Genomic DNA, 57,478 nt, shown 5'->3' with positions numbered 1-57,478 from the left:
ATTGCGCGTAGTCGGGCCACCGAGGTCTGTGCGTAAGAGAAATTCTTCACCGAGCGTCAACCCGTTGCCATTGAAATCGCGAGTCGGCTCGGCGAGCTGTTCCGTCGTCAACCCACGCTGCGCGCCCCATTGCTCGAAATCAAACCCGGCCACTCTGAGCGTCGCCGTCCGCGTGACCTCGCCTCCGGGCCCCGTCGCCTCGACACTGATCTCGCCCGCATCGGCCAGCGCCACAGGATCGAGCGTCAGGCTTGGCCCAGTCGCGCCCGCAATCGGCGCCCCACCCTGTAGCCATTGATACGTCTCTCCCGCCCCACGATCCGCCAGCCAGAAGGTGGCGTCTGCGCCTTCGCGGGCAGTCATAATCGACGGGTAAATACTAGCTTGCGGTCCCGGCGGGTCCGGCAAAACCGCGCGCCCCCAGTCGGCAATGCCACGTAGCGCATAGCGGGAATAAACTGTTCCGTCCGAATAGTAGATCTTTCGCGAATTATAACCAAAATCCACGCGATTCTCAGCGACATAGCTGCCTTGTCCGTCAAAGAAGACAATCTGATTATAATCTTGAAATAATTCTCCGAAGGAGCTGGCAAGCATGACAAGCTCACCATCTGCCAAAGCGACCATATCCCAAACAATCATTACACCGACAAATTGGTAGGATTCGTCCAATTCTCCCGAAGCGAATAAACGCACCACGGTTCGTTCTGTCTCATCTGCGATGACAACTCTATCGTAGGTTCCCGAACTAATATACAGCCGATCCAAAGCGTCCACTTCGATCTGCGCGTCTTCAGGAACTAGGGCTAAATCGTTCATCGCCAGAAAAGAGCTATCTACGGTTCCATCACGATTCAGCCTTACAATATTTCCCAGATCACCAAAAGAACCAGTAAAGACGATGCGGCCATCACTCTGGCCAGCCGCATCATGAACATCCATCGTGATGGTTGGTTGAAATGACGTCACGATTACACCCGTGTCCAAGAGAGAAACTCCAAGCCGTTCGGCTTTTTCCAACTTGGTATCGATGTCCGTAAAATCGAGTAATGTGAGCTCGCCCAATTCAACATCATCCAATGCGGAAATTCCCCGCACAAGAATTTCTCCGGTAGGCATTTGCCACATCATCTTCATAGTATCTAAGGCAGCTCGCAACGACCCCACATAAGTAAACTGCACCCCTTCCACGACACTACCATCAGGGTTGAGCAAAACCATCTGACGCGATTTTCCAGATATAGACCCGCAGAACAAAATACGACCATCAGGAAAGGAAAATAGCTGCTCAACATATACGGTCCCCGTGTCCAGTTGGAAACTCTCATCGATTTCCATGTCATTCTTTAACGCGACTAAGCCCGGAACCGCGATTTCGCTAACCTCACGAACCTGACGCCCACTGAGAAACAATCCTCCATCTGAGCGGGGAATAACTTCAGATGGAACACGTGGCTCATACAAATGAATGTTCTCATTTATTTCATCTGCAGCGTAATCAAAACTCAAAGCCCATGCTGCATTTGTCTCAGCATCTTCACGAGTATTCCCGAATACCCAGCCTAGATCAGTTTCCGCAAAGCAAGTGGGATAGCTCCCACTGGGCGTATTAAAAGCACTATCCGTTAAGACAGAAGAATAACGAATGGAGCCAGATTCCAAACTCCTCAAGTCACCAATTCCATATGGGCTCGGCACATACTTACCGGCCAAATAAGCTACGCCATTGGTAGAAGACAGGCAGATGTCCAAAACACTAAAGTAGTCATTAGAACCCAAGCCAAACTCCGGTATAAACAGAAAACTCTCTTGCTGCAGTGTGGACAATGCACCGCTGCTATCCAACAGAGCCAAACCATGGATTTCCTGGTGCGTTTCGTACGGCCAAAAGTCGTCTGGCTCCGATTTCTTCACATGGTCAAATCGCCCCGCAACCCAGATGCATTCTTCGCCATCATAAGTGACGACCAGGATATCGTTAATCTCCAGGTAAGGCGGCTCATAAAAGCTGTGTGTTTCGTACCTCAACTCTATACGAGCGTCAAAACCCATGTCCACGTCCCCACTTGAATCAAACTTCAGCAAGGCATCCCCGCCGACTAAAACGCTTCCATCGCTCAAAAAGCCGAAACACTTAACATTCATGTCGCTGACCAAGCGTTGCTGAAAAAGACCGGTGGGCGACAAGCGAATCGCGCCATTGTCGCCCTCACCGTAAAGCCCAACATACACCCTGCCCTGCGCATCCACGCCGAGCGCTTCGACGACCTCAAACTCCGGCGTGTCTGGGAGCCCTGTCGCCACAAAGGACGTGTCCACCGTTCCATCCACATTGATCCGCGCCACGCGATACGTACTATGCCCGTCGACCTCGGTGAACTCACCACCGATGAGCAGCTTGCCGTCGTCTTCGACGGCGATGCAGGTGATTTCGCCATCGTGCTCGAGCGCCCAAGTGTCGTCCCATTCGCCATCGGCTGTGAAGCGGAGCAAGTTGGTGGTCAGCTGCTGACCGTTCATTTTCTCGGCAATCACGCGGCAGTAAAGCCACTCGCTGACGGGATTCCACGCCATCTCCGGCACGCGGCCGTAGCCATAGAGCTTGGGCGCAAAATCAGTGTCCAGCTTCAATGGCTCCTGCGCACGCAAGGTGCCGGTAAAAACCAGCATGAGGCAGGCATAGCGCGTCAAAACGGCGAAAAGCGGGGGCATAAATTAATACAGACTGCGCCAAACGATCAATTCAATGCAAAAACCCACCTAATTAAGATTATCATTAGGATTAAAACCACAACATTTTGCCACCTAATAGCGAACGTGTCTCAGTTTCAAGAATTGCTAGTAATATAGGGCATAGCGGCGCTTATAACCTGCTTAAAATCAAGGCTCAGCATTGATATTTGTCAGGCGGGTCACAAACTCTTGCATTAGCTATTTTTATGAGCTAACAGCACTTGAACGGATTATAATAAGATCCCCGTTATGAGCACAACTAAACCCTGTCACATACCTTCACTGGTTAAGAAATACTTAATGGCCATCTCCGGGCTCGTCCTGGTGTTGTTCATTATCGGGCACATGCTGGGGAACCTCCAGTTCTTCCTTGGGCCGGATGTCATTAACGCATATGCATTCCACCTGCATCACCTCCCCGGGGCGCCGGTTACACTGTGGCTCATTCGCGGCTCTTTGCTCGCCTTCCTGGCGATTCACGTGTGGATGGCGGTTCTGCTGACCAAGGAAAACCGCGCTGCGCGCCCGGAGTCCTACCTCGGCCAGAAGACACTCGCCTCGACTTACGCTTCGCGGACCATGCCGGTGACCGGCGTGCTGATTCTGGCGTTCATCGTTTTCCACATCCTGCAATACACCACACGTGTCGTGCCGGAGCACTACAACGAAACCATCGGCACCGCGATGATCGAAGTCGGCCATGTGCCGCTCGAATACTTTGACGTATTCGCAATGATGGTCAGCGGCTTCTCCAGCCCGATCATCTCGCTGTTCTATATCGTCACAATGGCGCTGCTCTGCATGCACCTCAGCCACGGTGTCGCCTCGATGTTCCAGTCCGTCGGTCTGCGCAACGAAGCCTGGCGCTACAAGCTCAAGTGCCTCGCCGCCGTCTTCGGTTGGGTGATCTTCCTGGGCTTCGCCTCGATCCCCGCTTCCGTCCTCGCCGGCTTCGGCAAGGACTACCTCGCCGAGAAACAAGCCGCTTGGGCCGGTGCCGCACCGGCCGCCGAAACTCCCGCCGCACACCACTAATTTCCCAACACCGCAATCGTCATGGAACTTAATTCCAACATCCCCGAAGGGCCAATGGCCCAAAAGTGGTCCAGCCACAAGACCAAGATCAAACTGGTCAACCCGGCCAACCGCCGGAAATACCACGTCATCATCGTGGGCTCGGGCCTCGCAGGCGCTTCCGCAGCCGCCTCCCTCGCGGAAATGGGCTACCAGGTGTCGTGCTTCTGTTATCAGGACAGCCCGCGCCGCGCTCACTCGATCGCAGCTCAGGGCGGCATCAACGCCGCCAAGAACTACCAGAACGACGGTGACTCCGTTTACCGCCTGTTCTACGACACCGTAAAGGGTGGCGACTTCCGCGCCCGCGAAGCCAACGTTCACCGCCTGGCTGAAGTGTCCGTCAACATCATCGACCAAATGGTTGCACAGGGCGTTCCGTTCGCCCGCGAATACGGCGGCCTGCTGGACAACCGCTCCTTCGGTGGCGCTCAGGTCTCCCGCACGTTCTACGCTCGCGGACAGACTGGTCAGCAGCTCCTCCTCGGCGCCTATCAGCAGCTTTCCAAGCAGATCGGCCTCGGCGCGGTCAAAATGTATAACCGCCACGAAATGCTGGAGCTCGTACTCGTCGACGACGATGACGGCCAAAAGCACGCCAAGGGCATCATCACCCGCAACCTCGTGACCGGTAAGATCGAGCGTTGGGCCGCCGACACAGTTGTCCTCGCCACCGGTGGTTACGGCAACGTGTTCTTCCTTTCGACCAACGCCCAGGGCTGCAACGTCACCGCCGCCTACCGCGCGTATAAGAAGGGCGCAGGCTTCGCGAATCCCTGCTACACGCAGATTCACCCGACCTGCATCCCCGTCCACGGCGAACAGCAGTCCAAGCTTACCCTCATGTCCGAGTCGCTTCGTAACGACGGCCGCATCTGGGCGCCGAAGACGAAGGAACTCGCACAGAAGGTCCGCAAGGGCGAACTCAAGGCCAACGACATTGCCGAAGAAGATCGCGACTACTACCTGGAGCGCAAATACCCGAGCTTTGGTAACCTTGCACCGCGCGACATCTCGTCCCGCGCGGCCAAGGAAGCTTGCGACGACGGACGCGGCATCGCCTCCACCGGCCTCGGCGTTTACCTGGACTTCCGCGACGCGATCAAGCGCCTCGGCAAGGACGTCATTGCCCAGCGTTACGGCAACCTCTTCGACATGTATGAGTGCATCACCGGCGACAATCCTTACGAGGTGCCGATGATGATCTTCCCGGCGGTCCACTACACCATGGGTGGTCTCTGGGTTGACTACAATCTTGAGAGCAACGTCCCCGGCCTCTTCGTCGCGGGCGAAGCCAACTTCTCCGACCACGGCGCAAACCGCCTCGGCGCATCCGCGCTCATGCAAGGTCTGGCCGACGGTTACTTCGTGCTGCCTTATACGCTGGGTAATTACCTCGGCAAGCAGGGCATCGCCAAGGCTGGCAAGATCTCAGCCGACCACCCGGCATTTGACGAAGCCGAAAAGTCCGTCCGCGATCGCATCGACAAGCTCCTCTCCATTCAGGGCGACGAAAGCCCACGCAGCTTCCACCAGCGCCTCGGCAAGATCATGTGGGACAAGTGCGGCATGGCTCGCGACAAGCAGGGCCTCACCGAAGCAATCCAGGAAATCCAAGCCCTGCGCAAGGAGTTCTGGAGCCGCGTGAAGGTCCTCGGCGAAGATGGCGAACTCAACCAGGAGCTGGAGCGCGCCGGTCGCGTGGCCGACTTCCTCGAGTTCGGCGAACTGCTCTGCCGCGACGCCCTCATGCGCGAAGAGTCCTGCGGCGGTCACTTCCGCTCGGAGCACCAGTCGATGCCCGAAGACCCCGAAGTCAAGGCCGGCCTCATCTCCGAAGGTGAAGCCAAGCGCGACGACGAAAACTTCGCCTTCGCCGGCGTTTGGGAATACATGGGCGACGACGTCGAACCCAAGCTCAACAAAGAAAATCTCGTCTACGAAGAAGTCCACATGGCTACGCGTAGTTATAAATAACTCCGCAGACAGGAGGGAGAAGGCAGATGGCAGAAGGGTACGCTAACACAATGAAGGTAGAGAGCTTCAGAGATCTTATCGTCTGGCAAAAGGCGATGGAGCTGGTGACGCTGGTTTACCGTGTGAGCGCTGACTTCCCACCGTCTGAACAGTTTGCGCTAACGAACCAGATTCGCCGGGCGGCCGTTTCCATTCCTAGCAATATTGCCGAAGGATACGGTCGTCGTTCCCGCGCAGACTACATTCGCTTTCTTCGCATAGCCTCAGGTTCGCTGTACGAAATGCAAACGCAGATCGAAATAGCGCGTAATCTGGCCTTTACCGAGTCCCAGCACACATCCGAGATCGATTCAATCTCAACTGAGATCGAACGCATGCTCGCCTCTTTAATTAATAAGCTCGAAACCAAGCAAAATTAACACATGGCAACGGCAAATCCAACACTTCCCTTCTGCCTTCTGCCATCACCCTTCTCCCTTTAAACAACATCCAGACATGAAATTACATCTGAAAATCTGGCGCCAAAAGAACGGCGAAGAAGCAGGCAAGTTTGTCAGCTATGAGCTGCCCGACGTCGACGAAGGCTCCTCCTTCCTCGAAATGCTCGACATCATGAACGAGCAACTCGTTGGCAAGGGCGAACAGCCCGTCGCGTTCGACCACGACTGCCGCGAAGGCATCTGCGGCATGTGCTCGCTCGTCATCAACGGCGAAGCCCACGGCCCGCAGCGCGCCACCACCGCGTGCCAGCTCCACATGCGTCACTTCAAGGACGGCGACACCATCACCATTGAGCCCTGGCGCGCCAAGGCGTTCCCGGTGGTGAAGGACCTCATCGTCGACCGCACCGCATTCGACAAGGTCATCCAGGCCGGCGGCTTCGTCACCGCCCGCACCGGTTCGGCCCAGGACGCCAACGCCACCCCGATCCCGAAGCCCATCGCCGACAAGGCTATGGACGCAGCGGCTTGCATCGGCTGTGGTGCCTGTGTCGCCGCTTGCCCGAACGGTTCGGCCATGCTCTTCACCTCCGCCAAGGCCGGTCACCTGAACCTGCTCCCGCAGGGCCAGGCTGAGAAGGACCAGCGCGTGATGAAGATGGTCTCCGCCATGGACGACGCCGGCTTCGGCAACTGCACCAACTACGGTGAGTGCCAGGCCGTCTGCCCGAAGGAAATCACCCTGGACTTCATCGCCAAGATGAACCGTGACTACGCCGTCGCCCGCGTTCGCAATTTCTTCAATCACGCTTGCTAGCGCGATAACGCATCAATCTAACGCCCGCCCGCGACCTCGTTGGCGGGCGTTTTTTTGTACGCGGAACGCGAAGCTTCAGCGAGTGTTGTTTCATCTGGCGGAAAAGCCGAAAACACTCGCTGAAGCTTCGCGTTCCAGCAAAACAAACAGCAGCCCACAAAAAAACGCCGCCCAATCGGACGACGTTTCTGAAAGAATATCCCCGGTCCAGACTTCGGCGAGCTCAGTCGATTCGCGGGACGCTGGCTCCGGTCCATTCGGAGGCTGGTGGTTAGAGGGTGGGCTGCTCTTCGGTTTCGAGCTGCTTGTTGCCGATCTCGATGAGCTCGTTGACGATGCTCGCTTCCGTAGCCATGGCGATCTGGGATTGGATCTGCTCCATTTCCTTAACCACCTGCTCGGAGCTGGCGTCGACGTCCGGGGCATCAGCCTTCTTCACATAGAGAATCGTGCCGATGTCGCCGAAGCCAACGAGGTTGGACACCTCACCCTGCTCCATGTCGCCCAAGGTGCTGAGCACGAAGTTGTCCACACCCTTGGGCGGGCTCATCATGGTGAAGTCATCAAAGCTCTGCACCGTGAAGCCAAGCGCCTTGGCTTCGTCCACAAAACTCTTGCCGGCGTCCACTGCTGCCTGCAGCGAGGCTTGGGCCTCTTCGGCCTTCTGGTTAAATTGACGGCCCTTTTCATAGACCTTGTAGTCGGCAATGACGCGGTCGCGAACTTCTGCCAGCTCAGGGATGCGGGTCGCGCCCTTTTCGACCAGCAACAGCACAGCCGCGCCGTCGGAGGTCTTCACACCGCCATCGGTGAAGAAGCGGCCTTCCTGGAGGTTCAGGATTTGGCTCAAGCCGGAAGCCGGAACGATCGGACTCACGTTGAGATTGTCCGAGCTGAACGGCGGCAGCTTCTGCAGTGAAAGCTTTTGCTCGCTCAGGAACGCGGCCAGCGACGGATCGTTTTGCTTGATCGAGCCATCGTAGGCGGCGTCGTAAAGCGCGACGGCAAGCTTGTTGGCTTCATTGAGCGCGAGTTCCTGCGCCTTCTCCTCCTTGTATTTCGCGATGACCGCTTCCTTGATGTCGGCGAGCGGCTTAATGGCGCCTTCGTCATTCTTCGGCCACTGAGCGCGGTTGCTGTTGTAAACGGCAGTCAGCTCAGCCTCGGTCGGCTCGGCAACCTGGCTCACGAAATCAGCGCTGGGGAAAGAAACATACTCGGCCACAATCTCGGGCTTGGTTTCGTAGCGAAACTTATTTTGCAGGTAGAACTCCTGGAGCGTTTCGTCGGTGATGTCGAAAGTCGGCTCGAAGGTATCGCGGTCAAGCTCGGCCATGTCGAGCGACCAGACCGTATCGCGGCGCTTAATTTCCTCTACTGCCAGGTAAGGCATCACGTAGCCCGGCCCGCCAATGGCGCTAGCCACCTGGTCGATGCGGAAGTTTTGCGTAAGCGCAGTTTCCAAGGTCTCCTTGGTAAAATTCGGGTTGTTCTGGAAGCTTTCCACGAACGCGCCATACATCTTCTGGCTGAACTTGCCAGTCTGCCAATCCTGGAAGGCCGGGCGCTCGGTGACGTATTGAGTAAACTGCTCCTGCGTCGGCCCAGGGATCTGCAACTTAGCAGCCAGGTCCAGCATGACCGCGCGCTGCAAAACACCGTACTGCACGGCATCGTCGGTGATGCGCTGGCGATCAAGCGCGAGCGAGATCGTCGTCCACTGCTCCAGCGAGCGCACGTCGCGGTTGGAATTTAGGTTGAAACCGTAGAAATCGCGCGGACCGGCGTTCGGGTTGGTCGGGTTACCAAAGCCACCGAAGTTACCGATCGTGAACACGAAGGAAATGATAACGACCACAAGGATAATCCCGAAGATGATCTTGTGGTGCTTCTGGATGTGGGTCTGAAGCCAGGTAAACATGCTTAAAAGTGTGAGTGTTGAGGTGGGGAGGTGTGGATTTAACCCCGCAAGGGATTAGTCACCCAGGAGAGAGTCGTCGATGTCATAGTTGGACCAGACGGCTTTCACGTCTTCAAGGTCGTCGAGGGTTTCTGTCAGGCGGAGGACTTGCTTGACCACGTCGGCGTCCGTCACGGGCACCAGCGTGTTGGGAATGTAGGCGAGTTCGGAGCTGTCGGGCTCGATGCCGGCTTTGTTCAGCGCAGTGGAAACCGCGTCAAACTCGGACATTTCGCAGGTCACTTCGAAGTGGTCTTCGTTGTTGGCGATGTCCTCAGCTCCAGCATCGATGGCTACTTCCATGAGGGTCTCCTCATCGGTCTTCTCGGAAGAAATAATGAACTGGCCCTTGCGCTGGAAGTTGAACGCCAGTGCGCCGGCGCCCGCCAGATTGCCACCGCACTTGGTGAACGTGGAGCGGACTTCGGAGGCGGAGCGGTTCTTGTTGTCGGTGGTGACTTCGACGATGATGCCGACGCCGCCCGGGCCATAGCCTTCGTAAACCAGTTCTTCATAGACCACGCCCGGCAGCTCGCCAGTGCCCTTCTTGATGGCGCGGTCCACATTGTCAGCCGGCATGTTCGAGCCTTTGGCTTTGAGGATGAGCATCCGCAGGCGCGGGTTGAACTCAGGGTCGCCGCCGCCATCTCGGGCAGCGATGGTCAACTCCTTGGAGATGACGCTGAAAATTTTGCCACGTTTGGCGTCGATCGCCGCCTTGTGGCGCTTAATGGTGGCCCATTTGGAGTGTCCTGACATGGTAAATGCGGGGTTTTAACAGTTCTTTCGATAATTTTAGCGGCCAGCTTTCAATTATAAAATGGCTTAGCGCTTTTTCTTACCGCCTTTTTTCGCGGATTGAGCGCCCTTTTTGGCGGTTTTCTTGGCGGCGGGGGCCTCGGACACGTCGATTACGCCATCCTTGCCGGTGTCTTCATCGTCGCGCTTGCGGTTGGTCAGCCACTGCTGGAAGATGGAAATGCAGTTCTGCACAGTCCAGTAAAGCACGAGGCCGGACGGGAAGCTGTAACAGAAAACCAGGAAGATCAGCGGCATGAACTGGAAGATCTTGCGCTGCATGTTGTCCGTGGTCGGCGTCGGCGTCATCCGCATCTGGATGACCATCGCGCCGGTCATGAAGAGCGGCATCAGGTGGAACCAGTCCGGCATGAACGGCAGGGTGTCGGCCACCGAAAGGTCCTTGATCCACAGAAACGGCGAGAAGCGCAGGTCGGACGAAGTCCGCAGCATGTAGAATAGACCCAGGAAAATTGGGATCTGGAAAATGATCGGTAAGCAACCGGCAGCCGGGTTGACCTTGTGCTCCTTAAAGAGCTTCATCGTCTCCTGCTGGAGCTTGGTCGGGTTCTCCTTATACTTCTCCTGTAGCTCCTTCATCGGTGCCTGGATCTTGCCCATCGCCTTGGCGGAGCGGACCTGCACCTGCGTCAGCGGCCAAAGCAGCGCCTTGATGATCACCGTGAGGATGATAATGGCGAAGCCCCAGCCCCAGGTCGGCGCCAGCGGTACGATCAAGTCGTGGATGCTCACCAGCGCCCAAAGCAGGATCTTGCTGATGCCGCCAAAGAAGCCGAACTGCATGATCTCGTCCTGGTTCTGGCCCATTGCGTTGAGGCGGAAATATTCCTTGGGCCCCACGTAGAAATTAGTGCGGATGGACTTGCGGTCGCCAACTGGCACGGAACCGAGGTCGAACTCCATGGCACCCGTCAGGCCCTGCTGCAGCTCGGGGTCTTCAATCGTGGCGCTGAGGTCGATCGGCTTGGCGAAGATGCCGGAGCCCTTGGCGTCGGTCGGTGTCAGCACGGTGGTGAAGAACTGGTTCTTCACGGAGGCCCAAACGACCTCGCCGCCCATTTCATTCATGCCATCGTAAACGAAGTCACGCGGCGGGTTCGCGCCAAAGCCGAGGAAACCCTTGGAGCCGGTGAATTTGCTCATCTTGAGGAATTCCGAGTCACCGGCGGCGTAGTAGCCGAAGTTCAGGAACTCGTGGCGGACGTCGCCCTTGGTGGGGGGAGCCGAGCCAACGTTGATGAACATCGCCTGTAACGGGAAGGGCTTGGAACCGGTGTTGATGAAATACGTTTCGTGCTGGATTACGTAGGGGTCCGTTTCCCTGCCTTCCTTCGCCAACACATAGGCGCGGATGACCTGCACGCCGGACTCATCCTGATAAGCCAGCTGAATGCGGCCAGCGGCTTCGTCAATTTCCTGCACCTTGTAGTCGGGAGCCACTTCTTCGGGAATACCGTCACTGTCCGTGTCGATGCTGATCGCTAGTGCGGGCTTTTCGGAGCCGGCACCAAAGATGTAGGGCTCCTCGCTATTGAGGGTCGCCGGGTATTTCAGGCGGCCATCGGGCATCGTGTCGATAAAGGCCACATTCTTAATCGCGCCGCCCTTGCTGGTGAAGGTCACGCGGATGTGTTCATTGGCGAGCACGTAGGTCTCCTCGGGCAGATCGGTGGCCGGGGTCGCGATGGGGGCAACCGGTGCTTCCTTCTCTTCCGCGCCAAACAAGCTGCGGGGCGCCGAACCACCGGTCGTGGCAACCGGGGCCGCAGCCTCTCCGGGCTCCGCGGAGGCAGCGTCGGTAGATGCGGCATCAGCGCCCTCCTCAGCCTGCTCAACGATCGGCGCATTCTTGCGCTGTTCTTCGGCAAGCTTCTGATTCTCCCGGACCTGCTGTGTAAACAGGAACATCGCCGCGCCCATGAGCACGATTCCGATTATGGTGTTCTTTTTATCCATGAGGTTTTTGCGCCAAAAGTGGCGCGAGTGAAAACGGACTAGCGAAACGGTTTCCGGGCTCGCTTCAATGCTAATCTTTGCCCCGCGCAGAGGCGCGGGAGATTAAAGGAAAAAGATTAAAGGAAAAAGTTTCAGAATGATTGATTTGATTTTCAAAAATCAAAGTGAAAAGCGAAACGCCCAACTTCGACCTGACAGCCCATCAATCCAGGCCCTTTTGCCCTTAATCTTTTTCCTTTTTCCTTCCGATTCCCGGCCGACGGTCTGGAACCGGATCACAGCCCCCCGGATGCCAGGGGCCACATTTGAGGATGCGCTTGAAGCCCAGCCAGCCGCCTTTCATCAATCCATGCCGTAAAATCGCCACGCGCGTGTATTCCGAACACGTTGGGTGAAAACGACATGCGCCACCGGGTCCCAAGAGCACCTTCTTCAGCGGCGAAAGGGTCACCTGATAAAGGCGGACCAACCACGCCGCAGCGCGGGCCGGCAAACTGGCATGCTCAGGCTTCACTGGGCGGCGGAGAGTCCTTCTGGCGCGCCCAACGCTTCACGGCGCGCTGCGCGGCGTCGCGAAAACGCGCCTCCAGCTCCGCGAGCGGGGTTTCCAGGAGATCTTTGCGGGCCACAAAAATGACGTCGCAGTGCTCGGGTAGCGCCTCCTGGTTGAGACGAAAAACTTCGCGTAGCAAGCGTTTGCAGCGGTTTCGGCATATGGCATTGCCTACCCGTTTGGATGCAATGACCCCCAAACGACGACAAGGCCGGGCCGTCGGGTCCATCGGCGGCAACACCCGGCACAGGAACGGCGGGCACTCGTAGCGCAGACCAATGCCCCGCTCGCGATTGAATTCGCGGCGCTTGCGGAGGCGTTGCCAGGGACGAAGACGCATGAGTGGAAGGAAAAAGGAAAAAGATTAAAGGAAAAAGAGTAATATGGTGCGCTTAGAGAGGTCTATAGAATCCCAAAGCCTACCAATCAGGAAAAATCCGCATTTCGTATTCTCATCCTCACCGCCATTTGCGCACTGCGCAAATCTAACGGTCCAGCCGGAGGCTGGTACTCGGGACAGGGGTCGAACCTGCACGTCGTAAGACACTGGAACCTAAACCCAGCGCGTCTGCCAATTCCGCCACCCGAGCATTTGCGAAGATGGATGTATAAGCGAAGCAAATCGGTTTTGTCAACCCGGCTTGGCACAAAAGAAAATTCAATACAGCAAACGACAATCAGCCACTGCTGCCATCATCCGATGCTTCCACATAACGCTCGCTTATTTGGCCCAAAGTCGTGCGGCCCGCGCGCTTGGCAATGCGAAGAAGCTTGATGAAGATCTGCGCGGTAATGAAGGCATCGCCAGCGGCCGTGTGGCGATCATGCGGCTCCACGCCAAAACGTCGGCATAGGCCATCGAGGGAGAAATCCCGTGAACGTGAAAAATCTGGCGAAGCACCTGGAGTTCGCTGAAATGGAGCAGACGAGTCCATATCATCGAACATGCCATCGCGCTCCAGGTGGAGAGTGAGGTCCATTGTGTCGAGCCAGCGATTGCGAAAATCCAGACCAAAGCGACGCTGGCAGGCATGCTTAATTACTTCCACGTCGAAACCGATGTGGTGGCCAACGATGAAACCGTCTTTCAAATACCCCAGTAGACCGGCGAGTGCCTCGGCCTCATCCATGCCATTCTCCGCCGCTTCTTCCGCCGTAATGCCATGCACCACGACCGAGGAGGTGTTATAGGCAAATTTGATTAACGCCTCATATTGATCATCAAGCATGATCGAACCGTCTTCCACCGTCACGGCGCCAATGGTGATGATCGAATCCTTCTTTGGGTTGAGGCCCGTCGTTTCGCAATCCAGCGAGATAAACCTGACTCCGTTTACTGGCGTATCGTCGCTCCAGGTAGTCTCAAAGACTTCTCGGTAAGCTTGGATATGGTCATCATCCCCGAACAAACTCATGACAGCTCCTTCCCTTCCAAATTGAAATATTGGGAAACAAACTCCATGAGGCGAACCACCGTTTTAAAAATCGCCTTGCATCGCTGCACCTCGATGCGTGGCAGATCCTCGGGTTTCACATATTGCCCGTCGTCACCACGACGGAGACCTAAGCGGGTTTGCAGGCGGATCGCATGGCTAAAGGCTTCGGCCGCCTCTTCAAATAAATCCCGTTGCTCCACTAAATGACGCCCTACCCGCTTGAAGCGAATCGGCGTGAAGGTCGTATCGTCCAAATTCAAACTGAGCGCAAATACGCGGGCAATATCTACCAAGGGCAGCATGGCGTGCATCTTGGTGTCAATGCTTGTCCAGAGCGTGCCAGACTGGTCCATCACCGAGTCACGGAAGATCGTGATTGGTGGCAGGTTGTCCATTGCGTCGTTTGCCAAGAGCGGAATAAAGTTCGGATTTTGGTGAATGCACTCCTGCATATGAATCCGAAGCTGATCCAACAGCGTTTCATCGCCATAGACGCAGCGGGCGTCGAAATAAGGCGTTTTCCGCAAAATATTGCTTTCTATTGGATGGGCGATCCATTGCTCAAATCGGCCTTTCCATACACTCAGTGGTCCGCGCCATTCGTGGTTGGTCGCCATGCGACCCTCGGAATCGAGGTCAAACCCGCAGGGCGCAAGCATGGAGGTGACTTCATTGGCCAGTTGTTTAAACCAGTTCTCGGCAGCCACTCCCGCATCCCCTTCCGGCAGTTCTTCGTAGAGCATCGCGGTGCGCTGAGGGGAGCGCAGCATACGCTCCTTTCGGCCTTCACTGTGCATCGCGAGCCAGCACCAGCGAACCTCGGGCTCGATCCAGCCCCAACTCAGCAATTTTCGACGGGATATCTCAATAGCACGCTGCAACAACGCGCCATCCACCTCCGAAATAAAATCCGCGAGCCAGTAAACCTGAGCATCGCCTTCGATGTAGTGAAGCAAAAGCTCGTCCGCGCGATCACGCAAAATGGCCAGCGCCGCAGCGTCTTCAGCAACGGAAATTTCCTTGGCCAAAAAGGTCGGAATGCTTCCATGCAGCATCTGGATCGAGCGGTCACTGATCACACCGATAACCGGCGACGTTGTCGACCCATCCTCCGTCACAATTAAATGATGCAGGCGATGGTGCAGCATTTCTAGAATCAGCTGACCAGCATTCATACCTGGACGCACCGTGATAAGCTTGGTGGAAGTGATCTCACTCGCCGGCGCGTCAACAGATGTTAACCCCGTGGCTACGCGTGCCGATAAATCGGACTCCGTAATGATGCCCAAGGGATGAAAATTGTGATCAACGGCCACAATTGCCTCCTGTAAGCCAGGGGCCAGTCGCTTCGCCACCATGTGAATAGGCTCATCCATTTTATAGGTGAGCAGGCGGTTAGAGGCGCGTTCATTGACGGGGCCAGACTTTTGCAGCCAGTGCGCTGGGCGCTCATCAATGCCCCGGGCGTTTTCCGGGGAGCTGGCAGTGTGACGGCGCGGCGTAAAGCCTTCACCAAAATATTCGCGAAAGTAGTCCCCAACGGTAATGTATTTCTCCGCCAACTCTCGTAAAATTGCCTGCGGAATCGCGTAGATGATCGTGTCACTGGCCGTCTTGACGGTGCAGCGATATGGCATATCCGGCGAGTCAAAGAGGAAGCCCAGCAAGTCGCCTTCCACGCGTACGTCGATCAAGTCTTCGCCGCGGGCCGACTTGCGAAAAAGGTTCACTGTGCCCTTCTGCACCACGAAGGCGTAGCGCCCGCGGTCATCGCCTTCTTCATAGACGATCTCACCGCTTTCATGAAACTTTACCCGGCCCGCGCCAGCAAGCAACAGCAAGTCTTCCTCCGAAATCATGTCAAATGGAGGGTGCCCCTTGAGGAAGTCGGCGACTCGGAGCGAGATGCTGGAGGTTTTCATAAGTTACAGAATGGCGGAGCCTTGGGAAAAAGCTCGTATATAAAAACACAAGGATTTATCAATGGGCCGAGAATTCAAACACTAAAAACACATACCTGCTATGGAAACTGAAGCCAAAGATATACTCGCTATTCTTCAGAGCTACTCGCTCAGCATCCTCTGGGCGCTCGTCACCTTTTTCGTTGGTAAATGGCTGGCCAAGCTCGCCGTCACCATCGCCCGCAAAACCTTCGAAGCGCGCAAGCTCGACGAGACCATCGTCAAGTTTCTCTGCAATGTGCTCTACTCCGCCTTGCTGGTTGTGGTCATCCTCATGGCTGCTGACGAGCTCGGCATCGACACCACGAGCGTGATCGCAGTCCTCGGTGCCGCCACCCTGGCCATTGGCCTCGCCCTCCAGGGTTCGCTGGCCAACTTCGCTGCTGGCGTGATGCTCGTTTCCTTCCGCCACTTCCGCGTGGGCGACTTCATTCAGGCAGGCGGCGTGGCCGGCATCGTCGAGGAAATCAATATCTTCGACACCAAGATGCGCACTCCGGACAACAAAGGCATCATCATTCCCAACGGCCAAATCCTCAGCGGCGCCATCACCAACTTCTCCGCCAAGGACACCCGCCGCATGGACCTCGTGGTCGGCGTCAGCTACGACGACGATATCCGCAAGGTAAAGGCCGTCCTCACCGAAATCGTCGCCAACGACCCGGGCACCCTCGACGAACCCGCGCCGACCATCGGCCTCCTCGAAATGGCCGACAGCTCCGTCAACTTCGCCGTCCGTCCGTGGGTCAAGACCGCCGATTACTGGGACGTCTTCTTCCGCCTGCAGGAAACCATCAAGCTGCGCCTCGACGAAGAGGGCATCTCCATCCCCTACCCGCAGCAGGACGTTTACATGCACACCGTCGAAAAGAAGTCCGCCTAACCCAGCGTCACGCTGGACCGAAAGTCTGGCGCACTGCGCCAGAGCGGAGGGCAAATTTTACCACAACCGTCCCGGACATCCGGGGCGGTTTTTTCATGCCTGAAGGAACGCTTTTTTATCCCTCGCCAAACACCATGCGGGCATGTATCATGCTGCATTAGCAATTCTTACAAGGCGCGCGGCGCTTTTTCTACACTCTACCAAGCTTGAAGCAGGGAGCTGCCAGCTCCTGCTTTGTCGTTCTTCCAACACCACCAGTCGCCATGAAAAAGACCTCCAAGAAGAAAACTACCAAGTCCGCCAAAGCCAAGAGAGCGCCCAAGGCTTCCAAGAAAAGCACCAAGAGCGTGCTCGAAGAAGCTTTTCCCATGGCCGCCGCCATCGACGAAGTCGTCGCTAAAAGCGTTCCCAAGGAAATCGTCGAAAAAGTCAAAAAAGCGCCCAGCAAGAAGTCGATCATCAGCCCGACCTACCCTTACGAAAAGACGATCAAGAAAGACCTTTACGAAGACCAGATCCACCTGCTGCACATCGAGCTCGTCAAAATGCAGGCCTGGTGCCAGCAGACGGGCGAACGCATTGTGGCGATTTTTGAAGGCCGTGACGCCGCTGGCAAGGGCGGCTCGATCAAGCGGTTCATGGAATACATCAACCCTCGCGGCGCACGCGTGGTCGCCCTGCCCAAACCGTCCGACGCCGAGAAGGGCCAATGGTATTTTCAACGCTACGTGGAGCACATGCCAACCGCGGGTGAGATCGTGCTCTTCGACCGCTCGTGGTACAACCGCGCTGGCGTCGAGAAGGTCATGGGCTTCTGCTCGCCTAAGGAATACCTGGAGTTCATGCGCCAGTGCCCGGAGTTTGAACGCATGCTCACCCGCAGCGGCATCCGGCTATTTAAGTTCTGGTTTTCAGTCAGCCGCGAGGAGCAGCTCCGCCGCTTCATGGGCCGCGCCAAGGACCCGCTCAAGCAGTGGAAGCTCAGCCCAATGGATGTCGAATCGCTCGGCCGTTGGGACCAATACACCAAGGCCAAGGAGTCCATGCTCTTTTACACCGACACCGCCGACGCGCCGTGGACCATTGTCCGCTCAGATGACAAAAAGCGCGCCCGCCTCAACTCGATCCGCTACATGCTCAGCAAAGTCCCCTACGCCGGCAAAGACGAAAAACTGCTCAAGGAACTTAACTCACGCATCGTCGGCGCGGCGAAGGACATTTACGAAACCGACGAGCGCGCCCCCCAGCCCATCGACCCCGCCGCAGCGTAGCCATCAGTGTGCACTAGCCGTATGCGGCGGGTTGACGCCGACCAAAGTGGAGTTAAGCTAAAGGCATGAATCTGCTCTCTACGTTTTTTGCGACACTCTGCGCATGCCTGCTAATAGGTGCCTTAACCGGTTGCCAAACGGTCAGTGAGACCGGGCGCAGCCAGCTAAGCCTCGTGGGCGACACCGAAGTCTCCAGCATGGCTGTCCAGCAATTCGAGCAAATGAAGACGGAAATGCCCGTCTCCAGCGATGCCGAGAAAAACGCCCAGCTCCAACGCGTCGGCAAAAAGATCGTCGACTCCGCCCGTAAGAACGGTGCCGACCTCCTGCCCGCCGATCAATGGGAGTTCGTCCTCTTTGAAAGCGACCAGGTCAACGCCTTTGCCATGCCCGGCGGCAAGGTCGGCTTCTACACCGGCATCTTCCCCCTCTTCGATAGCGACGATGATATGGCCGTGGTCATGGGCCACGAAATTGCCCACGTCTCCGCCGACCACGGGCAGGAAAAAGTATCCCATCAAATGGCCAACCAAATGGCTGGCGCCGCGCTCGCCATCGGCCTCGGCGTAGGCGGTGTGGACCACGACTTGAGTCAGGTCGTCATGGCCAGCTACGGAGCGGGCTCGACCTATGGCTTCATCCTGCCCTACAGCCGCACGATGGAATCCGAGGCCGACCACATTGGGCTCATTTACTCTGCCAGCGCTGGCTATGATCCACGCGTCGCCGTGCCCTTCTGGCAAAAAATGGCGGCCAAGGGCGATGGCAGCACCCCGGAATTTCTCTCCACCCACCCGGCCGAAAGCACCCGCATCAAGAACCTCGAAAAGATGATGCCCGAAGTCCTGCCTTTGTATTACAAAGCTACCGGCCAATAGGCTGACTCACTCTGCAACGCAAAGCTTTCGAGCACATTTACGAGATTCATAGTTTTCAAACCTCCTACATCCAGTATAGATTTCAGTCATGGCATTTGACCCGCTTCAATTGATTTCCGAATTCGTCAGCCACCCCAGCGTATCCACCGATCCGCAATACAACGAAGGCATGACTGGCGCGCGCGAAAGCGTCTGCGCCAAGCTGGCCGAAATGGGCTTCACCGTGGAGACGGTCGAGACGCCGCTGCACCCGATCATCCTCGCCGAGCGTGGTGCCGACCACGACGACTGGCCGCATATCCTCGTGTATGGCCATTACGACGTTCAGCCCGCCGACCCGTTTGAACTGTGGACCACGCCGCCGTTCGAAACCGAGGTGCGCGGCGACCGTATTTACGGCCGCGGCGCCGCTGACAACAAGGGGCCCATCGCTGTCCAAATGGCCGCACTATCCCGTGTCCTCGAGCGCAACCCCGATCTGCCGCTCCGTATTACCTGGATGATCGAAGGCGAAGAAGAAATCGGCAGCCCAAGCTTCGCCGGCTTCCTGGAAAATTACAAAAAGCGCCTCAGCCAGGCCGATCTCGTCATCCTGTCCGACACCGGTTGCCCGAGCCCGGACACCATGGCGATCACGCTCGCACTGCGCGGCCTCGCCCCGCTGCAAATCAACGTCACCGGCCCGAAGCAGGACCTGCACTCCGGCATCCACGGCGGCTGTATTTTGAACCCGCTTCAGGCGCTGATGGAGATTTGCGCGTCACTGCACAATCCCGACGGCACGGTCAACGTCCCGGGCTTTTACGACGACGTTGTCATGCCGCAGGATTGGGAGCGCGACGAGCTCGCCAAGCTCCCCACCTCCAAAGAGGACTACCGCAAATTCCTCGGTGTGGATGACTTTCATTGCCCGCCTGACTTGAACTGCTTTGAAGCCACACGCTTTGCACCCACGCTGGAGTTCAATGGCATCGGCGGCGGCTACCAAGGCGAAGGCGAAAAGACCGTCATCCCGTCCAAGGCGTTCGCCAAAATTACGTGCCGTCTCGTCGCCAACCAGGACGCCGAGACCGTGCAAAAGCGCCTCGCCGAAACCATCATGGAACGCGCGCCCAAAGGCGTGAAGGTGGAGCTCGACATCCACTCCGGCGGCCCGGCTTACCAAGTCATCCCGCCCGGCAAAGGCGGCACGGCCAAGGACGATTCCACCAAGAGCCGCGCGTTCGACATCGCCGAAACCGCGATCCCCGAGATCTGGGGCCAAGCGCCGGTTTACCTGCGCGAAGGCGGCAGCGTGCCGATCATTGGCGACATCAAGGAAACGCTCGGCCTCGACTCACTCATGCTCGGCCTTTTCACCAAGGAGGACAACCTCCACGCGCCCGACGAGTCGATGCACTGCAAGATCATCGAGCGCGGCGCCGCCCTCTACGAGCGCCTCTTTGAAGGCTTGGCCAAGCAATAAACTCTTAGCGCCGGTGGGTCCAGTTGCCGGCCCACTGGCTTTTCTCTGACGGCTGCGGCGGCAGGAATGTTCCGGTGTTGAGAAAGGCGACCATCTGGTCCATGACCTCGCCATTAAAGACGAGCATGGGGTGCGTTTCGTGGACCGTTACAAAGTCGCTCATACCGTCGAGCTTCGTGCTCTCAACCGAGATCACGCCATCGTCCGGGCCTTCGATCATCGAAGACACCACGGGGTCAATCCCCAGCGTGCCCGCAATGATGCCGACCTCAAAAGACGCGGGCCCCATGGCATCCCAACGCTTGGAATTCGTCGCGGCAAGCTGACTGCCCGCCGGACCAAAAATCATCTTCGCCCATGCCGAGGAAGCCACGATATCCAGCGCTTCACTACCGTGGTTGGGCGGAGCAATCATCACGACGCGCCCGATGTTCGGCAGCGGGTCATCCAGCTGAATTTGCCTTAAGATGATGCCACCCATCGAATGCGTCACGAAGTCGATTTGATCAACGCCTTGAGTCTCTTCAACAATCTTGGCGCGAATGTCTTTGGCCAGCAAATAAAGCGTCTTGCTCATCGACGGGTAGTCGATATTGACCACCCGGTAGCCATCGGCCTCAAGGGTGTTTTCCACGTGGCCCATTACACCCGCGCTCGCCGCCAAGCCATGAATCACCACAACGGTCTTCTGCTCAGCGAGCAAAGTAAACGGCAAAAACAAAACTGCGAGCCACAAACGCATACGACTACCATTAACACGCAACTCTGGCCTGTCCACTCCCTACCTCACTTTTGCCCAATGGCCAAAACGACCGATCCAACCGGAGGTTGGCTGGGTTAGCGCGCCTCGAGGATCAGCTTACGCTTGAGCGGGCGCACGTGGAGGATCTTCAACAGAGCCACAAAGATGATGCCAAACAACGTCGAGGCATACGCGGCTACGAGGCTCGCCTGCACGATGCCCATGGCGAGCATGAGCAGCGAAATCACCGTGCCCGACAGCCCCACGTAAAGCCCGAGGTCAAACAGCGGCTCCTCGTTCTCCAGCAGCGTGATGCGGGTCTCGGCTGGCACGGGCGCGCGCTTGAGCGTCGAGAGCTTCATCAAGCACACGATGTAAATCACCAGCTGCACCATAAAAAAGATGAGCAGGACCAGGACGGTTTGTTGATCGATGGTGGCGTTGGGCATGGATTCTCCTTCTACTGTGCTGACTGCGGCGGGTAATTCAAATTCTAAAAACAGGGCGCCGGGTTCTGTCACCGGCTGGGCAAACAACTGCGGCTCCTGCACGCCGACCACAATGAGCAATAAAATCACGCCCACGACCGCATTCTGCATCCAAGCCATGCCGGGCGCGCCCGAGCCAGCCTGCGCGCGGCTCAATAGCAGCAGCTTGCCGCCCGCGGCAATCAGCATGCCCGCCATCAACAACAGACCGATCTTCACCACGATCGCCAGCGTCCTACAGTCCGCACAAAACAAGAGCAGCGTTTGCAGCGCGCCTTGCTCGGGGATGTCGTCCTGGTCGGACCAAAGCACCGGCCCGTGATAGAGCGGCAGTTGATATTCGAGCAAATAGCTCAAGGACTCGCCGCCCCAAGGAAATGCGCGCTCCAGATCGGGCCAGGCCGCGTCACCAAATTCCTCGTAATAATCCGCCAGCCAATCCGGTCGTTCGCTAAGCATCACCACGCCAAACACCAATGCCTCGCGCTCTCCACTTTGCCGGAGCAGAGTCGTTGCGCGCATGAAGCTAACCGGATCTCGCGCCAAACGGGTCCACGCGCCAAGGGATGCCCAATCCAGTCGCTGCGCCGCACCGAGCACCGACATGTAAAACGCCTCCATCCGCGCCACGGCCGCCCCTTCGCCACTCATCGAAAGCTGTGCCATCGTGGCGACTTCGCGTGCGAACTCTGGTCCAATAAAGCCCGACTGCACCAGCAAGGCCGTCGTTAAAATCGCGGAGTCCAGCGGCGCGCCGGCCGCCGAAGCCACCGGCATGAAATGACGCACCCCGTGCATGCCACGCGTTTCCAAAATCTGTAACACGTTTTGATTCCGCGACTCCTCCAAAAGCGCGAGCAAGACCTCGCGATTAACCTTTTGCGTGAGCAGTCGTTGAAACGGCATAGGCCCGGAATCGGCATTCAACTCTGGTTGCTTCGGCGACATCGCCAGCACTTGCTGACCGTAAACTTCGTCACTGCCAATGAAACGATCTTCAGGATGCTCCGCAATGAAAGCCGCGATCTGGTCATTCAGCAGACTCTCGGTCGTGACGTCTTCCGCATCCGGCCCCGACAGTTGCTGGAGCGCTTCATTGATGCGCCAGGCCGGGCCAAGCTGCCCCTCAACCAGCAGGTGATCCGCGGAGTTAGCGGCAGACTTGCCCTCCGCCCCCACCACATGGAGCACCACGGGCGCGACGGCATCGAGGTAGGTCGGCAGCAGCCATCCCCCGACGCCAAACACGGCGGCCAGCAAGATCAGCAGAATGCCCAAGCCTTTATACATGACTCGGAAACGTAAGCCCTTGCGCCAACTCAAGCAATGGAAACCTGTCGCCATTTGTGACTCGACGCCATGCCCCGCAGCGCCGTTACTCAACGCAACGTCATGCCAGCCACACCTGCCCAGGAACGCCGCCTCAATCTCTGGAAACAGCGCCTCTGCTGGTGGCAACCGCTCGGGCTCATGGCCGCAATTAGCATTGCCTCCGGCGGCAATCCCGCGCCCCTGCCCTTCACCTTTTTCTCCTACGATAAAGTCATCCACATTCTCGTCTTTGGCTTGCTGGCCACATCGCTTTACCGCGTAGCGTCGCCCAATTGGCCCAGCGCCTTGCGCACGATTTTGGCCATCGGCGCCACGGCGCTGTTCGGCCTCCTCGACGAGCTGCACCAAAGCCAGACCCCCGGCCGCTTCATGGACTTTGCCGACTGGATAGCGGACTGCTTTGGTGCCGTGCTCGCCGTGTATGTTTACCGCGCCTGGCCCGCCTATCGCCGCTTTTTGGAATTTGCGATTCCGCGCCGCAAGCCCAAGCTGGAGTCATGAGCCAGCCACCGCTATACGATGCCCATTGCCACTGGCATGATGCGCGATTGCTGGCAGACTGGCCAGCCATCGAAGCCGCGTTGAGCGAATTTCCGCTGGGCCGTGTAGTCGTCAACGGCACGCACCCAGGAGACTGGCCGGCCGTCGCCGAGCTGGCCAAGCGCGACCCGCGCGTCATCCCCGCCTTTGGCCTGCACCCTTGGCGAGTCAACGACGCGCCTGCTGACTGGCTACAGCAGCTGGAAGATTTTTTAACGCGGTTTCCTCACGCCGCTGTGGGCGAAGTCGGCCTCGACCGGTGGATTGTCGACCACGATTTGCCCCGCCAACAGGAGGCCTTCCGCGCTCAACTCAAAATAGCCGCCCGTGACAACAGCGCCGTTTCAATCCACTGCCTGCAAGCTTGGGGCCCGCTCCTCGACACGCTGCAAACAGCAGCCTTACCCGCGCGTGGCTTTCACCTGCATGGCTACGGCGGCTCACCGGAAATGGTTCCTACCTTTGCCCAGCTCGGCGCGTATTTCAGCTTTTCGGCCTACGTCATGCACGAACGCAAAACCAAGCACCGTGCCTCTCTACTGGCCACGCCGCCCGACCGCCTGCTCCTCGAAACAGACTGTCCGGACATGCTCCCGCCGGAGGACTGGCAAGACTTCACGCTCGCTGGCAACGTCGCCTTTGCCCACGCCCCCGAGGGCGAGCCACGCCACCACCCGGCCAACATCGCCGCCAGTTACCGAGCGGCCGCGGAGCTGCTCAACTTGCCCGCACAAAAAATCCGCGAACAAGTCGCGGAGAATTTTAGGCGCTTCTTTGGCGAAGCTTAGCCCGCTTCATTGTTTTTCACTTTGAGGAATACCGTTTGCTTGTCGGAATCCTGAAAAAGCAGGTATTCGCCGTCGGGATCATGCCCCACAAAAACCAAGCCAATATCCTCAGCCACAGTGTCGCCAACATGGTAAATACTTCCATTGATGATGGCCCGAGTTTGCTTCCCACCGAACCGGACACCATTAACAGTGGCGCGGTCGAGAAACTCCTGCGCCGTGTCGGCAAACTCGATGTCGGTCCTACGCGGATCAGCAGCTTGCGCGGCCTCCAAGGCCATCAAAGCGGGCTGGCTGCTGCCAGCTTCAGAAGCGCCAGCGCTTGTAACCGCATCCCAGCTCTCTTCAGCAGTTTTACTTAGGACATAAATCGCAACTCCCGCGACCACAATAGAGCCAGCGATAATGCAAAGCGTTTTAAGAAAGGCCCGTTTCTTCTCCTCACTTTGCTGCTGGCGCAGAGCATACTGAACCGAAGGAGCAGCACGACTGATTGAGCCTTGGCCTTCGTACACCATCCCCTTCGAGCCGCGTTGAAGCATCTCGCGTTGGACCTTGGAAGACTGTGGTTGGATGATCGCCATTCGATAAATCGAATAATAGTCAGAATTAGATAAAATATTAAGGGACTTAACTTGACAAGTCCCATATCCCACCCAAGCCACAAATAAGCAAATACCTGCCCAGAAAATAAAAGATACACCCCACCAACGATTGGAGCCAATATAGGCAATCGAAGGATACTGAGCAGCCCTCAAAATCAGCTACTTCACTCAAAAAGCGGCCATACCTCAGCTCGCCTGCCGTTGACTAATTGGCAAAACTACTTGGCGGCCAGCAGCATCTCGGAACACCAAATACTTCCCCGCGGAATCATACCCCACCAACTTCAAACCCAGTGACGGTGCCACGACTTCACCCATCCGAAAGAGCTTACCGTTGATGGTCGCTTTCGTGCTGCTACCACTTAGGCGCACACTGTTAACGGTCGCAACTTGTGCAAAAGTTCTCAAATCCGAGACAGTTGCCAGTGTCCCTAGAAGGTTCGTTTCCGACTCAGCCTTAATTTGAACGTGTTGCTCCGGTGCAATGACTGGGGCGATCGGCGTCACCAATGCACTCGTATTGGTCCGCTTCCCAAAAATGAATACCGAGGCACCAAGCGCGAGCAACACACCACTGACCGTAAAGGCGATCTTTCGAGTTTTGTGCTTACGGCGCTCAATGCGAACCGCCTCCTGGATGACCGGAGCCGCCCTGCTGATCGAGCCGCGCTCGCGTTCAAAGGCGAAGGGAGAATGTGTTTGGGAAAATGCCATAAGTTACGCGTGTTAAAATATGACTCTATAATAAGCACTTTTGCGCCAAAACAACGCCGCGAGGGCGCTTCTCGCCCATACGGGTAGAGTTTCAGCCTTCACCTGAATGTAACACCACCAAAAAATTGTAGAGCAAAACGCCCCTAGCTTTACAACCCTTTACAGAAGTTGTTTTTGCGAGAATTCCATATGATTTCGTTTACAAAATCAAAGGCGTGATCACTAATAATCCTTCGCGATGCCGAGGGCGAGGTCGATCGCCACCCCGGCGGCCATGAAGCCAATCACCCCGGTCACAAAACTTGCGGTGCCAAAGCCTTGATCGCAATTGAGGCGCAGTGAGGCACCTTCCTCCTTCGTCGCGCAGACCGTGCCATCGCCCCAGGGGAACACCGGCAGTTCATCCGAGTAAACGCACGGCACCTTAAACTTCCAGCGCCGCTCGCGCGGGAAGCCGTGGTCGCGCCGTAGCTGCTTGCGCACTTTGGCCAGGAGCGGATCGCCAATCGTGCGCGATAAATCTGCAATCTTCACGGCCGACGGATCTTTGCGCCCGCCTGCGCCGCCCACTGTCACCAGCGGAATCCCGCGCTGACGGCACTCCGCGATCAAGCGGCACTTGTTCGCCACGGCGTCAATCGCATCCACGACCACATCATAGCCTTTGCCCAGCAATTTGTCGCAAGTACCGTCGGTGAAAAACGTCGCCTCGCAATTCACCTGACACTCCGGATTGATGCGGCGCGCGCGGTCAGCCAGCACGTCGATCTTCAGCTTGCCGACCTCGCCGTCCATCGCGGGCAGTTGGCGGTTAACGTTGCTCAGGCAAACATCGTCCAAGTCGATGAGCGTGATTTGCCCGATGCCGGTGCGCGCCAGCGCTTCCACGGTCCACGAGCCCACGCCGCCCACGCCCACGACACAGGCATGCAGCGTGCGCAGCTTCTCCAAATTTGCGGCGCCGTAAAGCCGGCCAATGCCGCCAAAGCGGGTATAGTAATCACTCATCGATGCCTGTTCTCTTAAGCAAACGGCCCCCAGCGCAAGCCTTAGGTGTTTCCAGACAAAAACCACTGGTGTTTTTTAATAAAATCCACTGGGGCAAACTGACAAAACCCACCAGTGTTTTCTGATGCAAAACACCAGTGTTTTGCGACACAACTCACTGGTGTTTTGCGACACAACCAACCAGTGTTTTCCGACACCAAACACCAGAGGGTTGCGGCAGTAAACACTGGTGGATTTTAACGAAAAACACTGGTGGATTTTCGCTGCTCCAAAAAGCGTCGTTGAATACCAGCGACGACCGCCAGCTTATGCCTCGCTAACCAAAGTGCGCAAATCCCGCTGCACGCGGCGGGCGGTTTGGCGCAGCGCGGCCTCTTCCTTGGGCCAAAGTTTCACGTCAACCACTTCGCCTGCTCCGCGGCGGCCAACCTCCGTCGGCAACGCGAGGCATGTTTTGCGCAGGCCATAGCGCGGCGTGCGGAAATCGTGGCACACGCTCACCGGCAAAATCTGCTGCGTATCGCGGACAATCGCCGTCGCCACTTCAGCCACCGCGGCGGCGTTCGCGCGGTAGGCGCCACCCTTGCCCATCATCATGGCGGTGTCGGCATTGCGCGCGCGCTGCTCGACTTCGTGTTGCCAATTGTGCTCCCAGGGCTTGAGCGTGCTGATGGATTCACCTGCGACTTTCGCGCCCGACCACAGGGGAACCATCCCTTCGCCGCGGACGCCAATGGCGTTGATCGACACCTGGCTCAACCCAACCGACAAAGCCTGCGACAGGCCAACGCGCAAACGCCGCGCATCCACCACCGTGCCCATGCCAATCACGCGCTCCGGTGGCAGTCCAAGATAGCTCACCGCCATCGCGGTTAAGAGCTCTGCCGGCTCGGCCGCAATGAGGATCACGGCGTCTTGTTTCACGCCCGCCTCTTTGAGCTGGCTTAGCTGCCAGCAAAAATGTCGCAGGTAGCGACGCGCAAGATCGATGCGCGGCTCCTTGCTTTGCGATGCAAAGCCTCCGGCAAAAACGATAAGATCACTCTGCGACGCAAAGTCGATTTGCGCCGCAGAGTGAATAACAGTGCCTTTTTCCAGGAATGATTCCCGAAAGTCCTGCGCCTCGGCCTCGGCAAGCTGGCCTTGGGCGTCGAGCAAAGTGAGCTCGATAAAAAGATCGCGCTCTAAGAATGCCGCGACCACGGCGCTGCCGAGTAACCCGGCTCCACCGATGATCGCGGCTTTCATTAGGGAGGCAATAGATGCGGCTAGCGTCGAAGGAGACCGTCTCCCTCGCCTTAGCCTTTAAGTTGTTGCATGATCATGTCGGTGACCTTCTGCACGAGGTCTTCCGCATCACCGCTGCTTGGTTTCGCCGAAGCTTGCGGCATGGCGCACACGACGCCGGGGCGGAACTCGGAGTTGTCGCAAAGCTCGCACTCCTTCATGTTCTCGCGGCGATCCGGCATACCCAGCGAACGGCGGATGGAGATGAGCTCCTTCAGCTTGTTGCCGCCGTAGGTGTTCAGCCCGTGGCCGAGCTGCGATGCAACGTAAATGGTGTTACAGTAAGCCTCGGTGTTTTCCATCTTCCAGTAGGCGTCTTCGACGTCCTTACCCCAGGTGATGACACCGTGGTTCTGCATGATGATGGACTGGTGTTCCGGCGCGAGCGCACCAACTGCCTTGGCGTTCTCCGGCGTGCCGGGAGTCTCGTATTTCGCCAAAGCGATTTCGCCGAGGAACACTTCCGGCTCAGGGATGAGGCAGGTGGGAGGCGCGACGCCGGCGATGGCAAACGCCGTGGCGTGGATCGGGTGAGCGTGCACGCAGCTCTTCGCGTCGGGCGTAGCCTTCATGATCGCGAGGTGCGTGTTGACTTCCGACGTACGCTTGCGGGTGCCGGCGACCTGGTTGCCATCGAGGTCGACCATGCAAATCTCGTCCACTTCGATGAAGCCCTTGGAGATCAAAGTTGGCGTGCAGAGCACGAGGTTGTCGCCCACGCGGACGGTGATGTTACCGCCGTTGCCGTCGCAGTAATTCTTCGCCCAGATGCGGCGACCCATGTCGCACATACGCTCCTTGATCACGGTCAGCTCGGGCGAGTTAAAGTAAGCGTTGATCGCTTCGTAGCCGACGGGGTCGGTTCCGGGCTTCCACTTAAATTCGAAGTCCGGAACGATCGGGTTCAAGCCCTTGGCGGGCTTGCTCGGCGCGGCGCTGGCAGCGCCCTTGCCGCTCTTCTTCGCGGCGCGGATTGCGTCCTTGGCGGAGGGAGTCAGCACGGCCTTGTCGGGGATGGCGCAGAGGCCCTTGCCGCTGGCCAGCAGCTCTTCGACGTCTTTTCCGGTGAATACTTTTTTCATGACGATTTTAAGGGAGTTTATTAAAGCGAGTGGGTCTTGCCCTGGTAGGAAATTTCATCGATCAGCGCGCAGTTAAACGCGTCGACCGGAGTGGGTTGATCAAAAGTTGCGGAAGCTTCGCCGCCTTCGACGAAGCCTATCGTGTCGCCGAGTCCGCCGCCGACGTTGTCGTAAACAACGACATCGGGCAGACCGGAAACCGGCGGTAAATCCTCACCACTGATGCGCGCCTTGTCCATTGGGCTCACCAGCAAAAAGCGCCCGCCTTTGTAGGAAGGATCACTGTCACTCAGGGTGACTTTGCCAATGACTTTGCCGAAGCGCATGAGGAAGTTCGTAGGTGTGTAGGTGAAGAAGTGTGTAAGTGGTTATTCGTCTTCGATGGCGAGGATCATGTTGCGAATCGGCGTCTTATCGATGCCGAGGAATTCGCGCACGCCCTTGCCGTCGGTGGTGATGACGATCGTTGAGCCAACCCCGGCGCCTTGCGGGTCGATCGCCATGACGGGCTGGCCTAGATCCCTGTCCTCTTCGTCGATCGGCTGGCAGATCAGCAAACGCCAGCCGCGCATGGTCTCGTGACACATGGTGCTGACTACATTGCCTTCTACTCGGGCGCGGATCATTTGAAGATTAAAGGAAAAAGATTAGAAATTAAAGTGGCTTAACAACTGGTTATTGGAGAACCGGAAACTGGTTAACTGCTCTTTAATACATCTGCAGGTTGTCAACGAGGACGCAGCGACGGCGGCGCGTGAAGGTGTCGGGCGTCGTGATGCCTTCGCCGGTCGTCGTGGCGATGGAGAAGCTGGAGTAGCCTTCGCCGCCCATGCCGAGACCTGCTACGCAAGCGCCGTTCTTCACGAACAAGGTGGTGTCGAGGGCGCGGGCCATCTTGCCCATGTTGACAACGTTCAGCGTGTGGATCATGCCCGAGTGCTTGTAGCCGTGCTCGGACTTGACGGCCATTTCGATGGCGTGGTCGATATCACGGGCGCGGATAACGGGCACCATCGGCATCATCTGCTCTTCGATCACGAAAAGATGACCTTCGTCGGTTTCAGCAAAGAGCATTTGCGTGTCAGCCGGAGCGGACGTGCCAGCGATTTCTGCCAGCTTGGTTGCGTCAGCGCCCACGAGGTCGCGGTTCACCACCGGGTGCGAGCAGCCACCGCCGTCGCCCTTGAACGTGAAGGCAACCTTCGTCAAACGGTCGAGTTGCGCTGCGTTGAGTTGGAACGCGCCAGCCTTTTTCAGGGCGGCAATAAATTGATCGTAAACCTTGTCGACGACGAAGATTTGCTTTTCGCCGATGCAGAGCAGGTTGTTGTCGAAGGCGGCGCCCATGATGATGTCGCCAGCAGCCTTATCGAGGTCAGCCGAGTCATCAACGACGACAGGCGGGTTACCCGGGCCGGCGCAGATCGCGCGCTTGCCGCTTTTCATCGCGGCGTTGACCACGCCAGGACCACCGGTCACGCAAAGCAGGTTCACGTCAGGCGTTGCGCAAAGTTCGTTAAAGCTGTCGAGCGAAGGCTTTTCGATGATCGTCGCGATGTTCTCGATGCCGAGCTCTGCCTTGAAGCGCTTGTTGTATTCGCGCACCGCAGCCACCGCGCACTTGGCGCCACCGGGATGCGCGTTGAAGACAACGGTGTTGCCCGCAGCCACCATGCTGACGATGTTGCAGGAAAGCGTCGGGATGGAGTGGGTAACCGGCGTGATGGCGCCAATGACGCCGAAGGGCGTATTTTCTTCCATCGTGATGCCGTGGTCGCCGCTCATGCCACGCGGCGCCAACCACTCGACACCCGGCAAATTCGGGATACCCTGTAGCTTGGCAATCTTGTGCTCCAGGCGGCCGATCTTGGTTTCGGCAAATTCCAGCTCGCCCCACTCCACTGCCTTCTCGGCGCAAGTTGCCTTAACGATCTTCACGACCTTGTCGCGGCCTTCAATGCCGAGCTTACGCAGCTTCTTCTGCGCTTCCTTGGCGGCAGCAGCGGCGTCGGTCGCATTTTGGAAAACGCCCAACTCGCCGCGCGAGCAAGCGCCGTCGCAGGAGCAACCGCAGTCTTCCTTTTTGCTGTCGGCCACGGGGCTGCCTGAAGCCTGTTCCTGAAGTTTGCGGAGAACGTCGGCGACTACGCCTTTGAGGACCGCTTCATCGATTTGCAAACTCATTGTCTTTAAAAGTTTGTAAGGTGGGTAGGTGCGTAAGGTTTGTAATGCAAAGTTACTTTCTTACGCAGAGTTTATTTGGCCTTGTAGGTTTGCGTGCCGAGCACATCGACGGTGTCGACAATGCCCACGACTGCGCAGTCAACCGGCAGCGGTTTCATGCCTTCCGTCGCGCGGGCGGAACTGCCCTGCACGAAAAGCACCATCTCGCCTTTGCCCGCGCCCATGCCATCCACAGCGACCACGGTATTTGAGCCGTCCTTGAACTTGGTCGGATCTTCCGGGTCGACCAATTGCGGACGCAGCAGAAGCAGCTTACGCCCCTTCATTTTGTCGTCCTTCTTGGTCGCCACTACGTGGCCGATGACTTTCGCGAGAAACATGGTTGGTGAGGAAAAAGTTTAAAGGAAAAAGGAAAAAGGGATTAAGGACGAACTGGAGTTAGGCGTTGCTGCGTCGCGTTGGTCTTTAATCTTTTTCCTTTAATCTTTTTACTTCTTAGCTGCCTTGGCTGGAGCGGTCGGCAGGACCTTGGAGATTTCGTCGGCCGGGCGGGCGATGACGTGGGCGCTGACGACTTCGCCGAAGGATGCGGCGGATTCGGCGCCAGCGTCGAGAGCTGCCTTTACGGCGGCGACGTCGCCTACGATCGTAGCGCTAACGAGTGCGCTGCCTACGCTCTTCATCGGGCCAACGAGTTCGACGTTAGCGGCCTTGAGCATGGCGTCGACGCCTTGCACGAGCGAGATGAGTCCCTTGGTTTCGAGGAGTCCGATTGCTTGAGATGCCATTGTATTATTTGGTTTGAAGGTTCGAAAAGTTCGTATGTTCGAAAGTTAAGTGAGTGAGTAAATTAAACGGGTTGGGCTGCGAGGAAGCGGGAAACTTCGCGCGCGATGACCAACTCTTCGTTGGCCGGGATGACGTAGGCTTTGATGCGGGAGCTTGCCGCACTGATGTCGCCTTCGTCGCGGGTGGCAGCGTTGGCCGCGGGGTCGAGGGTGAGTCCGAATTCTTCGAGGCCGGCGCAGACTGCGGCGCGGAGAGCCGCGTTGTTTTCGCCAATGCCGCCGGTGAAACAAATCGCATCAAAGCCGCCCATCTTAAAGACGAAGGAGCCGGCCCAGTGGCGAATGCTGTCGACGAGGTGGTCGATGGCGAGTTGCGCGCGATCGTTGCCGCCTTCGGCTGCTTCTAGCACGTCGCGCAAATCGTTGCTGACTCCGGAAATGCCGAGCAGGCCACCTTCCTTGGTGAGCTGACGTTCGCACTCCTCAACGCTCAGGCCCTGCGTCTTCATCATGTAGGGCACGGCCATGGAATCGAGATCGCCGACGCGGTTGTTTTGCGGTAGGCCGCTCTGCGGAGAGAAGCCCATCGATGCCCCGATCGCCACGCCGTTCTTGATGCCCGTCACGGAGCTGCTGCCGCCGAGGTGGCAGGAGATCACGCGCAGCGGTTTGCCGTCGATGGCGGTGTCGCCCTTTTGGTAAAGAGCTTGCACCTTGGCGGCCACGTCTTCACGGCCGATGAGTTGCGCGGAGCGCTCGGCAATGAACTTATGGCTGGCGCCGTGGAAGCCATAACGGCGGACCCCGGCATCATGCCAACTTTGCGGCACAGAGTAAATCGACGACGGCTTCGGGACCCACTGATAAAACGCGGTTTCGAAGAGCGCCACCCGGGTAACGGACGGCATCACCTGCGCAAACATGCGAATGCCGTTGGCGTAAGCCGGGTTGTGCGCGGGAGCGACTTCCTTGAAGCCTTCCAGCGCAGCGAGCACCTTGTCGTCCGCTTCCACACAACCGCTGAGATCCTTGCCAAGCACGGTCTTGAAACCGACAGCGTCGAGATCGCCTTCGCCGGTCAAGTGACCGTCCTTTTCGAGCGTCGCCAGGCAATCTTCGATCACTGGCGCAAAGTCTTCGACACGCTCATAACCGCCCTTGGCCAGCAAGCGTTCAGCGCCGTCCTCTAATTGATAGAGGCGGTATTTGAACGACGTGGAGCCGAGGTTAGCGACGAGGATTTTCATGAGTGGAAATTTTGAATTATGAAGTATGAATTATGAAAGGTGTTGGAGCAGGAATCGGTTTAGCGACTCACACTGGCTGGCTTTTCATAATTCTGAATTCATCATTCATCATTAAATTTAGCCCATCCAGTTGCCGAGCTTGGCGAGGTCTTCGTGTGGACGCGGGATGACCTGCACACCGAGCACGTCGCCAACTTGCGATGCGGCTTCAGCGCCAGCGTCAACGGCAGCCTTAACGGCAGCGACGTCGCCTACGAAAAATGCGGTTACGATGCCGGAACCGATCTTGTCCCAGCCGCTCATGGTTACATCCGCCGACTTGAGGGCGGCGTCACAGGCTTCGAGAAGAGTAATGAAGCCCTTGGTTTCGATCATGCCTACAGCTTGCTTAGCCATTTTGATGTCTTTCTTAAGGAGTTAAAAATTTAGATAGTGAACTGCTTGAGCAGGTCGCTGTGCGGGCGGGCCATGACGTTGGAGGAGACGAGCTCGCCAACTTTGTCTGCGGCTTCAGCGCCAGCTTCGACGGCTGCCTTTACGCTACCGACGTCGCCCTTGCAGAGGACCGTTAAGAAGCCGCCGCCGATGGATACCTGGCGCACGAGCTCGACGTTCGCGGCCTTAACCATCGCGTCGCTGGCTTCGACGCTGCCCACGTAACCGCGGGTTTCTACCATTCCGAGTGATTCGCTCATGATTTATTTATGGGTTTGTAAGGTGTGTAGGGTGTGTAAGGTTTGTGGGGTGAGTAAAGTAGCCTTGGTTTTCGCATTATGCACATTTCCAACATTACTCACGTTACTCACTATTTAATCAGTTCGACGTGGCTGTCGGGCGTGAGGCCGCAGGCGTTGCCTTCGTCGGTGTCGATGTGAACTTCGAGCTTAAACTCGTCCTTCACACGGACGAAGATTCGGTCGAAAGTAACGCCGAGCTCGCCGCCCACGCGCATCTTCATGTAGTCACCCTGCTTGACGCCGTAATAGGCAGCGTCGTCGGAGTGCATGTGCACGTGGGGCGCGGCGCGGATCACGCCTTCGTCCAGCTCGAGGAAGCCGGCGGGGCCCATCAGCATGCAGCCGGGCGTGCCCTTGATGTCGCCGGATTGGCGAACGGGAATTTTGTAGCCCATCGCAATCGAATCCGTGTATGCGAGCTCGACTTGGTTCAAGTCGCGACACGGGCCGAGGATGCGGAGGTTCGAAATAACGCGGCTGCGCGGACCGACCATGGTCACGGATTCTTCCGCGGCGTATTGGCCTTCCTGGTAGAGCCACTTCATGGGCTTCAGCTCGTGGCCCTTGCCGAAAAGAATCTCCACGGCCTCAGGCGTCAGGTGGCAGTGCCGGGCGCTCACGTTGACCACGAGCGGGTTCGGGCCAGCCGTCGGCTTGGACATACCGAGCTGCTTATAGACGCTCTCGCGGACCAGTTTTTCGATCTGGGAACGGGAAATAGCGGGATTGGCGCTCACTAAAGTCGGGGTTTGAAAATTGGAGGTTTTGGAAAAGTGTGACCAATATCTTCCAAAATCTTCCAAATGGTCAAGCGAAAAGTTTCTGCATATCGCGTTTTCAACGATCATAACGCTGCCCTTACAGCAAATGAGGCCTGCGCCGAAAAAACGACGCAGGCCTCGCTCATAGGCTATCGTAGATGTACCGTAGCGGTTTAAATGAAAATTATGCCTTTTGCTTGCGACGACGCAGCATCGCACAGCCGATCACCACAACACCAATTCCAAGCGCATAGGTGGAAGGCTCCGGAACAACTGCTGGCGAGACCGAAAATGTATCGCCCGACTCTAGCTGCATGGACACCAAGCTAACATGGGTGAGTGCTGTGAAGGTAACAGTGTAGTCCGTTATGCCACTGAGACCACTTAGATCCCACTGATAGCTCTGAACCGAATAATCTACATCCGAGCCAATGGCGGCAACATATTCAGTAGTGATGGTCTGGGAACTCACAAAATCGGCTGCCCCAAGATCGACGGTGCCGCCATTATAACTCAAAGTCGGAGCAACAGACGCCCATTCCCCATCGTACAACGAGGATTTCATAGTGAAGATAACCGTCTCAATATCCGCTACTGGCGAATAATCCTCTATAGAGAATTCGGAAGTCCCCATGAACGAATACATGCCTGAGCCGGCAGGGAAGTGAGAGCCAGACACCCGGTAAAACACCGCATCACCGCTGCCGGCGTCATCCGAATGCAGGTAATAGGTATCATAGGCATTGACGGGTGCGTCACCAGTCCCCCATGCAGCAGCGCTGCTCATACCAGTCCAGCCGTTATACTCAGTAATACCGACTAATCCGGTATTGACGAGTAGAGCCTGCGCTCCCGTTGTGAGCATACTGGCAAGCATGAGGCAGCCAGCCAGTTTTCTTTTCATTTGGTTTGTTTTCATCGATTTAGTTGTTTTTCGGTTCCTATTTAGTGAAAATTGGACCCATTCTCATATTGGCCCAGTACAGTTAAATGTTAGAAATTTGCTTAGACGCTAGTCAGTCTAGGCAATTGCGAGCTGCATGATGCTGGCAGGCATTTGGATCAAAAAGACTATCAAGCCGTTGAATCCATCGCCTATTCATCGGTCAAAGTCACTCACGGCCGTTTGCGGCCAGACCTTCAGATCTCTCGGCGCTTGGAAGAAGAAGCTCAGGACACCTGGATTCAACTGAGCTTCCTCAATGATAATTTCCGCTTCGCGACCATCCGGGTAAGTAATGTGCGTGACTCCAGGAATCTGAATATTTCCGCTGGCAAAATATTCGCGAAACCTAGTAACCGTCACTCCGCTTTCTGACTCCGTGACGATCTGTCGCTCTAAGCCCGTCTCCGAATTCAGCCAGTAAACCTCCGGCGCACTTCCATTTGGCTGAACCTGAACGCGGAGGCAACGCTCGCCATCCAGCTCTGCATCGGCCATCACTTGATATGCTTCCGGGTTGGCACGTTCCCGCCACAGCGCATTATAAATCGGCGCAGCCTCCGCCACATCGCTTGCCATAGCACCCTTAAGCAAGTAGGCCTCGTCAACGCCTTCAATCCGCCTCCAGGCAGTCTTTCCATCATAGATGTCGGTCACCGAGCGGCCATCAACCTCGATGGTTGTTCGTGCCATATTCGGCACACGTTTCATTTGATCAAATTGAACACTTCCTTCCTCCGACCTAATCTCACCACGCAGACGAAAGCTGTGTACCGCATTCATCGCTTTTTCACCGCCGTGGGCGGCCGCATATCTCTGTAAAATGATATCAAGCTCCCTCACCTCAGCTACCGTCTGAGGCCTGACAGTGTCCGGTAGCGGTGCCTCAACCTCAAATTCAAGCGGGTCTATGCTAGAGGCGGCAGGCTGATCCACATCAGCGAGCTTGGCATGCCCGGAGTCTCCAGACAGCGTCCTCAGAAACCAAGCCGATACGCCGACCAGCATCAAAACAGCAATAAAACCTCCGCTGTAAAGCAGCGTTCGACTCCTTCGCTTGTCCTTGCGACTGCGCCGCCAAACAGACTGCTGTGGCTTAGCCAGAACAGTCGATCTAGATCGCATTGGTGATTTAGTTGGCCTAGAAGCCTTTTCTATAGGTGCCTCATTCATCAGGCAGCGTCCCTTGCGAGCAGGCGAAGCAAGCTGCCGAACCCGTGACATATGCACAGTCGGAGACATTGGCAGATGGGAAGCCCTTGCCCCCGGTGGCAGCCGATTCGGATCAACGACAAAATACCCCGGCAACCATATAGGGCCAAGCGGCCCCGCGTTTTTGCGATCTTGTCTCATTAATATCCAAGGAAAGGGAAGACTTTTCCCGCGTCAAGAGATATTGAGACACATTTTCAAAAAAAACATGCACACAAGACCTATAGTATGGATACCATTTCGACTACGAGCAAACGCATGCACCCTCAGAACTGACGATAGGAAATCCCGATTGGGTAGCAGTACGATGTCGAAAAGCTCATTCCACACCTGCGCGTTGCAGCGAGTCATGCCCTAATTACGGAGCTTCGCTCAATGTAATTGCTAGCAGCCTACTGCGACTCGCCCGCTCGCATGCGCCTTACTTGAAATGAGCTGGCCCTGTAATGTTGGACAGGTTGCTATCACCAGTTAAATTCTAGCAACCCATGAAGAAGAGACGTAAATTCACCTCTGAGTTTAAGAGTAAGGTAGCGCTTGAGGCGCAGCGTGAGCAGGAGCCTTTGCATGAGATCTCGAAGCGCTATCAGATCCACCCGACTCAGGTGACTGAGTGGAAGAAGGCGCTGCTAAGTAACGCGAGCAGCGTGTATGAGCACTCAAAGGACAAGCACGAAGAGAGCTTCAAGTAAAAGCTCAAAGAGGACCCTTATACAAGCAAATCGGCCAGCTCCAAGTGGAGGTGGATTTTTTAAAAGACAGCTGTGACAAGCTCGGTATCATTATCCCAGAGGACGAGCTTGGTCGATAGGAGCGTAGCCACGAGTATCCAGAAACAGTGCCAACTACTTGGGGTGCTTTGAAGAGGCTTTGTAGGCCGAAGGCTCCCCGGAGATCTTCAATACCGATCAGGGCAGCCAGTTCACTGGAGAGGCCTTCACTGGTGTGCTCAAGGCGCACCAGATCAAGATCAGTATGGACGGGAGGCATCCCCATCGCCGAATTGTTCCGCTACATGAGCTGAGACAAGCGCGCCACCCGCATCTTCAGTATAATTACGTCGGGAGCCCAAACGGTAGGCGCCACTTCGCGAGAAGCACCTTCCCTTCGACCAGCTCAGGACAGACCAGCCCAATACCGATCCAATCTCGAACCCAAGCGGCTGGAAGCCGCTTCTACGTGGGAGTTCGCATTTGCCCAATGGGCAAATCTATCGGTCCATGCTTCGACACACTCAGCCCATAGCCGGATGCTGAAAAAAGCAATGCTTCTTCCTGTGTGAGGGCGCACACTTAGGGTTGAATCGACGACCGCCGTAGTTTGACTGTTGCCATGACCATGATCGGAACCCCGTTTACATCGAATGCCACCAAGGTGCTGCTCTGCGGCTCTGGAGAGTTGGGCAAGGAAGTCGTCCTCGAGCTCAAGCGCTACGGCGTGGAAGTCGTGGCCGTCGACGCCTACGACAACGCGCCAACCATGCAGGTCGCAGACCGCGCACATGTTTGCTCGATGCTGGACGGCGCGGCCCTGCGCACGATCATTGAAACGGAAAAACCGGATTTCGTGGTGCCGGAAGTCGAAGCCATCGCGACGGCTACCTTGGCCGAATTGGAAGCCGAAGGAAAGACCCAGGTCATTCCGACCGCCCGCGCGACCTGCCTGACCATGAACCGTGAGGGCATTCGCCGACTCGCCGCGGAAGAGCTCGGGCTCGCGACGTCGCCTTACCGCTTTGCCGAGAATTTCGAGGACTATCAGACCGCCATCGAGGCGATCGAGCTCCCCTGCGTGGTGAAGCCGATCATGAGCTCCTCCGGCAAAGGCCAGAGCGTGCTTCGGACCGAGGCCGACATCGAGCCCGCCTGGCGCTACGCGCAGGAAGGCGGCCGCGCCGGCAAGGGCAAAGTCATCGTCGAAGGCTTTGTCGATTTCGACTACGAGATCACCCTGCTCACCGTGCGCCATGTCGACGGTGTTGCGTTCTGCGAGCCGATCGGCCACATTCAAGAGGATGGTGACTACCGCGAATCCTGGCAACCTCAGCCGATGAGCGCAGCCGCGCTGGCAAACGCCAAGCACTGCGCCCGGGCCGTCACCGATGCACTCGGCGGCTTCGGGATCTTCGGCGTCGAGCTCTTCGTCAAAGGCGACACGGTCTTTTTCAGCGAAGTCTCCCCCCGCCCCCACGACACGGGGATGGTCACCATGATCTCGCAGGACCTTTCTCAATTCGCGCTCCACGCGCGCGCCATCCTTGGAATGCCGATTCCGTCGATTCGTCAATTCGGCCCCAGCGCCTCGGCTGTGATTCTGGTGGAAGGCCAGAGCGAAGACGTGAAATTCGGCAACGTCGCCGCGGCCTTACGCGAGCCCGACACCCAGCTACGCCTCTTCGGCAAGCCCGGGGTAAACGGCAAGCGCCGCATGGGCGTCGCCCTCGCCCGCGATGAAAGCATCGAAGCCGCCCGCGCCAAAGCCCGCACATCGGCTGCCACCGTGCATGTCGAGATTTAACACGCTGATTTCAAGCCTCTCGGAGCAGGATTGAGGCGTCTTCCCACAGCTCCGCGTAGGCCTTAGCTGCGGGCGAACGGGTATCGAATGCCAACAGTGGCTCGCGGTGCAGCCCCATTTTCTCAACCGCCGCCGCCATCGGAACCACCGGCTGTAGAAAGCGCTTATCCTTGCCGCGCGTTTCCTCCATCGTGTCCTGATGCATCTTCTTGCGGCGCTCGACCATCGAGAAAAACGCGCGCAGTTTTTGTGTCTTAAGACCCTCAGCTTTGAAGAAATCAATGATCTGCCCGTAGGTAAGCATAGAGAGCGTCGTCGGGATCACGGGCACGAGGATCACATCAGCGGCACGGAAAATGTTTTCGCTAAGCAGCGTCACATTGGGCGGCGAGTCAATCACGATCACATCGTAGTCGCCCACCAGGCTCTTCAGCGATTCACGGAGGCGCTTTTTCGAACGCTTGGAGTGGTCGAGCTCGATGTCGAGATTCCGATAAGCCATCGCCGACGGCAGCAAATGCAAGTTTGGGTAGTCCGATTCGCGGATCTCGCGATCTAGCTTCTTGCCGCCTTGTAGCAGCTTCTTCGGCCCGTGCTTTTTATCCGGCCGCACGCGAAAGTAAAACGACGAAGACCCCTGCGGGTCCAGATCGCAGAGCAAGGTACGGTTACCCGATTGCGCCGATAAGAATGCCAAGTTGACGGCGGCGGCCGTTTTACCCACCCCACCCTTAATGTTATAAACTGCCAATACCTTCATCGTGATATTTTCTTCGCTTTCTTGGGTTTGGGTTTCTTTGCGGGGGCGAACATCGGCGGGTTCGTGGAAACTTCAACTATGATCGGTCGAAAGAGGTGATCTGCTACCGAGAGCACCCGCGCATCGTCCAGCGTATCAAACGCTGCCCTAAACTTCTTGCGCTCACATACTCGCTTGCGCTCTAACTCCGCAACCAAGGCGCCCAAAGCCGCACATAGCTGGACAGCCTCCGGGCGCTTCAGATCGACTGACTTCAAATACTGAGAAATCGTCTCCTGCTGCACGCACACGTCGTTAAATGCGCCGAGAACATTCTGAATTTTGCGCGAACGCTTAATGAGAAAATCCAGTTCGTCGCTGTCATAAAGCGAACGGAAAAACTCCAGCAGATAACGCAGTTTCTTAAACTGAATCCGTAGCTCGTGGACTGCCTCATCGGGCGTTTCATCAGCGATCTTGCGACCATCCTTAATGATGCGCTTGAAGCGCTTCATCAGGAGCTGATTGGCGAGACTTTTAACCGGCGCATCGCCGTCCTGAACTGTGGCATGAGAACTCAGAGCTTCCTTGCGCACAAAGCGATCCCATGCCTTGAGCTCACGCGTGACCTGAGCGCTCTGTAACGCTTTGACGAACTGTTTGAATACCTTGCTACGCTCCTTACAGAGATCAGCAAAAAAGTCTTCAAGGCCGGGACGCAGGGCTGGCGGCAAGAGCTTCGCATAATCCCCTTGTTCCAACAAATAAACATCCAAGTCACGCAGACGGTTCGTGCGTTTCATCACATCACCAAGTGCAGTCTTGTGCGCAAGCACCTGCTCCTCTGCATACACACCGCGGACCAATTGGAGTAAGGAACGTGTGCGGCGTAGCGCTACCCGGAAGTCGTGCAAAAACTCGGAATCAATATCGGCCAACATTCCCGGCACGTTCACTTGGACCTGCTCCAACGAAGCCAGCAAAATGCGTGTGCACGCCTCCCGCGCCGTCAAATTTGGCGAGAGCTCGAGCTTAATCTTTGAAGCGTAGTCAAAGGGCGTCACTCCCGAGGCTTCCAACGCAGCAAAAGCATAATGCCGCGTATCATCATGCTCAGCTAAACCAGCCTCAGCCAACTGCCTGGAAACAGCTTCGGCCTGCGACTCATATCCCTTCAGCGCGACCACGCGCATCAGCCGACGAAAGGGCATGGCCTTCTGCCCAGCCACTGGCCGAAATAGCGTTTCCAATTCGACGCGCACGGTGGTCTTGCCGTCAGTATTTTCGATGCGAAAAACTTCCACTTCGCGGATGACTTCCGCCCGTGGCATCACCGCACGAATATCCATGACTGTGCTTACTTTGTCTCGCAAAGCGCCGACAGGAAAATCATCTATCGCCAAGTGCTTAGCAGCAGCTTTAAAAGACTCGCGCGCAATTAATTCATCTCCAGCGCAGCGATGCAGTTCAAAGCAAGTGCGGTCACGCAGCAGCACACAATCCGCAGATAAAAGACGCCAGTCAAAGGTATCAAGCACCTCCCAGCGGCGCCGCTCCTTGCCTCCAGCGATAAGACCTACCGCGTCCTTCAACGCGCGCAGCTGCTGGCGCCCCTCGTCGGACATCGGCAATAGAAATCCACTCGAAGTCTTCATGACTCGGCGCGCTCCTCCGCAGTCCATTCTATAAACGGACGCTTGGCCAAAGATGCGTTGGAATATTTGCGCTCATCGGTGACTTCACGGCCAACCCAAGCAGGCAGCTCCACGAGCTCGTCTTCATCGTCGAGCTCAACTTCCGCCATCACCAAGCCTTCGTTTTCACCGTCGAATACATCCACCTCCCAACGATGCCCGGCGTGGTCAATGAGGTGGCGCGTCTTCTCGATCACCGGGCGGCGGCAAAGCAGCTCCAGCAGCTCCCGACCTTCGTCAAGCGGGATCGGATATTCATACTCCAGGCGGCTTTTGCCCTGAACGGCGCCTTTAATGGTCAAATAGCAGACATCGCCGCTGATCCGCACGCGGACAGTGGCCTTATCGCGGTTGATATAGCCCTGCTCAAGCCGCGTGCTGAGCTCCGGGCGCGGCAATTCCTCGGCGCGGGCAATGAATTTTCGTTCGATCTCAATCGGCATAGCTAAGCAAAGCTAGTTGTTACAACCAAGAAACACAAGCGTTTCAGCGATGTTACTAGACCACTCAGCTGACAAAAAATTCCAAGAACTTTAATGTTACATCTGCTTTCAGGGACTTCAGCCATCTGTAACAAAAAAAGCGGGAGACGATAAAACGCCTCCCGCTTAGGAAAATATCTGCCGATAATCTTACAGCCCTTGGCAAAAACGCGCCAAGCGCTCAAGCCCCTTGGAGATGACTTCGTCGCTCGTGGCGTAAGACACGCGCATGTAATCATCTGCGCCAAAGGCGACACCAGGCACTGCGGCGACGAGCTCGTCTTCGAGGAGCTTCGCACAGAAATCCGTGGAAGATAGACCGTAGGAACCGATGTTCGGAAACAAGTAGAAGGCACCCTGTGCGCGATCGCAGCGAATGCCGTCGATCGCGTTTAAACCATCGAGCAAGGTCATGCGGCGACGATCAAAAACCTTCAGCATCCCAGCAATCGCGTCCTTGGCTTCGGTAGGGCGCTCCATTGCAGCCAGCGCACCCCACTGCGCGAACGTTGTCGCATTGGAGGAAGTCTGGCTTTGCAGGCTGGCAACCGCCTTTGCGATCGGGGCCGGGGCCATGAGCGTGCCGAGACGCCAACCGGTCATGGAGAAGGTCTTGGAGAAACCAGACACCGTTATCGTGCACGCGGCGGCTTCTTCACTCAGGCTGGCCGGGGAGACGAATTCCACGCCATCATAGAGCAGATACTCGTAAATTTCGTCGGACATTACGTAAATGCCCGCTTCGATGGCGACTGCCATGATGGCCTCGACTTCAGCCTTGTTGTAAAGTGCGCCAGTCGGGTTAGACGGACTATTAAGCACGAGCAGACGCGTCTTCGGCGTAATCGCTTCTTTGAGCTGCTCAGGCGTAATCTTAAAGCCCTGATCATCGCCCGCAAAGACAAACTTCGGCGTTGCGCCGGCCAGTTTGACCATCTCCGGATAGCTCACCCAATAAGGGGCCGGAATGATAACTTCGTCACCGGGGCCACAAACCGAGAGAATCGCCAAGTAGCAGGAAAACTTGCCACCAGGGCTAACCACGATTTGCTCCGGCTTTACGCCGACAACACCGTTTTCGGTGATGTATTTTTCGGCGAGAGCAGCGCGCAACTTGGGAATGCCGGCTGCGGGCGCGTATTTCGTGTCCCCGCGACGCAGGGATTCCTCGCACGCTTGCTTGATAAATTCAGGCGTGTCAAAGTCCGGTTCACCCGCACCAAAACCGCAGACGTCCTTACCCTCTGCCTTGAGCGCCTTAGCCTTGGCGTCGACGGCGAGAGTCGGGGACGGGGAAATGTTGCGAGCCCAGGGGGATAATATAATCTCTGATGCTGACATGTGGGATTCCTAATGTTAGTTAGACCCGGCAAGAATCAGCATCCTGCCCAGCAAAGCAATCCTTTTCAGCACCCGGCCAAAAAAGGCCGGGCGCGAAAGGAAAATAGGCTAGGCTACGGATTGGCGATTACTTCTTCTTGGACTTCTTCGCTTTCTTCTTAGCCGGGGCTTTCTTCTTGGCAGGAGCCTTCTTGGCGACCTTCTTTTTCGCAACCTTCTTGATCGCCTTCTTGGCAGCTTTCTTAGTTGGTGCTTTTTTCGCTGCCTTCTTAACCGCTTTCTTAGCGACCTTCTTTTTCGCAACCTTCTTGACCGCCTTTTTGGCAGCTTTCTTAGCTGGTGCTTTTTTCGCTGCCTTCTTAACCGCTTTCTTAGCGACCTTCTTTTTGGCAACCTTCTTGACTGCGGCTTTCTTGACTGCCTTTTTCGCCGCCTTCTTCACGGCTTTCTTAACAGCCTTTTTCGCGACTTTCTTCTTAGCCACTTTTTTGACCGCTTTCTTGGCGACCTTCTTCACTGCCTTCTTAGCTGCCTTTTTCGCGGGAGCTTTCTTGGCAATTTTCTTAACAGCCGCTTTCTTGGCAGCTGGTTTTTTTACGGCCTTCTTCGCGACCTTTTTTACAGCAGCTTTTTTAACAGCGGCTTTCTTGGTTTTCTTTTTCGTAGCCATATTCGGTTAGTCCTTTACTTGGTTTGTAGCGTCTCACCGATGAACAAACTTGGGCTAAACCCAGTGTTCAGATTAGAACGGTGAGAAATTATCGTGAGCAGCAACTTAGCCACAACCGACATTGCAGACTCACTTAAATTTACGCGCATGCGAACAAGCAAACGACACGCGCAATCGAGATAAGGTAAATTAAAAACACCCGGTGATACACTGCTTAATTTTTTGGAGGCAACCTCCTTCGGATTCTGCAACTGGCAAGATCCTAAATTCTGTTTTTGTGCGGTGCGCTGTAAGCGAAGTGCGATCACTTGAAATAAGGTTAAAAGCTTTAAGCCTCTTCTTATAGACGCTAGTTAGCAACTTGGTGACTAAATATCAATCATAAAGTTACCCAACCATTACCTCAATGTAACTCTGCCATGCAAAGTCTGGCGACAAGCACGACTTACTTTACATCGCAAAGCGATTGCACATGGCGAACCGATGCGCGCGCCAAGGCTTCCAAGTTATAGCCGCCTTCCAACACCGAGACCAAACGCCCACCGCAGCTTTGCATGGCAAAGTCTTTGATCAATTCCGTTAACTCGTAGAAGTCACGGTCATTCAATTTCATGTTTGCGAGTGGATCGTCAATATGCGCATCAAAACCAGCAGAGATCAAAATCATCTCCGGCTTAAAGTCGGTTAAAGCTGGCAAGACTTCTGTTTCCCACGCCAGTAAATACTCGGGGTATTCTGCACCTGCAACGAGTGGAATGTTTAACGTATAGCCAAGCCCTTCACCTGCGCCCTTCTCTCTCGCCATGCCCGTACCCGGATAGAACGGATACTGATGAAAGCTCACGAAGTAAACCGATGGGTCATCATAAAACGCCGCTTGCGTGCCGTTGCCATGATGCACGTCGATGTCGATGATCGCCACGCGCTTCAAGTCATATTGCTGCTGTGCATAACGCGCGGCCACCGCCACGTTGTTGAACAAACAAAAGCCCATCGCTTGCGCGCGTTCGGCATGATGCCCGGGGGGGCGCATTACGCTAAACGCGTTCTTCGCTTTACCTTGCATCACCTGATCTACGGCGAGCATCGCGCCACCAGCCGACAAACGCGCCACATCAAACGACTCCATGCAGACTTGGGTATCGCCGCGATCCAACACATCATCCCCGCGCAAGCACGCTTCCTCAATCTGTCTCACATAAGCGCCATCATGAACCTGCTCCACCCACGACAACGCCGCCTTGTCCGCTAAAACCCAATTCAGCTGATCATCATTAAAGTTTTCGCGCAACGCATCGACGACTGCTTTCGTCCGCTCGGGTCGCTCTGGATGATAGCCGCCTGTATCGTGCAGCGCACAATCGGGGTGATGAATAATCGCGGTCTTCATTTATACCCCAAACCCACCTCCACCGGGAGTTTCGATGCAGAGCCGTTCGCCGGCCTCCGCTTCATAATGAACGCACGCTGACAAGAACTCATAGCTGCCGTCCAATCGAATTCGTTTTTGCTTACCCGGTAAACCATCCCCGCCACCCGCTTGCCCCATCGGCCCACGCTCGCGATGCTGAGTTAAGAGCGACACCGACATCGGCTGTAAAAATTCGACTTCGCGCACCAAGCCATCGCCACCACGCCAACGGCCACTACCCCCGGATTCCTCACGTAAGACAAAGCGCCACAAACGCAGTGGGTAACGCCGCTCAAAAATTTCCGGATCAGTGATCGCAGTGTTAGTCATATGCGTGTGTACGCCCGATGCGCCATAAAAGCCGCGGCCTGCGCCCGCGCCACCACCAATCGTTTCGTAGTAACTCAGCGAGTCATTGCCGAAGATGAAGTTATTCATCGTGCCCTGACTATCGGCCACAATGCCAAGTGCACGCAAACAACATTCTACCACACGCTGACTCGTCTCCACGTTACCACCAACCACTGGAGGCGCTTCACGTGGATCCTCAGGAAACTCCGGATTCAAGAAGCAACGTGGCAAGGTCAACTTTACTGGCGCGAGCAAGCCTTCGTTGAGCGGAATATCTTCGCGCACCAACAAACGCAGCACGTAGATCAACGCGCTACTGGTAATCGCCGGCGTCGCATTCAGGTTCCCCGGATGCCTCAAAGCCGTCCCGCTGAAATCCACGGACAACACACGATCCCGCCATACCATCGCCACCTGGATTTCGCTGCCATCATCGAGTGTGGAAATCTGTGTTTTCACATCGGAGCCAAAGCTCTCCAACTTAGCGCATAGAGCTTCCGCTGAAAAATCCAATAAGGCCTGCATGTAGTGCGCAACCTGATCCACGCCATAGGCCTCGGCCATAGCTAGCAACTGAGAAGCGCCGCGACGATTCGCCGCCACCTGCGCATTCAAGTCTGCCAAGTTATCCGAAACCGCGCGCGATGGGTATGCCGCCTCACGCAGCAGCAATTCCAACTCGCTCATGCAGCTTTCGCCCGCGCGAAATAAATACATCGGCTTGATCACCACACCCTCTTCGGCGAGGCAAGTTGCATTCGGCGGCATAGATCCCGGGCGAATGCCACCCAGCTCCGCGTGATGCGCGCGATTCGCCACATAGCCAATTAGGCGCTCACCTTGAAACACCGGTGCAATCACCGTGACATCCGGCAAATGCGAACCGCCGTAGCCGGGGTGATTCGTCACCACGACATCGCCTGGTGCCAGCTCCATCTGCTCGGCAACCGTGCGCACACAAAGCCCCAAGGCGCCGAGGTGCACCGGGATGTGCGGTGCGTTGGCGATCAGCCGCCCTTGCGCATCGAGTAGCGCGCAGGAGAAATCCAGGCGCTCCTTTACATTGGTCGACACCGCCGTACGCTCAAGTTGCACGCCCATCTCTTCAACCACCTGTCGAAAACGATTCGTAAACAACTCCCGCGCGACAGCTTCATTGACGGCAACTTCGCGCTCGGTTTGGGCATGACGTGTTAATCGCAGCGTGCCGCGGTCGCCCATCACCGCACTCCAGGCAGCATCGATAAATAAAGTGCACGTGTCATCAAACACCACCGCTGGCCCTGTCACTTGGCCGCAGACTGGTAACTCGCCACGCGCCCAAATCGCCACGCCAGCATCCGTGGTTTTAACCGCTGGCAACGCCTTAGGATCGGCGGCAAATATTTCCCGTGGCAAGACCGACGATACAGTCGCAACCACAACTTCCACGGCCACGACTTCGATTGCGCGACCCTCAGGATAATAACCGAAAACTTGCACGTATTCGCGACGAAAAGCGGCCGCCAAATCCGAAACGTGTTCGATGGTCAGCGTAGACTCCTGCCCCTTCAGTCGGAGCACTACTCGGTTGTGGCGCGTAACGAGATGCGCAGCATCCACGCCCTCACCCGTCATTGCCCCCCTGAGTTCCTCGGCGATTTCCTTCAGCGTGGCTTCTAAAGTTTCCTCAACAACATCGAGTAGCTCCATTATCTGGCGCTGGCCAATGCGCTCAATCGCTGCCTGCTGAATGCCATACGCGCTCAAGATACCCGCATGCGTCGGAAAGAGCACCGTCTCGACACCGAGCTCATCCGCTATCGCACAGGCGTGCAAACCACCGGCGCCGCCAAATGCTACCAGCGCGTACTCGCGCGGATCATAGCCCTCGCGCACCGAAATCGTTTCGATCGCTGCGGCCATACGTTCGTTGGCGATGCGAAGGAAGCCGGACAATAATTCCTCGCGCGCAATGCCCGCATTGGCCGCAATCGCGTCAGCCGCCTTCGCCGCATGCTCAGGATAAACTGGAATGCTGAATGCACTGGGCAACACGCGCCCAAGCAGTAGGTTCACATCTGTCACCGTCAATGGACCACCCGCGCCATAACACGCTGGCCCCGGATACGCGCCCGCGCTGTCGGGCCCGACAAAAAGTTTTCGTCCATCCCAACCACATATCGAGCCGCCACCTGCCGCCACGGTTTCGATTTTCAATGCGGGCGCCAGGATCGACGCATCGCCAACACGATGACTGGAGCGATAATCAAACGTCCCTTCACTGCGTGAAACATCTGTGCTTGTGCCGCCCATATCGAAGGCAATCACGCACGGGCTACCTGATTGTTTGCCTGCGGCCACGGCACCTACGACACCACCGGCGGGACCACTGAGCAACGCATCCTTCGCGCGGAAATCAGCCCGCGCCATCAACCCCCCGGCACTGGTCATCACGCGCAAACGCCCGTCACTCAACGCACCCTGCACTTGGTCGAGGTAGGCGTTCATAATCGGGCTTAAGTAAGCGTCGACCACCGTCGTTTGCGCACGCGGCAAAATTTTAATAAATGGCGCGAGTTCCGAAGACAGTGTTACTACGCTAAAACCAGCTTCACGCAAAAATCCGCCAAGCATTTGTTCATGCGCTGGATTCTGGTAACTGTGCAGCAGCGTCACTGCTGCCGCATCGCAACCAGCCACCCGCGCAGCAGTCACTTTGTCCCGCAAAGCTTCATCCAATACTAGCGATTGAATCTCGCGGCCATCGGCATCCATGCGCGCATCGATTTCGATCACGTGCTTTGCCAGTTGGCGCGGTTTATCAATGGCGAGCGCAAACAAATCGGGACGCCGCTGGTCGCCAATCGATAGTAAATCACCAAAGCCTTTAGTGACAAAAAACGCCGTTTTCGCGCCCTTGCGCTCCAGCAGCGCATTCGTGCCGCGCGTGGTGCCGAGGCGCAAGTTGATTGGCGGCAGGGGCTGATCCCCAGGCGTGCGCGTCATCACGCGAGCGCCGAGAATGGGTGCCTCTTCGCCGGTCGTCAGTTCGATCAGACTACCCGGCGGCAAACGTCCTTCGACTTCGAGCAACAACGCCTTGTCCCGCGAACGGTAGTCCAAAACGCGAAAAGCTTCGCCGCCGGGAAAAAGCGCGGTGAAGCCGCGAAAGAATCCGTCAGGCAAACCCCAACTGGCTTCCAAGTGCACCCAACCGGCTCCCGGCTTGGCCGTGATCATGGCGCGCAAGCTGGCATTTGAGAGCACCTTGGCGCGATGCGGACGCCCTTTCGGGTCCACGCCAATTAAGTCAGTAAAGGTGCCACCGGTGTCTGCAGCGATTTGCCAGGGCTCAGCCATTGGCGCTAATAAAAGCCAAGTGCGCGAAACAAGTCTATGAAAAAGGCGCGGATTGCTCCACGCCTTTTGATTGAAAGAATGACAGAAAATTCGCCCTTAGATAATCATGCCCGCAGCAACTGTTTCGTTCGTGAACTCGTCGATGAGCACGAAGCTGCCGGTCTGGCGGTTACGCGAGTAGCTGTCGAAGAAGAGCGGCGACGAGGTGCGCAGCGAGATGCGACCAATGTCATTGAGGCCGAACTCGAGGTCGTCCTCGATCTTGTGCAGCGTGTTGATGTTCACCTTGTAGCGAACGTCCTTCACGATGGCCTTCACTTCCTTCGTCGTATGGCGGAGGATGAGCTTTTCGCGGCCCTTGAGCTTCTTCTTCTCGGAGAACCAGCAGATCATCGCTTCGACATCCTGCTCAACTTTGGGCTGATTGTTCGGCTTGGCGATCATGTCGCCGCGCGAAATATCAATTTCGTCTTCGAGCGTCATCGTGACCGACAACGGGTTGAACGCTTCTTCAATCTCACCTTCGAGGGTATGAATCGCCTTAACCTTCGTCGTAAAGCCACTCGGCAGCACGACTACGTCGTCACCCGGCTTAAACACGCCACCCGCAACACGGCCCGCGTAACCACGGAAGTCATGCCACTCGTTGGACATCGGGCGGATGACCCACTGCACCGGGAAACGCGCGTCGATGTGGTTGGCGTCGGGACCAACGTAGACGTTTTCCAGGTGATACATCAAAGTCGGGCCTTGATACCAATCCATGTTCTTGGACTTATCCACGACGTTGTCGCCCTCAAGCGCGCTGATCGGAATGAAGGTCACTTCGACGACGTTATCCAAGCGCGATGCGAACTGCTTGAATTCAGCTATAATTTCATCGTAACGCTCCTGGCTCCAATCAACGAGGTCCATCTTGTTCACGCAGATCACGACGTGCTGAATGCGCAGCAAGCTCGCGATGAAGGCGTGACGGCAAGTCTGCTCGATGACACCCTTGCGCGCGTCGATGAGGATGATGGCGAGGTTGGCTGTGGAGGCACCCGTCACCATATTGCGCGTGTATTGGATGTGCCCCGGCGTGTCCGCGATGATGAACTTACGCTTCGGCGTGGCGAAGTAACGATAAGCCACGTCGATTGTGATGCCTTGCTCGCGCTCGGCGCGAAGGCCGTCGGTCAGGAGGGCAAGATTCACGTGCTCGTCACCACGCGCCTTGGAGCTGGTTTCAACTGCTTCGAGTTGGTCTTCGAAAATGTTCTTCGAGTCGTAGAGCAGACGGCCAATCAGCGTGCTCTTACCATCGTCAACGGAACCCGCCGTCGTGAAACGGAGGAGGTCCATGTCTAAATATCCGCGTTCTTCGCTCATGAGATATCAGTCTTTGAAATTATAAATTTTGGATTCGTGTCGTTCGGAGCGGCTTAGAAGTAACCTTGCTTTTTGCGGTCTTCCATAGCGGTTTCAGAGCGCTTGTCGTCGGAACGGGTGCCACGCTCGGTTTGGCGGGCGGCGGCGACTTCTTCGATGATGTCGTCGATGGTGGCCGCGTTGGAGAGCACGGCGCCAGTGCAGGTCGCATCGCCAATCGTGCGGAAGCGGACTACTTCCTTGCGGGCGGTGGCTTCTTCCTCCGGGAGCATCGTGATGAAGTCCGTCTGCGAGAGGATCACTCCGTCGCGGGTGAACACGTCGCGCTCGGAGGCGAAGTAAAGGCTCGGTAGCGGAATTTCTTCAGCCTTGATGTATTGCCACACGTCCATCTCCGTCCAGTTGGAGAGCGGGAACACGCGGAAGTGCTCACCGTGTTGCTTGCGGCCATTGAAAATGTTCCAGAGCTCGGGGCGCTGGTTCTTCGGGTCCCACTGGCCAAACTCGTCACGGTGCGAGAAGAAGCGTTCCTTGGCACGCGCCTTTTCTTCGTCGCGGCGACCACCACCCAGGCAGGCGTCGTAGCCGTGCTTTTCAATGGTGTCGAGCAGGGTCACGGTCTGCAGCGCATTACGGCTGGCCTTGGGGCCCTTTTCTTCCTGCACACGTCCCTGGTCGATCGATTCCTGCACGAGGCCGACGACGAGGTTCGCCTTGATCTGCTCCACGAAGTCATCGCGATAGGTGATCGTTTCCGGGAAGTTGTGGCCGGTATCCACGTGGACCAGCGGGAAGGGAAGCTTGGCCGGGTAAAAAGCCTTGCGCGCCAACCATGCCATGACGATCGAGTCCTTACCGCCCGAGAATAGCAGTGCGGGCTTTTCAAACTGCGCAGCGGTTTCGCGCAGGATGTAGATCGCCTCGGACTCCAGTTGTTTGAGGTGGTTAACCTGGTAGCTCTTGCTCTTTTGTTCCATGAGAAGTTTTGGGTATTTCTGAAAATTGATGGCTAGGCCTGCACGCGCTCGAGCACGTAGTTAAGCAGGCGCTGCACGCTTTGTTCGATGGTTTCGTTTTCGGTGTCGATGACGAGCGCTGGCGTGGAAGGTTCTTCGAAGCCGCTGTCCTTGCCGGTAAACTGCTTCACCTGGCCGGCTTGCACCTTCTTATATAGACCCTTAGGATCGCGCTCCTGGCATTGCTCGTAGCTGGCCTTCACGTAAACGTCGGAGAAATCTTCCGCGCCAACGACCTCCTTGGCCATCTGGCGGAGTTCTTCCTTCGGGCAAATGAACGACGTGATCGTGATGACGCCGGCGTCCTTGAACAACTTGGCCACCTCGCCGATACGGCGGATGTTTTCCAAGCGATCTTCGTCGGAAAAACCGAGGTCTTTGTTCAGGCCGCTGCGGATGTTGTCCCCGTCGAGCACCTGGGCAAACAAACCGCGGTTAAACAACTCCCGCTCCAGCGCGAGCGCCAAAGTGCTCTTACCCGAACCACTCAAACCAAACAACCAGAACACGTGAGAGCGCTGCTTGAGCGCCGCCTCGCGATCAGCCCGCGGCAGCATGCGGTCAAAGACATGGTAGATATTGTCGGGTGTTTCGGGCATTTGTAAAATTAAAGTTGGCTATCGATACTTCACAAATAGGCAAGCGCAAGCTTATTTTTACTATCTTACCTAACTTACCCAAGATTAGAGCTTTTCAGTCAACTTACCCAATAAGACACCGAGGCTTGCCAAAAGACACCTGCTTCGTGATATCTTTAAGTTCGTGCCTCGACTCATTCCAGCTCTGATATTCAGCATCGCCCTAGCGGCGCTCTCCGCCAGCGCTCAAGCGCCTTCCCAGCAGGATAACCTCCCCACACCGGAGGCCAGAGTCATCTTCGATCAGCCGCGCGACGGACTGCCGATTCTCCTGCGGACGCGGGAAACCTACGATAAGTGCTTCTCCTACCGTGCGCAAGGTGCCGTGCGCCTTGTTGTTTATGAAGAAACGAAAAAAGCGCAGAGCTTTCTTTTCCAGGAAGGCGGTGGCTCCACCCGCACCAAGCGCTTCAAGCTGTTTTCCACCGCCTTCACCCGCGATCCGTTTGCGCTGAGACACGAGATCATCAGCATGGGCGCTGGCCGCAGTTTTACCTCGATTGACTTCTGGACCGCGCAGCGCCACGCCGCGGATCACTATTCTTCCTCGCCACTGGCCATGACTTCCCAAGGGCTGGCTCAGGCAATCAAGGCCAACAACTACATCCTGCTCAATTACGACCCCGCGCCCGAGTGGCTCCTGGCCTCCAATCCCGACCTCGCACCAGCACTCGGCGACAAGGATGACTGGCTAATGCAGTCCGCCAAATACCCACGCGACGTGTGGTGGATCGGCGAAGAGAGCCTGGCTGGCGTGCAAACTGACATCCTTACCTGGCGCACTGCAATGGGCGACGCCGTTGCCGTCTGGCTGACCCGCGAGCCGCTGGCCATCGTCAAGGTCATGGCCGAGCGCGCTGACGAGCGTGACTACACCAACGTGACCATGCTCATGCAGCCGGAGTTTGGGGTCAACGTGACAGCCGACGAGTTGTCACTCAACCGCACGCGCCCCGACTTCTTTAGCATCGATCCCAACAACATCGTCTTCGGGCCGCTCGAAATGCCCCCTGTTCCGGCCGAACGCACGCCAATGGCACCCACCAATGGCGACGACATTACCGCGACTCCTCGCACCACCACCACCCCTGCCCCCAGCGAGATTACCCCCGAAGACACGCCAACCACCAGCGGTGTCGCTGGCGCCAACGACGTGATGGGCCAACTACCCGGCGAACAGATCGAGGAAGAAATCGTGGCTGAACAAGCGCCCGATAAAAGTGTGCTGACGCCGGAAGAGCTCGCAGCGATCGTCATCATCGAGGGCGATCAAAACATCAGCAGTGGCTTTTTCTGCAAAATTCGCGGCCGTGAATTCATCATTACCAGCTTGCAGGCACTGACCGAGCAGAGCCAGTTGCGCATCCGCACCTCCGACGGAACCCCCGTAAAAACCAAAGAAATTTATGCCGCCTTTGGACATGACATTGCCATGATCTCTGTGGACGAGTCCCTGGCCTCGCTTGTGGCTGACGAATTGGTCGACGACGACACCAGCGTGGGCCAGCAAGTCGTAATCCCCGGCAACAAGCTCGGTGGAGGCGTCATTACTCAAGTGCAGGGCGAAGTCACCGCAATTGCACCGGACCGCATCAGTTTAAAAGCCGACTTCGTCCCCGGCAATACTGGCAGCCCCGTCATCAACCTGAAGACCGGCGAAGTCATCGCCGTGGCAGCTAAAGTCGAAGACGGTAAGCAGACAGAATGGTTCGGCTACCGCATTGACAACGTTTCCCAATGGGAACAGCTCAGCTGGTACAAGTGGCAGCGGCAATTTGAGCTCGTCTCAAAATTCAGCGATGACTCCCTGGCAATCTACCACTACTTAAGCAACAACAACGCCTTCTATAACAACCGCGAACTGCGCAGCCTGTACGACGACTACCTGGAGACTGTGTCCGACAAAAAACAGAGCGCCGACTACTACGAACGCCAAACCCGCCTCTTCGTGCAGCACATGATCAACTTCGCAAATCGCGAGCTGGAGGACGTCAAAAAGACTCAATTTTACGACTACTTCATGACCACTGCCAACCCGAAGCAAAACATCGCGGAAAACGTCAAATACCGCGAACTGCTCATTGACCGCCTCAGCGACATACTCGACAACAACTGGCGCACCCTCTACAATCGAGTTCGCTCACGCACGAACTAACCCAAGGTTTAGGCATCCCCAGTTGTCCAGCCCTCAGAGCTCGCATAAACTGTGGAAAATTTCCACGTCCGAGTGCTTCCTGCGGCTGAAACAATCCAAAAATGGGCTTTAAACAGATCGATAATCCGCTAGCTTCGGAGTCTTTTCACGCCTCCATGCCTTTGAATTTCTTCTCTAAAGCCAAGAATTCCGTCGTCAAGCGCTGCCAAGACGACGATGTTACGCGGCTGCGCAAACGCTACAATCCTTACTACCACACCTTCGAAAGCCAGCGAGGCTCCCGTGTGATCAAGGAGGGCAAGGAATATGTCATGCTCTGTAGTAATGACTACCTGGGGCTCAGCAACCACCCAAAGGTCATCGAATCCGCTAAAAAGGGTCTGGATGACTGGGGCAGCAGCACCACCGGCGCCCGCCTGGCCAACGGCTCCCGCGGCTACCACATTGCTTTGGAGGAGAAGTTCGCGAATTTCATCGGCAAGGAAGCCTGCCACATCTCGGTCGCTGGCTATATTTCGTGTATGTCGTCGGTTCAGGCCTTTGCCCAAAAGGGCGACATCGTGCTGGTCGATAAAAACGTCCACAGCTCACTTTGGGCCGGCATCGGCCTCACCCAGGCCAGCGTGGAACGCTTTTCGCACAACAATCCAACCGACCTGAAGGACGTTATTTCCTTCGAAAAACCTGAGACCCCGAAGATCGTCGTTTTCGAGGGCGTTTACTCAATGGAAGGCCACGTCGGCCGCGTGCCGGAGCTGATTCAGGCCTGTGACGGCCACGATTGCTTCTACGTGATGGACGACGCGCATGGCTTCGGCGTGATGGGCCCGCAGGGTCGCGGAACCGCCGCTCACTTTGGCCTCACCGACGAAATCGACGTCATCACGGGCAGTTTTTCGAAGTCCCTCAGCAGCACGGGCGGTTTCGTTGCGGGCTCCAAAGACGTCATCGAATACCTCCGCACGCACAGTAAGCAGACCATTTTCTCCGCCGCAATCAGCCCGCCCCAAGCCTACGCAGCATCGGCCTCGATCGATGTCCTGCTAAACGAACCAGAGCACCACCAACGCCTGTGGGAGAATACCCGCCGCTACAAGGAAATGCTCCGCAGCATCGGCCTCGACATCTGGGACAGCGAAACCCCGGCTGTGCCGATCATAATGGGCAAGAAGGAGAAGGCTTACCGCTTCTGGCAAGCGCTACTCGAAAAGGGCGTCTTCACGGTGATGTCGATTGCGCCAGCCGTGCCACCGGGCAAGGACCTGATCCGCACTTCGATGTCCGCCCGCCATACGGAGGAGGATTTAGAGATCGTCTTCGAGGCGATGCAATACGCCCAAAAGAAGGTCAACAGTTCGATGTTCGGCCTTTAGCCTCACAGGGTTCAGCCAGCCTTCCCTCGTGGCCATCTAGACAATTCTCATTTTCCTCCCCCCTCTTGCCCCATCGCCATTTTTGCACTGCAAAAATCAAACGGTCCAGCAGGATGCTGGTTTTAGATTGAAATGATGTGGGGGAGTGCGTTTGCTAACCGGCTTCTTTAGAAAACCCATGGCGTTAATTGTGCAAAAATACGGCGGCACCTCCGTGAAGGACGTGGACCGCATCCAAAATGTGGCGCGCCGCATTAAGGGCTTCGTCGACCAGGGACACCAGGTCGTCGTGGTCGTGAGCGCGCGTGGCGGGGTAACCAACGAGCTCGTGGACCGCGCCAAGACCATCAACCCCCAGCCCGCTGAGCGCGAGATGGACATGCTGCTGGCATGCGGCGAACAGGAAACCATCGCGCTGACCGCCATGGCGCTCCACTCCCTCGGCCAGCCCGCGGTCTCCCGCCTGGGCCACCAAGCTGGCTTCGTGACCGATGGCGAGCACACCCGCGCCCGCATCATCGACATCACCGGCGGCGATATTAAAGACCGCCTCGCGATGGGCGAAGTCGTCATCGTGGCTGGCTTCCAGGGCCAAAACAGTCATGGCGAAATCACCACGCTCGGTCGTGGCGGCAGCGACCTCTCCGCCGTGGCTTTGGCCGCAGGCTTGAAGGCCGACCTTTGCCAGATTTTCACCGACGTGGATGGCGTTTACACGGCCGACCCCCGCGTCGTCCCCAACGCCCGCAAAATCAACGAAATCAGCTACGAAGAAATGCTGGAGCTCGCCTCGATGGGCTCCAAGGTCATGCAAGCGCGTTCGGTGGAGTTCGCGCAGAAGCATGGCGTCATCTTCGAAGTGCGCAGCAGTTTTAACGACCAACCCGGAACCATTGTGAAAGCAGAAGTCCCCTCCATGGAAGACGTCGTCGTGAGCGGCGTAGCGCTGGATAAAAACCAGGCCAAGATCACCGTTAGCGACCTGCCGGACAAGCCCGGCACGGCAGCCCTCGTCTTCAAGGCGCTCGGCGAAGCCAACGTCATCGTCGACATGATCGTCCAAAACGTCAGCCGTGGCGGCCAGGCCAATCTGACCTTCACCGTGCCTAAGGACGACGTCCACCGCGCAACGGGTGCCGTGGAAAAGGTCCTCCAGCAAGCAGGCGGCGGTACGGTCAACTACACGGGCGACATCGCCAAGCTGTCCGTCGTGGGTGTGGGCATGCGCAGCCATGCCGGCGTCGCAGCGACCCTCTTTGACATCCTCGCGGCCAACAGCGTGAACATCCAAATGATCTCCACCTCGGAAATCCGCATTTCCGTGGCCATCGATCTGGAAGACGCCCCCAAGGCCACCCAGGCCGTCCACGACGGGTTCGGGCTCAGCGCTTAGAAGATTAAAGGAAAAAGTTTAAAGGAAAGAGCAGGCTCGGTCATTTTTGGCCGGGCCTTTTTTGTGGGCAAACAGCCCAGCCCCGCTATGGAGTGCGCCAGCCCTCTGGCGCTTTGGCATGGAACGCAGCGGATACGAACCTTTTCCGCTCGCGCAGGTAGAAAGATTAAAAGAAAAAGAAGCGCGGCTTGGCCGTGCGTGAAATCCCACCGAGACGCCAGCCACTTTATGGAGTGCGCCAGCCCTCTGGCGCTTTGGCATGGAACGCAGCGGATACGAACCTTTTCCGCTCGCGCAGGTAGAA

The 57,478-nt window shown here is 56.7% G+C and carries 52 protein-coding genes and 1 tRNA gene (1 of these 53 cut by a window edge); 15 read left to right on the top strand and 38 right to left on the bottom strand.

Going from position 1 to position 57,478, the window contains the following annotated elements; translation table 11 throughout:
• Positions 1 to 2,712: the 5' portion of a hypothetical protein gene (locus RBB62_RS07940; protein WP_309398203.1), read on the bottom strand. 210 nt of this gene lie to the left of the window's left edge; the window shows 2,712 of its 2,922 coding nt (coding positions 1–2,712); its start codon is at positions 2,710 to 2,712; the stop codon falls past the left edge of the window.
• Positions 2,713 to 2,982: 270 nt separating this feature from the next.
• Here RBB62_RS07940 and RBB62_RS07935 point away from each other — a divergent pair, with 270 nt between their 5' ends.
• The 4 genes from RBB62_RS07935 (at position 2,983) to RBB62_RS07920 (ending at position 7,041) form a co-directional block, all read left to right on the top strand.
• Positions 2,983 to 3,768 (top strand): succinate dehydrogenase cytochrome b subunit, encoded by a 786-nt coding sequence (locus tag RBB62_RS07935; RefSeq protein WP_309398202.1) that lies wholly within the window; start codon positions 2,983 to 2,985, stop codon positions 3,766 to 3,768.
• A gap of 21 nt (positions 3,769 to 3,789) precedes the next feature.
• The gene (locus tag RBB62_RS07930; RefSeq protein WP_309398201.1) at positions 3,790 to 5,784 is read left to right on the top strand and encodes a fumarate reductase/succinate dehydrogenase flavoprotein subunit; all 1,995 of its coding nucleotides are present in this window, start codon (positions 3,790 to 3,792) and stop codon (positions 5,782 to 5,784) included.
• 50 nt (positions 5,785 to 5,834) lie between these two features.
• On the top strand, positions 5,835 to 6,203 hold the full coding sequence (locus RBB62_RS07925; RefSeq protein WP_309398200.1) for a four helix bundle protein: 369 nt from the start codon (positions 5,835 to 5,837) through the stop codon (positions 6,201 to 6,203).
• 76 nt (positions 6,204 to 6,279) lie between these two features.
• Positions 6,280 to 7,041 (top strand): succinate dehydrogenase/fumarate reductase iron-sulfur subunit, encoded by a 762-nt coding sequence (locus RBB62_RS07920; protein ID WP_309398199.1) that lies wholly within the window; start codon positions 6,280 to 6,282, stop codon positions 7,039 to 7,041.
• A 271-nt stretch (positions 7,042 to 7,312) separates the two neighbouring features.
• On the opposite strand, the gene RBB62_RS07915 is transcribed toward RBB62_RS07920, so the two are convergent.
• From RBB62_RS07915 to RBB62_RS07880, 8 genes are all read right to left on the bottom strand, one after another.
• Positions 7,313 to 8,962, bottom strand: coding sequence for a SurA N-terminal domain-containing protein (locus RBB62_RS07915; RefSeq protein ID WP_309398198.1), 1,650 nt, complete (start codon positions 8,960 to 8,962; stop codon positions 7,313 to 7,315).
• 54 nt (positions 8,963 to 9,016) lie between these two features.
• Positions 9,017 to 9,760: a YebC/PmpR family DNA-binding transcriptional regulator gene (locus RBB62_RS07910; protein WP_309398197.1), complete on the bottom strand. Its 744-nt coding sequence runs from the start codon at positions 9,758 to 9,760 to the stop codon at positions 9,017 to 9,019.
• A gap of 66 nt (positions 9,761 to 9,826) precedes the next feature.
• Positions 9,827 to 11,776 (bottom strand): membrane protein insertase YidC, encoded by a 1,950-nt coding sequence (gene yidC / locus RBB62_RS07905; RefSeq protein WP_309398196.1) that lies wholly within the window; start codon positions 11,774 to 11,776, stop codon positions 9,827 to 9,829.
• 223 nt (positions 11,777 to 11,999) lie between these two features.
• Positions 12,000 to 12,245 (bottom strand): membrane protein insertion efficiency factor YidD, encoded by a 246-nt coding sequence (gene yidD / locus RBB62_RS07900; protein WP_343219081.1) that lies wholly within the window; start codon positions 12,243 to 12,245, stop codon positions 12,000 to 12,002.
• A gap of 34 nt (positions 12,246 to 12,279) precedes the next feature.
• Positions 12,280 to 12,669: a ribonuclease P protein component gene (rnpA, locus tag RBB62_RS07895; RefSeq protein WP_309398195.1), complete on the bottom strand. Its 390-nt coding sequence runs from the start codon at positions 12,667 to 12,669 to the stop codon at positions 12,280 to 12,282.
• Positions 12,670 to 12,834: 165 nt separating this feature from the next.
• Positions 12,835 to 12,919, bottom strand: a tRNA-Leu gene (locus RBB62_RS07890).
• 87 nt (positions 12,920 to 13,006) lie between these two features.
• Positions 13,007 to 13,744, bottom strand: coding sequence for a 3'-5' exonuclease (locus RBB62_RS07885; protein ID WP_309398194.1), 738 nt, complete (start codon positions 13,742 to 13,744; stop codon positions 13,007 to 13,009).
• Positions 13,741 to 15,687: a DUF294 nucleotidyltransferase-like domain-containing protein gene (locus tag RBB62_RS07880; RefSeq protein ID WP_309398193.1), complete on the bottom strand. Its 1,947-nt coding sequence runs from the start codon at positions 15,685 to 15,687 to the stop codon at positions 13,741 to 13,743. The genes RBB62_RS07885 and RBB62_RS07880 overlap by 4 nt, the downstream gene beginning before the upstream one ends.
• 100 nt (positions 15,688 to 15,787) lie before the next feature.
• On the opposite strand from RBB62_RS07880, the gene RBB62_RS07875 reads away from it, so the two are divergent.
• From RBB62_RS07875 to RBB62_RS07860, 4 genes are all read left to right on the top strand, one after another.
• Positions 15,788 to 16,609 (top strand): mechanosensitive ion channel family protein, encoded by an 822-nt coding sequence (locus RBB62_RS07875; protein ID WP_309398192.1) that lies wholly within the window; start codon positions 15,788 to 15,790, stop codon positions 16,607 to 16,609.
• A gap of 263 nt (positions 16,610 to 16,872) precedes the next feature.
• Entirely contained in the window at positions 16,873 to 17,880 is a 1,008-nt protein-coding gene (gene ppk2 / locus RBB62_RS07870) for a polyphosphate kinase 2 (RefSeq protein WP_309398191.1), read from the top strand.
• A gap of 65 nt (positions 17,881 to 17,945) precedes the next feature.
• Entirely contained in the window at positions 17,946 to 18,758 is an 813-nt protein-coding gene (locus RBB62_RS07865) for a M48 family metallopeptidase (RefSeq protein WP_309398190.1), read from the top strand.
• Between the two features lie 88 nt (positions 18,759 to 18,846).
• On the top strand, positions 18,847 to 20,223 hold the full coding sequence (locus RBB62_RS07860; protein WP_309398189.1) for a M20/M25/M40 family metallo-hydrolase: 1,377 nt from the start codon (positions 18,847 to 18,849) through the stop codon (positions 20,221 to 20,223).
• Positions 20,224 to 20,227: 4 nt separating this feature from the next.
• Here the strand turns inward: RBB62_RS07860 and RBB62_RS07855 are convergent, their stop codons facing one another.
• Both RBB62_RS07855 and RBB62_RS07850 read right to left on the bottom strand, forming a co-directional pair.
• Positions 20,228 to 20,965 (bottom strand): esterase/lipase family protein, encoded by a 738-nt coding sequence (locus tag RBB62_RS07855; RefSeq protein ID WP_309398188.1) that lies wholly within the window; start codon positions 20,963 to 20,965, stop codon positions 20,228 to 20,230.
• Positions 20,966 to 21,060: 95 nt separating this feature from the next.
• Entirely contained in the window at positions 21,061 to 22,743 is a 1,683-nt protein-coding gene (locus RBB62_RS07850) for a hypothetical protein (RefSeq protein WP_309398187.1), read from the bottom strand.
• A gap of 69 nt (positions 22,744 to 22,812) precedes the next feature.
• Here RBB62_RS07850 and RBB62_RS07845 point away from each other — a divergent pair, with 69 nt between their 5' ends.
• Both RBB62_RS07845 and RBB62_RS07840 read left to right on the top strand, forming a co-directional pair.
• Positions 22,813 to 23,286 (top strand): VanZ family protein, encoded by a 474-nt coding sequence (locus RBB62_RS07845; RefSeq protein WP_309398186.1) that lies wholly within the window; start codon positions 22,813 to 22,815, stop codon positions 23,284 to 23,286.
• Positions 23,283 to 24,113 (top strand): TatD family hydrolase, encoded by an 831-nt coding sequence (locus tag RBB62_RS07840; protein ID WP_309398185.1) that lies wholly within the window; start codon positions 23,283 to 23,285, stop codon positions 24,111 to 24,113. The genes RBB62_RS07845 and RBB62_RS07840 overlap by 4 nt, the downstream gene beginning before the upstream one ends.
• On the opposite strand, the gene RBB62_RS07835 is transcribed toward RBB62_RS07840, so the two are convergent.
• From RBB62_RS07835 to RBB62_RS07760, 16 genes are all read right to left on the bottom strand, one after another.
• Positions 24,110 to 24,697 carry a hypothetical protein gene (locus tag RBB62_RS07835; protein ID WP_309398184.1) on the bottom strand — a complete coding sequence of 196 codons (588 nt, stop codon included), beginning with the start codon at positions 24,695 to 24,697 and terminating at the stop codon, positions 24,110 to 24,112. The genes RBB62_RS07840 and RBB62_RS07835 overlap by 4 nt on opposite strands.
• 207 nt (positions 24,698 to 24,904) lie before the next feature.
• Complete coding sequence (locus RBB62_RS07830; RefSeq protein ID WP_309398183.1) at positions 24,905 to 25,432, bottom strand: hypothetical protein; 528 nt, start codon at positions 25,430 to 25,432, stop codon at positions 24,905 to 24,907.
• Between the two features lie 222 nt (positions 25,433 to 25,654).
• Entirely contained in the window at positions 25,655 to 26,440 is a 786-nt protein-coding gene (locus tag RBB62_RS07825) for a tRNA threonylcarbamoyladenosine dehydratase (protein ID WP_309398182.1), read from the bottom strand.
• A 306-nt stretch (positions 26,441 to 26,746) separates the two neighbouring features.
• Positions 26,747 to 27,688, bottom strand: coding sequence for a lactate/malate family dehydrogenase (locus RBB62_RS07820; protein ID WP_309398181.1), 942 nt, complete (start codon positions 27,686 to 27,688; stop codon positions 26,747 to 26,749).
• Between the two features lie 50 nt (positions 27,689 to 27,738).
• Complete coding sequence (locus tag RBB62_RS07815) at positions 27,739 to 28,809, bottom strand: class II aldolase/adducin family protein (RefSeq protein ID WP_309398180.1); 1,071 nt, start codon at positions 28,807 to 28,809, stop codon at positions 27,739 to 27,741.
• A gap of 20 nt (positions 28,810 to 28,829) precedes the next feature.
• Positions 28,830 to 29,135, bottom strand: a complete 306-nt coding sequence (locus RBB62_RS07810) for a EutN/CcmL family microcompartment protein (protein WP_309398179.1) — start codon at positions 29,133 to 29,135, stop codon at positions 28,830 to 28,832.
• 42 nt (positions 29,136 to 29,177) lie between these two features.
• Positions 29,178 to 29,435 (bottom strand): EutN/CcmL family microcompartment protein, encoded by a 258-nt coding sequence (locus RBB62_RS07805; protein WP_309398178.1) that lies wholly within the window; start codon positions 29,433 to 29,435, stop codon positions 29,178 to 29,180.
• An 82-nt stretch (positions 29,436 to 29,517) separates the two neighbouring features.
• On the bottom strand, positions 29,518 to 30,987 hold the full coding sequence (locus RBB62_RS07800) for an aldehyde dehydrogenase family protein (RefSeq protein WP_425499887.1): 1,470 nt from the start codon (positions 30,985 to 30,987) through the stop codon (positions 29,518 to 29,520).
• Positions 30,988 to 31,064: 77 nt separating this feature from the next.
• A complete protein-coding gene (locus RBB62_RS07795; RefSeq protein WP_309398176.1) occupies positions 31,065 to 31,373 on the bottom strand; it encodes a EutN/CcmL family microcompartment protein in 309 nt (102 codons plus the stop codon).
• Positions 31,374 to 31,481: 108 nt separating this feature from the next.
• Complete coding sequence (locus RBB62_RS07790) at positions 31,482 to 31,781, bottom strand: BMC domain-containing protein (RefSeq protein ID WP_309398175.1); 300 nt, start codon at positions 31,779 to 31,781, stop codon at positions 31,482 to 31,484.
• 62 nt (positions 31,782 to 31,843) lie between these two features.
• Positions 31,844 to 33,028: an acetate/propionate family kinase gene (locus tag RBB62_RS07785; RefSeq protein ID WP_309398174.1), complete on the bottom strand. Its 1,185-nt coding sequence runs from the start codon at positions 33,026 to 33,028 to the stop codon at positions 31,844 to 31,846.
• Positions 33,029 to 33,145: 117 nt separating this feature from the next.
• Positions 33,146 to 33,424 (bottom strand): BMC domain-containing protein, encoded by a 279-nt coding sequence (locus tag RBB62_RS07780; protein ID WP_269542168.1) that lies wholly within the window; start codon positions 33,422 to 33,424, stop codon positions 33,146 to 33,148.
• 29 nt (positions 33,425 to 33,453) lie between these two features.
• On the bottom strand, positions 33,454 to 33,723 hold the full coding sequence (locus RBB62_RS07775) for a BMC domain-containing protein (RefSeq protein ID WP_309398173.1): 270 nt from the start codon (positions 33,721 to 33,723) through the stop codon (positions 33,454 to 33,456).
• 110 nt (positions 33,724 to 33,833) lie between these two features.
• On the bottom strand, positions 33,834 to 34,502 hold the full coding sequence (gene pduL, locus RBB62_RS07770) for a phosphate propanoyltransferase (RefSeq protein WP_309398172.1): 669 nt from the start codon (positions 34,500 to 34,502) through the stop codon (positions 33,834 to 33,836).
• 208 nt (positions 34,503 to 34,710) lie between these two features.
• Positions 34,711 to 35,445 (bottom strand): PEP-CTERM sorting domain-containing protein, encoded by a 735-nt coding sequence (locus tag RBB62_RS07765; protein ID WP_309398171.1) that lies wholly within the window; start codon positions 35,443 to 35,445, stop codon positions 34,711 to 34,713.
• 180 nt (positions 35,446 to 35,625) lie between these two features.
• Complete coding sequence (locus RBB62_RS07760) at positions 35,626 to 36,594, bottom strand: hypothetical protein (RefSeq protein WP_309398170.1); 969 nt, start codon at positions 36,592 to 36,594, stop codon at positions 35,626 to 35,628.
• Between the two features lie 575 nt (positions 36,595 to 37,169).
• Between RBB62_RS07760 and RBB62_RS07755 the strand changes: the two genes are divergently transcribed.
• Positions 37,170 to 37,373, top strand: a complete 204-nt coding sequence (locus RBB62_RS07755; RefSeq protein WP_309398169.1) for a transposase — start codon at positions 37,170 to 37,172, stop codon at positions 37,371 to 37,373.
• 640 nt (positions 37,374 to 38,013) lie between these two features.
• On the top strand, positions 38,014 to 39,198 hold the full coding sequence (purT, locus tag RBB62_RS07745; RefSeq protein ID WP_309398168.1) for a formate-dependent phosphoribosylglycinamide formyltransferase: 1,185 nt from the start codon (positions 38,014 to 38,016) through the stop codon (positions 39,196 to 39,198).
• A 10-nt stretch (positions 39,199 to 39,208) separates the two neighbouring features.
• Here purT and RBB62_RS07740 read toward each other — a convergent pair whose 3' ends face one another.
• From RBB62_RS07740 to cysC, 10 genes are all read right to left on the bottom strand, one after another.
• Entirely contained in the window at positions 39,209 to 39,958 is a 750-nt protein-coding gene (locus RBB62_RS07740; RefSeq protein WP_309398167.1) for a ParA family protein, read from the bottom strand.
• Complete coding sequence (locus RBB62_RS07735; protein WP_309398166.1) at positions 39,955 to 41,592, bottom strand: CHAD domain-containing protein; 1,638 nt, start codon at positions 41,590 to 41,592, stop codon at positions 39,955 to 39,957. Before RBB62_RS07735 ends, RBB62_RS07740 begins: the two co-directional genes overlap by 4 nt.
• Positions 41,589 to 42,074, bottom strand: coding sequence for a CYTH domain-containing protein (locus tag RBB62_RS07730; protein ID WP_309398165.1), 486 nt, complete (start codon positions 42,072 to 42,074; stop codon positions 41,589 to 41,591). Before RBB62_RS07730 ends, RBB62_RS07735 begins: the two co-directional genes overlap by 4 nt.
• A 189-nt stretch (positions 42,075 to 42,263) precedes the next feature.
• On the bottom strand, positions 42,264 to 43,454 hold the full coding sequence (locus RBB62_RS07725) for a pyridoxal phosphate-dependent aminotransferase (protein WP_309398164.1): 1,191 nt from the start codon (positions 43,452 to 43,454) through the stop codon (positions 42,264 to 42,266).
• Between the two features lie 127 nt (positions 43,455 to 43,581).
• On the bottom strand, positions 43,582 to 44,124 hold the full coding sequence (locus tag RBB62_RS07720) for a hypothetical protein (RefSeq protein WP_309398163.1): 543 nt from the start codon (positions 44,122 to 44,124) through the stop codon (positions 43,582 to 43,584).
• Between the two features lie 445 nt (positions 44,125 to 44,569).
• Entirely contained in the window at positions 44,570 to 45,514 is a 945-nt protein-coding gene (locus tag RBB62_RS07715; RefSeq protein ID WP_309398162.1) for a histone deacetylase family protein, read from the bottom strand.
• On the bottom strand, positions 45,515 to 49,228 hold the full coding sequence (locus RBB62_RS07710; protein WP_309398161.1) for a hydantoinase B/oxoprolinase family protein: 3,714 nt from the start codon (positions 49,226 to 49,228) through the stop codon (positions 45,515 to 45,517).
• 96 nt (positions 49,229 to 49,324) lie between these two features.
• Entirely contained in the window at positions 49,325 to 50,599 is a 1,275-nt protein-coding gene (gene cysN, locus RBB62_RS07705; RefSeq protein ID WP_309398160.1) for a sulfate adenylyltransferase subunit CysN, read from the bottom strand.
• A gap of 53 nt (positions 50,600 to 50,652) precedes the next feature.
• Positions 50,653 to 51,576, bottom strand: a complete 924-nt coding sequence (cysD, locus tag RBB62_RS07700) for a sulfate adenylyltransferase subunit CysD (protein WP_309398159.1) — start codon at positions 51,574 to 51,576, stop codon at positions 50,653 to 50,655.
• Between the two features lie 32 nt (positions 51,577 to 51,608).
• Positions 51,609 to 52,214, bottom strand: coding sequence for an adenylyl-sulfate kinase (gene cysC / locus RBB62_RS07695; RefSeq protein ID WP_309398158.1), 606 nt, complete (start codon positions 52,212 to 52,214; stop codon positions 51,609 to 51,611).
• A 163-nt stretch (positions 52,215 to 52,377) separates the two neighbouring features.
• Here cysC and RBB62_RS07690 point away from each other — a divergent pair, with 163 nt between their 5' ends.
• The 3 genes from RBB62_RS07690 (at position 52,378) to RBB62_RS07680 (ending at position 57,174) form a co-directional block, all read left to right on the top strand.
• Positions 52,378 to 54,408, top strand: coding sequence for a S1 family peptidase (locus RBB62_RS07690; RefSeq protein WP_309398157.1), 2,031 nt, complete (start codon positions 52,378 to 52,380; stop codon positions 54,406 to 54,408).
• A gap of 155 nt (positions 54,409 to 54,563) precedes the next feature.
• Positions 54,564 to 55,781: an aminotransferase class I/II-fold pyridoxal phosphate-dependent enzyme gene (locus tag RBB62_RS07685; RefSeq protein WP_309398156.1), complete on the top strand. Its 1,218-nt coding sequence runs from the start codon at positions 54,564 to 54,566 to the stop codon at positions 55,779 to 55,781.
• A gap of 178 nt (positions 55,782 to 55,959) precedes the next feature.
• Positions 55,960 to 57,174 (top strand): aspartate kinase, encoded by a 1,215-nt coding sequence (locus tag RBB62_RS07680; RefSeq protein WP_309398155.1) that lies wholly within the window; start codon positions 55,960 to 55,962, stop codon positions 57,172 to 57,174.
• Here RBB62_RS07680 and RBB62_RS07675 read toward each other — a convergent pair.
• The coding region (locus RBB62_RS07675; RefSeq protein ID WP_309398154.1) for a hypothetical protein at positions 57,171 to 57,478 on the bottom strand (308 nt) is incomplete at its 5' end. The two genes, RBB62_RS07680 and RBB62_RS07675, sit on opposite strands and share 4 nt — an antisense overlap.

This window comes from Cerasicoccus maritimus, from assembly GCA_031296935.1.
GTDB lineage: Bacteria > Verrucomicrobiota > Verrucomicrobiia > Opitutales > Cerasicoccaceae > Cerasicoccus > Cerasicoccus maritimus.
Note: the sequence above shows the minus strand (reverse complement) of the source record. Positions and strands in the feature narration are given on the sequence as shown.

What these genes read in the sequence shown, in the direction of transcription:
- RBB62_RS07935 (WP_309398202.1), top strand. Translation starts at nt 2,983, where the DNA reads ATGAGCACAACTAAACCCTGTCACATACCTTCACTGGTTAAGAAATAC.
- RBB62_RS07930 (WP_309398201.1), top strand. Translation starts at nt 3,790, where the DNA reads ATGGAACTTAATTCCAACATCCCCGAAGGGCCAATGGCCCAAAAGTGG.
- RBB62_RS07925 (WP_309398200.1), top strand. Translation starts at nt 5,835, where the DNA reads ATGAAGGTAGAGAGCTTCAGAGATCTTATCGTCTGGCAAAAGGCGATG.
- RBB62_RS07920 (WP_309398199.1), top strand. Translation starts at nt 6,280, where the DNA reads ATGAAATTACATCTGAAAATCTGGCGCCAAAAGAACGGCGAAGAAGCA.
- RBB62_RS07915 (WP_309398198.1), bottom strand. Translation starts at nt 8,962, where the DNA reads ATGTTTACCTGGCTTCAGACCCACATCCAGAAGCACCACAAGATCATC.
- RBB62_RS07910 (WP_309398197.1), bottom strand. Translation starts at nt 9,760, where the DNA reads ATGTCAGGACACTCCAAATGGGCCACCATTAAGCGCCACAAGGCGGCG.
- yidC (WP_309398196.1), bottom strand. Translation starts at nt 11,776, where the DNA reads ATGGATAAAAAGAACACCATAATCGGAATCGTGCTCATGGGCGCGGCG.
- rnpA (WP_309398195.1), bottom strand. Translation starts at nt 12,669, where the DNA reads ATGCGTCTTCGTCCCTGGCAACGCCTCCGCAAGCGCCGCGAATTCAAT.
- RBB62_RS07885 (WP_309398194.1), bottom strand. Translation starts at nt 13,744, where the DNA reads ATGAGTTTGTTCGGGGATGATGACCATATCCAAGCTTACCGAGAAGTC.
- RBB62_RS07880 (WP_309398193.1), bottom strand. Translation starts at nt 15,687, where the DNA reads ATGAAAACCTCCAGCATCTCGCTCCGAGTCGCCGACTTCCTCAAGGGG.
- RBB62_RS07875 (WP_309398192.1), top strand. Translation starts at nt 15,788, where the DNA reads ATGGAAACTGAAGCCAAAGATATACTCGCTATTCTTCAGAGCTACTCG.
- ppk2 (WP_309398191.1), top strand. Translation starts at nt 16,873, where the DNA reads ATGAAAAAGACCTCCAAGAAGAAAACTACCAAGTCCGCCAAAGCCAAG.
- RBB62_RS07865 (WP_309398190.1), top strand. Translation starts at nt 17,946, where the DNA reads ATGAATCTGCTCTCTACGTTTTTTGCGACACTCTGCGCATGCCTGCTA.
- RBB62_RS07860 (WP_309398189.1), top strand. Translation starts at nt 18,847, where the DNA reads ATGGCATTTGACCCGCTTCAATTGATTTCCGAATTCGTCAGCCACCCC.
- RBB62_RS07855 (WP_309398188.1), bottom strand. Translation starts at nt 20,965, where the DNA reads ATGCGTTTGTGGCTCGCAGTTTTGTTTTTGCCGTTTACTTTGCTCGCT.
- RBB62_RS07850 (WP_309398187.1), bottom strand. Translation starts at nt 22,743, where the DNA reads ATGTATAAAGGCTTGGGCATTCTGCTGATCTTGCTGGCCGCCGTGTTT.
- RBB62_RS07845 (WP_309398186.1), top strand. Translation starts at nt 22,813, where the DNA reads ATGCCCCGCAGCGCCGTTACTCAACGCAACGTCATGCCAGCCACACCT.
- RBB62_RS07840 (WP_309398185.1), top strand. Translation starts at nt 23,283, where the DNA reads ATGAGCCAGCCACCGCTATACGATGCCCATTGCCACTGGCATGATGCG.
- RBB62_RS07835 (WP_309398184.1), bottom strand. Translation starts at nt 24,697, where the DNA reads ATGGCGATCATCCAACCACAGTCTTCCAAGGTCCAACGCGAGATGCTT.
- RBB62_RS07830 (WP_309398183.1), bottom strand. Translation starts at nt 25,432, where the DNA reads ATGGCATTTTCCCAAACACATTCTCCCTTCGCCTTTGAACGCGAGCGC.
- RBB62_RS07825 (WP_309398182.1), bottom strand. Translation starts at nt 26,440, where the DNA reads ATGAGTGATTACTATACCCGCTTTGGCGGCATTGGCCGGCTTTACGGC.
- RBB62_RS07820 (WP_309398181.1), bottom strand. Translation starts at nt 27,688, where the DNA reads ATGAAAGCCGCGATCATCGGTGGAGCCGGGTTACTCGGCAGCGCCGTG.
- RBB62_RS07815 (WP_309398180.1), bottom strand. Translation starts at nt 28,809, where the DNA reads ATGAAAAAAGTATTCACCGGAAAAGACGTCGAAGAGCTGCTGGCCAGC.
- RBB62_RS07810 (WP_309398179.1), bottom strand. Translation starts at nt 29,135, where the DNA reads ATGCGCTTCGGCAAAGTCATTGGCAAAGTCACCCTGAGTGACAGTGAT.
- RBB62_RS07805 (WP_309398178.1), bottom strand. Translation starts at nt 29,435, where the DNA reads ATGATCCGCGCCCGAGTAGAAGGCAATGTAGTCAGCACCATGTGTCAC.
- RBB62_RS07795 (WP_309398176.1), bottom strand. Translation starts at nt 31,373, where the DNA reads ATGTTTCTCGCGAAAGTCATCGGCCACGTAGTGGCGACCAAGAAGGAC.
- RBB62_RS07790 (WP_309398175.1), bottom strand. Translation starts at nt 31,781, where the DNA reads ATGGCATCTCAAGCAATCGGACTCCTCGAAACCAAGGGACTCATCTCG.
- RBB62_RS07785 (WP_309398174.1), bottom strand. Translation starts at nt 33,028, where the DNA reads ATGAAAATCCTCGTCGCTAACCTCGGCTCCACGTCGTTCAAATACCGC.
- RBB62_RS07780 (WP_269542168.1), bottom strand. Translation starts at nt 33,424, where the DNA reads ATGGCTAAGCAAGCTGTAGGCATGATCGAAACCAAGGGCTTCATTACT.
- RBB62_RS07775 (WP_309398173.1), bottom strand. Translation starts at nt 33,723, where the DNA reads ATGAGCGAATCACTCGGAATGGTAGAAACCCGCGGTTACGTGGGCAGC.
- RBB62_RS07765 (WP_309398171.1), bottom strand. Translation starts at nt 35,445, where the DNA reads ATGAAAACAAACCAAATGAAAAGAAAACTGGCTGGCTGCCTCATGCTT.
- RBB62_RS07760 (WP_309398170.1), bottom strand. Translation starts at nt 36,594, where the DNA reads ATGCGATCTAGATCGACTGTTCTGGCTAAGCCACAGCAGTCTGTTTGG.
- RBB62_RS07755 (WP_309398169.1), top strand. Translation starts at nt 37,170, where the DNA reads ATGAAGAAGAGACGTAAATTCACCTCTGAGTTTAAGAGTAAGGTAGCG.
- purT (WP_309398168.1), top strand. Translation starts at nt 38,014, where the DNA reads ATGACCATGATCGGAACCCCGTTTACATCGAATGCCACCAAGGTGCTG.
- RBB62_RS07740 (WP_309398167.1), bottom strand. Translation starts at nt 39,958, where the DNA reads ATGAAGGTATTGGCAGTTTATAACATTAAGGGTGGGGTGGGTAAAACG.
- RBB62_RS07735 (WP_309398166.1), bottom strand. Translation starts at nt 41,592, where the DNA reads ATGAAGACTTCGAGTGGATTTCTATTGCCGATGTCCGACGAGGGGCGC.
- RBB62_RS07730 (WP_309398165.1), bottom strand. Translation starts at nt 42,074, where the DNA reads ATGCCGATTGAGATCGAACGAAAATTCATTGCCCGCGCCGAGGAATTG.
- RBB62_RS07725 (WP_309398164.1), bottom strand. Translation starts at nt 43,454, where the DNA reads ATGTCAGCATCAGAGATTATATTATCCCCCTGGGCTCGCAACATTTCC.
- RBB62_RS07720 (WP_309398163.1), bottom strand. Translation starts at nt 44,124, where the DNA reads ATGGCTACGAAAAAGAAAACCAAGAAAGCCGCTGTTAAAAAAGCTGCT.
- RBB62_RS07715 (WP_309398162.1), bottom strand. Translation starts at nt 45,514, where the DNA reads ATGAAGACCGCGATTATTCATCACCCCGATTGTGCGCTGCACGATACA.
- RBB62_RS07710 (WP_309398161.1), bottom strand. Translation starts at nt 49,228, where the DNA reads ATGGCTGAGCCCTGGCAAATCGCTGCAGACACCGGTGGCACCTTTACT.
- cysN (WP_309398160.1), bottom strand. Translation starts at nt 50,599, where the DNA reads ATGAGCGAAGAACGCGGATATTTAGACATGGACCTCCTCCGTTTCACG.
- cysD (WP_309398159.1), bottom strand. Translation starts at nt 51,576, where the DNA reads ATGGAACAAAAGAGCAAGAGCTACCAGGTTAACCACCTCAAACAACTG.
- cysC (WP_309398158.1), bottom strand. Translation starts at nt 52,214, where the DNA reads ATGCCCGAAACACCCGACAATATCTACCATGTCTTTGACCGCATGCTG.
- RBB62_RS07685 (WP_309398156.1), top strand. Translation starts at nt 54,564, where the DNA reads ATGCCTTTGAATTTCTTCTCTAAAGCCAAGAATTCCGTCGTCAAGCGC.
- RBB62_RS07680 (WP_309398155.1), top strand. Translation starts at nt 55,960, where the DNA reads ATGGCGTTAATTGTGCAAAAATACGGCGGCACCTCCGTGAAGGACGTG.